This is a genomic window from Paenibacillus sp. FSL K6-1330, from assembly GCF_037976825.1.
Lineage (GTDB): Bacteria > Bacillota > Bacilli > Paenibacillales > Paenibacillaceae > Paenibacillus_AQ.
In genome coordinates, this window is sequence record NZ_CP150269.1 from 4535045 (window position 1) to 4592715 (window position 57671).

The 57671-nt window shown below is 48.3% G+C and carries 54 protein-coding genes and 1 riboswitch (2 of these 55 running past the window's edge); of the genes, 13 read left to right on the forward strand and 41 right to left on the reverse strand.

The window, feature by feature from the left end:
* The 6 genes from NYE54_RS20445 to yqeK all read right to left on the reverse strand — a co-directional run.
* Window positions 1–744, reverse strand: partial view of a DUF5682 family protein gene (locus NYE54_RS20445; protein WP_339265799.1) — the beginning only. 1611 nt of this gene lie to the left of the window's left edge; 744 of the gene's 2355 nt are visible here — the first part of the coding sequence; it begins with the start codon at window positions 742–744; its stop codon lies beyond the left edge, outside the window.
* The gene (locus NYE54_RS20450; protein WP_339265801.1) at window positions 741–1844 is read right to left on the reverse strand and encodes an AAA family ATPase; all 1104 of its coding nucleotides are present in this window, start codon (window positions 1842–1844) and stop codon (window positions 741–743) included. Before NYE54_RS20450 ends, NYE54_RS20445 begins: the two co-directional genes overlap by 4 nt.
* Before the next feature lie 15 nt (window positions 1845–1859).
* Window positions 1860–3722, reverse strand: coding sequence for a HEAT repeat domain-containing protein (locus NYE54_RS20455; RefSeq protein ID WP_339265803.1), 1863 nt, complete (start codon window positions 3720–3722; stop codon window positions 1860–1862).
* Between the two features lie 26 nt (window positions 3723–3748).
* Window positions 3749–5179, reverse strand: a complete 1431-nt coding sequence (locus NYE54_RS20460) for an SWIM zinc finger family protein (protein WP_339265805.1) — start codon at window positions 5177–5179, stop codon at window positions 3749–3751.
* A gap of 351 nt (window positions 5180–5530) precedes the next feature.
* Window positions 5531–6262, reverse strand: a complete 732-nt coding sequence (locus NYE54_RS20465) for a metallophosphoesterase family protein (RefSeq protein ID WP_339265807.1) — start codon at window positions 6260–6262, stop codon at window positions 5531–5533.
* Window positions 6263–6284: 22 nt separating this feature from the next.
* Complete coding sequence (yqeK, locus tag NYE54_RS20470; RefSeq protein ID WP_339273584.1) at window positions 6285–6920, reverse strand: bis(5'-nucleosyl)-tetraphosphatase (symmetrical) YqeK; 636 nt, start codon at window positions 6918–6920, stop codon at window positions 6285–6287.
* Window positions 6921–7359: 439 nt separating this feature from the next.
* On the opposite strand from yqeK, the gene NYE54_RS20475 reads away from it, so the two are divergent.
* From NYE54_RS20475 to NYE54_RS20485, 3 genes are all read left to right on the forward strand, one after another.
* Window positions 7360–8616, forward strand: a complete 1257-nt coding sequence (locus tag NYE54_RS20475; RefSeq protein WP_339265809.1) for an extracellular solute-binding protein — start codon at window positions 7360–7362, stop codon at window positions 8614–8616.
* 450 nt (window positions 8617–9066) lie between these two features.
* The gene (locus NYE54_RS20480; RefSeq protein ID WP_339265811.1) at window positions 9067–10026 is read left to right on the forward strand and encodes a sugar ABC transporter permease; all 960 of its coding nucleotides are present in this window, start codon (window positions 9067–9069) and stop codon (window positions 10024–10026) included.
* Between the two features lie 16 nt (window positions 10027–10042).
* Window positions 10043–10864: a carbohydrate ABC transporter permease gene (locus NYE54_RS20485; RefSeq protein WP_339265813.1), complete on the forward strand. Its 822-nt coding sequence runs from the start codon at window positions 10043–10045 to the stop codon at window positions 10862–10864.
* Between the two features lie 228 nt (window positions 10865–11092).
* On the opposite strand, the gene NYE54_RS20490 is transcribed toward NYE54_RS20485, so the two are convergent.
* Entirely contained in the window at window positions 11093–12673 is a 1581-nt protein-coding gene (locus tag NYE54_RS20490) for an MDR family MFS transporter (RefSeq protein ID WP_339265815.1), read from the reverse strand.
* Between the two features lie 166 nt (window positions 12674–12839).
* Here NYE54_RS20490 and NYE54_RS20495 point away from each other — a divergent pair, with 166 nt between their 5' ends.
* Window positions 12840–14069: an aminopeptidase gene (locus NYE54_RS20495; protein ID WP_339265817.1), complete on the forward strand. Its 1230-nt coding sequence runs from the start codon at window positions 12840–12842 to the stop codon at window positions 14067–14069.
* Window positions 14070–14176: 107 nt separating this feature from the next.
* On the opposite strand, the gene NYE54_RS20500 is transcribed toward NYE54_RS20495, so the two are convergent.
* The 6 genes from NYE54_RS20500 to NYE54_RS20525 all read right to left on the reverse strand — a co-directional run bounded on the left by NYE54_RS20500 (window position 14177) and on the right by NYE54_RS20525 (window position 26702).
* On the reverse strand, window positions 14177–19399 hold the full coding sequence (locus NYE54_RS20500) for an S-layer homology domain-containing protein (RefSeq protein ID WP_339265819.1): 5223 nt from the start codon (window positions 19397–19399) through the stop codon (window positions 14177–14179).
* An 811-nt stretch (window positions 19400–20210) separates the two neighbouring features.
* Window positions 20211–20774: a DUF1697 domain-containing protein gene (locus NYE54_RS20505; protein WP_339265821.1), complete on the reverse strand. Its 564-nt coding sequence runs from the start codon at window positions 20772–20774 to the stop codon at window positions 20211–20213.
* Window positions 20771–22168, reverse strand: a complete 1398-nt coding sequence (locus NYE54_RS20510) for a protoporphyrinogen oxidase (protein ID WP_339265823.1) — start codon at window positions 22166–22168, stop codon at window positions 20771–20773. The genes NYE54_RS20505 and NYE54_RS20510 overlap by 4 nt, the downstream gene beginning before the upstream one ends.
* 539 nt (window positions 22169–22707) lie before the next feature.
* The gene (locus NYE54_RS20515) at window positions 22708–23442 is read right to left on the reverse strand and encodes a GTP pyrophosphokinase family protein (protein ID WP_098746717.1); all 735 of its coding nucleotides are present in this window, start codon (window positions 23440–23442) and stop codon (window positions 22708–22710) included.
* Window positions 23443–23881: 439 nt separating this feature from the next.
* On the reverse strand, window positions 23882–24784 hold the full coding sequence (locus tag NYE54_RS20520; RefSeq protein ID WP_339265825.1) for a DMT family transporter: 903 nt from the start codon (window positions 24782–24784) through the stop codon (window positions 23882–23884).
* 169 nt (window positions 24785–24953) lie between these two features.
* Complete coding sequence (locus tag NYE54_RS20525) at window positions 24954–26702, reverse strand: sigma-70 family RNA polymerase sigma factor (protein WP_339265827.1); 1749 nt, start codon at window positions 26700–26702, stop codon at window positions 24954–24956.
* 489 nt (window positions 26703–27191) lie between these two features.
* Here NYE54_RS20525 and NYE54_RS20530 point away from each other — a divergent pair, with 489 nt between their 5' ends.
* Both NYE54_RS20530 and NYE54_RS20535 read left to right on the forward strand, forming a co-directional pair.
* The gene (locus tag NYE54_RS20530; RefSeq protein ID WP_127593650.1) at window positions 27192–27764 is read left to right on the forward strand and encodes a thymidine kinase; all 573 of its coding nucleotides are present in this window, start codon (window positions 27192–27194) and stop codon (window positions 27762–27764) included.
* 50 nt (window positions 27765–27814) lie between these two features.
* The gene (locus NYE54_RS20535; protein WP_071220380.1) at window positions 27815–28027 is read left to right on the forward strand and encodes a hypothetical protein; all 213 of its coding nucleotides are present in this window, start codon (window positions 27815–27817) and stop codon (window positions 28025–28027) included.
* A gap of 199 nt (window positions 28028–28226) precedes the next feature.
* Here NYE54_RS20535 and NYE54_RS20540 read toward each other — a convergent pair whose 3' ends face one another.
* Window positions 28227–29093 carry a YitT family protein gene (locus NYE54_RS20540; protein WP_339265830.1) on the reverse strand — a complete coding sequence of 289 codons (867 nt, stop codon included), beginning with the start codon at window positions 29091–29093 and terminating at the stop codon, window positions 28227–28229.
* A 108-nt stretch (window positions 29094–29201) separates the two neighbouring features.
* Window positions 29202–29810: a TetR/AcrR family transcriptional regulator gene (locus NYE54_RS20545; protein ID WP_339265832.1), complete on the reverse strand. Its 609-nt coding sequence runs from the start codon at window positions 29808–29810 to the stop codon at window positions 29202–29204.
* A gap of 340 nt (window positions 29811–30150) precedes the next feature.
* On the opposite strand from NYE54_RS20545, the gene NYE54_RS20550 reads away from it, so the two are divergent.
* On the forward strand, window positions 30151–30987 hold the full coding sequence (locus NYE54_RS20550; protein WP_339265834.1) for a CPBP family intramembrane glutamic endopeptidase: 837 nt from the start codon (window positions 30151–30153) through the stop codon (window positions 30985–30987).
* A gap of 188 nt (window positions 30988–31175) precedes the next feature.
* Window positions 31176–31829: a TVP38/TMEM64 family protein gene (locus NYE54_RS20555; protein WP_339265836.1), complete on the forward strand. Its 654-nt coding sequence runs from the start codon at window positions 31176–31178 to the stop codon at window positions 31827–31829.
* Window positions 31830–31916: 87 nt separating this feature from the next.
* Here the strand turns inward: NYE54_RS20555 and NYE54_RS20560 are convergent, their stop codons facing one another.
* From NYE54_RS20560 to NYE54_RS20590, 7 genes are all read right to left on the reverse strand, one after another.
* Window positions 31917–32798, reverse strand: a complete 882-nt coding sequence (locus tag NYE54_RS20560) for a GNAT family N-acetyltransferase (RefSeq protein WP_339265838.1) — start codon at window positions 32796–32798, stop codon at window positions 31917–31919.
* Window positions 32799–32999: 201 nt separating this feature from the next.
* Window positions 33000–33395, reverse strand: a complete 396-nt coding sequence (mnhG, locus tag NYE54_RS20565) for a monovalent cation/H(+) antiporter subunit G (RefSeq protein WP_098746405.1) — start codon at window positions 33393–33395, stop codon at window positions 33000–33002.
* Complete coding sequence (locus tag NYE54_RS20570) at window positions 33379–33672, reverse strand: Na(+)/H(+) antiporter subunit F1 (protein WP_076321947.1); 294 nt, start codon at window positions 33670–33672, stop codon at window positions 33379–33381. The genes mnhG and NYE54_RS20570 overlap by 17 nt, the downstream gene beginning before the upstream one ends.
* A complete protein-coding gene (locus NYE54_RS20575) occupies window positions 33669–34148 on the reverse strand; it encodes a Na+/H+ antiporter subunit E (protein ID WP_076321948.1) in 480 nt (159 codons plus the stop codon). The genes NYE54_RS20570 and NYE54_RS20575 overlap by 4 nt, the downstream gene beginning before the upstream one ends.
* A gap of 5 nt (window positions 34149–34153) precedes the next feature.
* A complete protein-coding gene (locus tag NYE54_RS20580) occupies window positions 34154–35635 on the reverse strand; it encodes a Na+/H+ antiporter subunit D (protein WP_076321949.1) in 1482 nt (493 codons plus the stop codon).
* Window positions 35628–35966, reverse strand: a complete 339-nt coding sequence (locus tag NYE54_RS20585; protein ID WP_071220369.1) for a Na(+)/H(+) antiporter subunit C — start codon at window positions 35964–35966, stop codon at window positions 35628–35630. Before NYE54_RS20585 ends, NYE54_RS20580 begins: the two co-directional genes overlap by 8 nt.
* Before the next feature lie 2 nt (window positions 35967–35968).
* Window positions 35969–38827 (reverse strand): Na+/H+ antiporter subunit A, encoded by a 2859-nt coding sequence (locus tag NYE54_RS20590; protein ID WP_339265842.1) that lies wholly within the window; start codon window positions 38825–38827, stop codon window positions 35969–35971.
* 242 nt (window positions 38828–39069) lie between these two features.
* Between NYE54_RS20590 and NYE54_RS20595 the strand changes: the two genes are divergently transcribed.
* The gene (locus NYE54_RS20595) at window positions 39070–39279 is read left to right on the forward strand and encodes a hypothetical protein (protein ID WP_339265844.1); all 210 of its coding nucleotides are present in this window, start codon (window positions 39070–39072) and stop codon (window positions 39277–39279) included.
* An 18-nt stretch (window positions 39280–39297) separates the two neighbouring features.
* On the opposite strand, the gene NYE54_RS20600 is transcribed toward NYE54_RS20595, so the two are convergent.
* From NYE54_RS20600 to NYE54_RS20610, 3 genes are all read right to left on the reverse strand, one after another.
* Window positions 39298–39924, reverse strand: coding sequence for a DedA family protein (locus NYE54_RS20600; RefSeq protein ID WP_339265846.1), 627 nt, complete (start codon window positions 39922–39924; stop codon window positions 39298–39300).
* Between the two features lie 122 nt (window positions 39925–40046).
* Window positions 40047–40322 (reverse strand): hypothetical protein, encoded by a 276-nt coding sequence (locus tag NYE54_RS20605; protein ID WP_071220365.1) that lies wholly within the window; start codon window positions 40320–40322, stop codon window positions 40047–40049.
* A 28-nt stretch (window positions 40323–40350) separates the two neighbouring features.
* Entirely contained in the window at window positions 40351–40554 is a 204-nt protein-coding gene (locus NYE54_RS20610; protein ID WP_098746414.1) for a hypothetical protein, read from the reverse strand.
* 223 nt (window positions 40555–40777) lie between these two features.
* Between NYE54_RS20610 and NYE54_RS20615 the strand changes: the two genes are divergently transcribed.
* Window positions 40778–41821, forward strand: a complete 1044-nt coding sequence (locus tag NYE54_RS20615) for a hypothetical protein (protein ID WP_339265849.1) — start codon at window positions 40778–40780, stop codon at window positions 41819–41821.
* A 100-nt stretch (window positions 41822–41921) separates the two neighbouring features.
* Here NYE54_RS20615 and NYE54_RS20620 read toward each other — a convergent pair whose 3' ends face one another.
* The 13 genes from NYE54_RS20620 to NYE54_RS20680 form a co-directional block, all read right to left on the reverse strand.
* Window positions 41922–42779, reverse strand: coding sequence for a M23 family metallopeptidase (locus NYE54_RS20620; RefSeq protein ID WP_339265851.1), 858 nt, complete (start codon window positions 42777–42779; stop codon window positions 41922–41924).
* Between the two features lie 245 nt (window positions 42780–43024).
* Window positions 43025–43504: a hypothetical protein gene (locus NYE54_RS20625; protein WP_339265853.1), complete on the reverse strand. Its 480-nt coding sequence runs from the start codon at window positions 43502–43504 to the stop codon at window positions 43025–43027.
* 219 nt (window positions 43505–43723) lie between these two features.
* On the reverse strand, window positions 43724–44740 hold the full coding sequence (locus tag NYE54_RS20630; protein WP_339265855.1) for a hypothetical protein: 1017 nt from the start codon (window positions 44738–44740) through the stop codon (window positions 43724–43726).
* Window positions 44727–45089 (reverse strand): PadR family transcriptional regulator, encoded by a 363-nt coding sequence (locus tag NYE54_RS20635; RefSeq protein WP_339265857.1) that lies wholly within the window; start codon window positions 45087–45089, stop codon window positions 44727–44729. Before NYE54_RS20635 ends, NYE54_RS20630 begins: the two co-directional genes overlap by 14 nt.
* A gap of 271 nt (window positions 45090–45360) precedes the next feature.
* Window positions 45361–46161, reverse strand: coding sequence for a Cof-type HAD-IIB family hydrolase (locus NYE54_RS20640; protein ID WP_339265860.1), 801 nt, complete (start codon window positions 46159–46161; stop codon window positions 45361–45363).
* A 175-nt stretch (window positions 46162–46336) separates the two neighbouring features.
* Window positions 46337–47758 carry a sucrose-specific PTS transporter subunit IIBC gene (locus NYE54_RS20645; RefSeq protein ID WP_098746427.1) on the reverse strand — a complete coding sequence of 474 codons (1422 nt, stop codon included), beginning with the start codon at window positions 47756–47758 and terminating at the stop codon, window positions 46337–46339.
* Window positions 47755–49260 carry a sucrose-6-phosphate hydrolase gene (locus NYE54_RS20650; protein WP_339265863.1) on the reverse strand — a complete coding sequence of 502 codons (1506 nt, stop codon included), beginning with the start codon at window positions 49258–49260 and terminating at the stop codon, window positions 47755–47757. The genes NYE54_RS20645 and NYE54_RS20650 overlap by 4 nt, the downstream gene beginning before the upstream one ends.
* Before the next feature lie 183 nt (window positions 49261–49443).
* On the reverse strand, window positions 49444–50436 hold the full coding sequence (locus tag NYE54_RS20655) for a LacI family DNA-binding transcriptional regulator (RefSeq protein ID WP_339265865.1): 993 nt from the start codon (window positions 50434–50436) through the stop codon (window positions 49444–49446).
* Between the two features lie 315 nt (window positions 50437–50751).
* Window positions 50752–51600, reverse strand: coding sequence for a tetrahydrofolate dehydrogenase/cyclohydrolase catalytic domain-containing protein (locus tag NYE54_RS20660; protein ID WP_339265867.1), 849 nt, complete (start codon window positions 51598–51600; stop codon window positions 50752–50754).
* A gap of 66 nt (window positions 51601–51666) precedes the next feature.
* A riboswitch (ZMP/ZTP riboswitch) is annotated at window positions 51667–51746 on the reverse strand.
* 108 nt (window positions 51747–51854) lie between these two features.
* The gene (locus NYE54_RS20665) at window positions 51855–52106 is read right to left on the reverse strand and encodes a YolD-like family protein (RefSeq protein WP_076321967.1); all 252 of its coding nucleotides are present in this window, start codon (window positions 52104–52106) and stop codon (window positions 51855–51857) included.
* Window positions 52072–52431 (reverse strand): hypothetical protein, encoded by a 360-nt coding sequence (locus tag NYE54_RS20670; protein WP_339265869.1) that lies wholly within the window; start codon window positions 52429–52431, stop codon window positions 52072–52074. Before NYE54_RS20670 ends, NYE54_RS20665 begins: the two co-directional genes overlap by 35 nt.
* A gap of 149 nt (window positions 52432–52580) precedes the next feature.
* Window positions 52581–53789, reverse strand: a complete 1209-nt coding sequence (locus NYE54_RS20675) for a GTP-binding protein (protein WP_339265871.1) — start codon at window positions 53787–53789, stop codon at window positions 52581–52583.
* A gap of 233 nt (window positions 53790–54022) precedes the next feature.
* Window positions 54023–54325 (reverse strand): hypothetical protein, encoded by a 303-nt coding sequence (locus tag NYE54_RS20680; RefSeq protein ID WP_339265873.1) that lies wholly within the window; start codon window positions 54323–54325, stop codon window positions 54023–54025.
* A 247-nt stretch (window positions 54326–54572) separates the two neighbouring features.
* Between NYE54_RS20680 and NYE54_RS20685 the strand changes: the two genes are divergently transcribed.
* The 3 genes from NYE54_RS20685 to NYE54_RS20695 are packed head-to-tail and all read left to right on the forward strand — an operon-like array spanning window position 54573 to window position 55793.
* Window positions 54573–54911, forward strand: a complete 339-nt coding sequence (locus NYE54_RS20685) for a DUF1801 domain-containing protein (protein ID WP_339265874.1) — start codon at window positions 54573–54575, stop codon at window positions 54909–54911.
* Window positions 54912–54935: 24 nt separating this feature from the next.
* On the forward strand, window positions 54936–55253 hold the full coding sequence (locus NYE54_RS20690) for a metalloregulator ArsR/SmtB family transcription factor (RefSeq protein WP_215154063.1): 318 nt from the start codon (window positions 54936–54938) through the stop codon (window positions 55251–55253).
* Between the two features lie 33 nt (window positions 55254–55286).
* On the forward strand, window positions 55287–55793 hold the full coding sequence (locus NYE54_RS20695; RefSeq protein ID WP_339265876.1) for an SRPBCC domain-containing protein: 507 nt from the start codon (window positions 55287–55289) through the stop codon (window positions 55791–55793).
* Between the two features lie 296 nt (window positions 55794–56089).
* Here NYE54_RS20695 and NYE54_RS20700 read toward each other — a convergent pair whose 3' ends face one another.
* The 3 genes from NYE54_RS20700 to hxlA all read right to left on the reverse strand — a co-directional run.
* The gene (locus tag NYE54_RS20700; RefSeq protein WP_339265878.1) at window positions 56090–56509 is read right to left on the reverse strand and encodes a helix-turn-helix domain-containing protein; all 420 of its coding nucleotides are present in this window, start codon (window positions 56507–56509) and stop codon (window positions 56090–56092) included.
* A gap of 80 nt (window positions 56510–56589) precedes the next feature.
* Window positions 56590–57153, reverse strand: a complete 564-nt coding sequence (hxlB, locus tag NYE54_RS20705; RefSeq protein WP_339265879.1) for a 6-phospho-3-hexuloisomerase — start codon at window positions 57151–57153, stop codon at window positions 56590–56592.
* A 6-nt stretch (window positions 57154–57159) separates the two neighbouring features.
* On the reverse strand, window positions 57160–57671 hold the 3' portion of the coding sequence (gene hxlA, locus NYE54_RS20710; protein WP_339265881.1) for a 3-hexulose-6-phosphate synthase. 121 nt of this gene lie beyond the right edge of the window; the window shows 512 of its 633 coding nt (coding positions 122–633); its start codon lies off the right edge, out of view — the gene reads right to left on this strand; the stop codon is at window positions 57160–57162.

The following is a 57671-nucleotide window of genomic DNA, read 5'->3' on the forward strand; positions in this document are numbered from 1 at the left end:
CTCGCTAAGGGCCGAGGCATGGTAAGCCCCGCACACGACTACAATGCGCTCGGGGTTATGCCCCGCCGCAATCGCTTCAACAATCTGACGGCGCATATACGACTCCCGGACGGCATTGTAGGCGTATTCCACAGTATCCTCACGCCGCTCTTTTTCCTCCGACAGTTCTCTCATCTGCATGGAAAAAGCCGATATGGATTTCCGGTAAGATCCTTCGCTCAAATTATGTTCGTAACTCCGCTCCCAGTACATATCGTAATCGTATTCGCCGGCAAGCTCGGCAATCAGCTCATATACGGATTTTTCGTCCGGCCGGCTCTCGTCCATCGGCTCAGCTGGTCCCGAGCCGGATCCATGATCCTCGCCTCCAAGCTCTTCCCCGTCCGCTTCACCCTCCGAGCTGCGGCGCAGCTCCTGCATGCAAACGGCTGTGGATGAGGGCAGATCGATGAATGCCGCATAAGCTCCGCGCTTCTGCGCCCATCTCATGGCCTGATATTCCGGGGAGTATACCGCAAAAGGCCACAAAATCGTTCGTACGGGCAGTTCTTCGGTAAACGCCAATATGGCTATCGGCGGCTTCGTTGTTGCCTGGGTCAGATGACGTATTTCCCCGCTTGCATCCGCCGGCCCTTCGATGAGCACCGCCGTAGGGTTGATCTCATCCAGAAAATCCAGTACATGCTTCGCACCGGCGGGCGACAAATGCCGAACTCCAAAAACATGTATGCCGGCAGCATTCACTGGTTGATCTCCTTGCATGCGTTATATAAGCCCCGCCACTCGGTCCCGCGTTTCTTCATGATATTATCAAGATATTCCTTCCATACGAGCCGGTCTTTATCATCATCCTTAACAATCGCCCCTTGAAGTCCCGCTGCCAAATCCTCGTCCGTCAACTCACCGCTGCCAAAACTCGCAGCCAGCGCCATGCTGTTTGTCAGGAGCGAAATCGCTTCGGCCGTCGAGATCACCCCGGCCGGGGACTTCACCTTTTCCTTTTTATCCAGCGTCATGCCGCTGCGCAGCTCACGAAAGATCGTCACAACCTTGAGCAGTGCTTCATCTGCGGGAGCAGCAGCCTGCAGATCATAAGAGGAGGCAATCTCCGACACCCGTTTCTTTACGATTTCGATTTCGGTATTCAGATCCGCTGGAGCGGGAAGAACGATAATATTGAAACGGCGCTTGAGCGCCGTTGACATCTCATTGACCCCGCGGTCTCTGGTATTTGCAGTGGCGATAATAGAGAAGCCTTTCCGGGCGTTCATTTCTTTACCGAGCTCAGGCACCGATAACGTCTTTTCGGACAAAATGGAGATCAGCGCATCCTGTACCTCCGAAGCGCAGCGGGAAATCTCTTCAAAACGGGCTATCCCTCCCGATTCCATCGCCCGCATGATCGGACTCTGCACCAACGCTTCGGGAGTCGGGCCTTGTGCGAGCAGCATGGCATAGTTCCACGAATACCGGACATGCTCTTCACTCGTTCCTGCCGTTCCCTGAACGACCAGCCCGGAATTCCCGTAGATCGCTGCCGCCAGATTTTCGGACAGCCAGGATTTGGCCGTACCTGGTTCCCCGATCAATAATAGAGCACGGTCGGTTACCAAGGTAGCGACCGCCATCTCGATCAGCCGCTTGTTCCCGATATATTTAGGCGTGATCTCCGTTTTGCCTGCCTTGCCGCCGACGATAAATTTGAGTACGGATTGCGGCGACATCTGCCATCCGGCGGGAATGTTCCCGGAATCCTCCTTACGCAGCGCTTCCAGCTCGTGACGGAACAGTATTTCCGCCGGCTGCCGCATGATATCTTGTAATTGCTCTTGGCCTGCTGCCATGGGCGTTTCACTCCTTTAAATGTCTTGTTCCTTCATCATCCGAAGGATGTAACGAAGCTGATCCTCGGCGTTGTCACGATAGTTGCCCAGCGCCGCATAAACGCGGTCATAATACCCTGCAGGCAATCGGCAAAGCTGCTTGAAAATAAATGGTTCAATCATGTAACAGTCGTGATTGCGCTTATCTTCCAGTGCGGCCACGATAGCTTCAAATAACGCTTCATCCTTCATGCCAGAACGAACAAGCCCCATGATGATCAAATTGGCAAAACGGTTGCGGAATTCCGGAGAATTCTTCAGCTTCGCCTGTAAATAAGACTCGGCTTTGTGATGTCCCCGGCGGGCGAACGCACTTACCAGCGCAAGCTCATCCTGCTCGATAAACAACTCCAGCCATCTGTCATCCCAGCTTGCTTGCAGCTGCTCCTGCGGGAGCATTTCCACGTAATACGTGTAGCTCTCCTTCCCCGTAAACGGCATGACTTCCTCATATGGTTTATACTGCCGATGGATAACCATATCCGACAGGGTGTCCAAAAGCCTTTTTCGTTCTTTGGCCGCCTTGCCAAGCGACGAGGAGGCGAAGCCTTGCATCAGAACGTCCTTGTATTGTTCATATACGCGGTCCGGCGGCAGCACGCGCGCGGCTTTTTGGAATACCTCGCGGACATATGAGCTGCTATGTCTGTATTGCTCCAAATCGTTCTCCGCGTTTTGGCGAAGCAGTTCCCTGGCTTCCTCGGAATCCACGCGATTCATGTAAATGACCGCTTCATTTATAAGGTATGTCCAGCCCAAAGACTTGATATATAAGGAATATTGCTGAAGCACGTTCCGGTATAGCTCTTCGAGCGCCGGACTTTGTTTGTCGTGCAGTGCCCACAAGCAGCGCTTCACCTTGCTCCAGCTCTCCTCCAGCTTTTGCTTGTCATCCGGAAATTCGGAAACCGCTTGAAGCTCGGCGGACATATCTCGTACAAGCCAATCCGTCAACAAGACGGAACGGCATTTGCCCAGGGCAGGGTTAACCAGCTCTTTGTCTTTTCCTTGAGCGGCTTCATACAATCGCTCCACAGCCTGATCCGAACCGTTCTCTGCCAGTGCGCCATAAGCCGCTTCTCGGATGACTTTCTTCTTGCTCTTGCTCCATTCCATCAGATCAGCTTCATACTCTTCGTAGCGGGCAAGCAATTTAATCGCCATGCACCGCACCTCATCGCTGCCGGTCTCGGCCGCTTGGCGAATCAGTTCCGCTATTTCCTTACCGCCAGTTTGCGTCATCACCTTCAGCTTCCGCGACTCCGACCTTCCGCCTGCGGGATCAAAGCTTTCCAGCAGAAATGGAATGATTTCCGGGCCATACGACGGCAAAATCTCATTGGCCGCAAGCTCTCCAATCTCCACATAAGGGTCATTCAAGGCTTCAATCGCAAGGTATACCAGCCGGAAATCCCGGAACAAGCCCTCCTTCCATGCTTCTTCTATGATCTCGTAACGACCGCCGCCCGTTGTGGTCAGCGCTGTCTGTACAGCGGAAAGCTTGCGGAAGGATAAATGGGATGACAGTGAAACCGGATGATGCTCTACCGGGTGGAGCTCTCCTTCAGGGGCTGTCGTTCCTTGCGTATGCAGCACGGAGCTCAACAGCTGGTTCAAATCCTGAAGCAGCTGTGCCGACGGAGTCTCCTTCCCGGATTCCGGTTCGATTAAAGCGCTGATTCCTTCACCCAATCTCTTGAACACGGTAGCGCGCTCTCCAAGCTGCTGAAACTGCGGCACCAGCCGCTTGAGGCGAAAGTCGCCGGCTGCGAGTTCGCTGCCGGCAATATATAAACGCCTAACCTCCTGGTTAAGCTCCTGCAATAATGCCGTACTCATGGTCGTTCCTCCTTCGTTAACCCTGCTCAGTACAACAGCCGGATGATTTCGTTATTCGTAATAATGGTCAGCGGCTGCGCCAAGAGACGGCCCGTGGTCAGGCTGTGCTCAAACATAACCAGCATGGAGACGCCGCTCAGCTTCTCCTCCGGCAGATACCGCAGCATTGGTACCGTCGATTGTAAGAATACGTCGCCAAGTGCAATCGATTGTCCGGCTTCATCCGTGATGGCATATTGGCCTTCGTCGTTCCGGCTGATCCGGGAAACATGAAGCAGTATCACGGGCTGACTGTCAGCGAGCGGATTTTTCAGCTGGTTCTTTACTTTTTTAACGGCTTCAGCATAAGAACACGCTGCATATTCGTGAATCCAAACCAAATCCTCCCCGGTCACCGGAATTGAAGCCATCTCTTCAAAGCGGACCCGTCGGTTCATGTCCCCCGGATAACGGTAAAGCACTGGGATTCGGGCTTTTTCGAAAAAGCTGTCTTCCTCACGCATCAGCTTGGCGGCCTTATAGGGACGGTACTGAATCGTTCGGTGAATTTCGCCGCTGTCCTTTTGAATCCAGTACCCGATATCCACATGCTCCAGCCGTGCATCGTCGGCATAACTCAGAAAGGAAAGCTGTATCAACTCCGCCTGTTCGCTTACGAGTCCGAAACTTTGCAGCTCCGTCAGCTGCCAGGCATGCCCCAGCCATTCCTCAATCGTCGACTCATGGTCCAGCGCCATATCCGGATCCTCAAGCTTTGAAGCCAGGTATTGCCTGCCTTTTTTAATGATTGCATTCATAACGGCAAGCTGCTCAACCGCATATGTATAAGCTTTCTCCTGGTCTTTGTCCGACAACACCAGCGCCAGGCGGCGAAGTTCCGACTGAGCACCCGATAAATAATAGTTGCCCATCTGTTTTACATGTTCCTGGATCAGCTTTTGTTCCTTTTTATCCAATGTTCCTAATCCGTTCCGGATCAACGAGTGGATCAGCTTCTCCAATACGTCCAGACCTTCCAGCTGCGCATTGATTTTCTTTTTTAATGCCGATTTGTTGACCTTCTTCGGTTTGGGCGCTGCCCCTTCGGCAGATTCTTTGAGCTTGCGCTCTTCCCGCTTCTCCGCTTTCTCCCGCTTGGCGGCCAAATCCTCCGGTACCTCGGCGGATGAAAACGACGCTCCGCCCGCATACGCATAAAGCAGTCCAAGCACATGCTTGCACGGAAACTGCCGGCTCGGGCAAGTACACCGCATAACCGGCTTCTCCGGTACCGCAAAATCGGCAGACGGCTGGTAGTCGGAACTTCCGCTGCCTGCACACGTGCCAAAAAGTACGGCATGATCCTCCGAATGATGGAGCTGCAGAAACCGCCCTTTTTTGACAAGCCCCTGTCCATTCTTTATGGCTGCACTATTCGGTGCCTGCGAATCGATCCATGACTCTGTAATCTCAACCAAACTCATACCCTCCTAAATCAAGTCGCTGCTAGTCATGCACAGCAAAATTATCCATTACTCTTAATCATATCGAATCTGCGGCTGACTCCCTACCCTTCTTAAGACCTATTTAAGAACATTCATTCCTATTTAATCGATCACCTTCATCCTTTAATAGATAATAATGTAAAATAAATTTATGCGATGGGTGACATAAGAAAAACGTCTATCGACGTACTTTCTCAGTAGACAGACCGCATTTAGCGGAAGTTTTTCTTGCGAGATAAGGATGCTAAGCTTTGGAAGTTTATACTTTCTTATCTCTAAAAAAAAGAGCCAGCATCACCGGCTCTTCAGAAATCGATATTATCCTTAGTCTTTACTTGCTTGATACCGCCCCGTTCTAACCTCGAGAATATAGTCCTCAGGGGAAGGCATGCCGGATTCCAAGGCATCCTGTACGGCTTGTTCAATAGGGTATGGCACGCGAATAAATTGAATGTTGAAAGAAGCCAGTTCTTCGCTGTCATAAATTCCGTCCAAAATGACATAGGAGGCTTCTGGCATTTCAAGGGGATTGCCGACGCTGCCGGTATTAAACAGCGTTCTCCCGTCCAGATGCTGGTGATATGCGTTATGAATATCCGCGTAACCGGCGACGTCCGCGATTCTCGGGTCTCCGCACAGCGGGGAACTGTGAAACAAGGTTTCCAGCTTCTCCTGGTCATCCCATGGTTGTATTCGCTCGTACACGCTGCGGGGCGATGCATGAAACAACCGGATCCATTTGCCGCTCATCATGAACTCAAGGATATACGGAAGTTCGGCAAGATATTGAAGCCTCTCGCTTCCAAGTCTATGCTGATGCCATTGGAGGACCGGATCATCGGTTTCCTTACCTATAAAGTCGTCCCAATTCCCCTTGATGACTTGCTGGCAATGGGTTCTGACCAGATCAACCGCGATATCTCCGTGCGGACCTTTCCCAATCAAGTCACCCAGGCAATAGATGGTTTCGATTTCACGTTGTTTGATATCCTTCAGAACGGCCTCCAAGGCAGGAATGTTTCCATGTATGTCGGAGATCAATGCAATTTGCGTCAATGAACCCGCCTCCAAACTTCGTTTATTTCGGATTCCCGAGGTTATGGTTTAGTGAATCCCGTAATTCATCATATGCGTCTCGAAGCCAAGGATGGACTACCTTCAGCAATTCACGCCGATTCCATAAGTATTGAATATATTCAAATGCGGCATGATCCAGCGAGGTTTGCAACTGCTCCGTAATCTCCTCTAAATACGGGGGGATTCCCGTTTGATCCCATTCCATCTTATCGGCGACGAACAGTACCTTATCTAACAATGTAGCCTTGGATCTTAACGTCGTATGGCAACCAACAGCGTTCAAGATTTCAGGTTCTGTAATTTTGAACAAATCCTCGGCCATATATGCCGAAATTTTCTGATGGATGATCATGGGAAATTGCTCTTCTTCAGGCAATACTTCCACCCCGATCTCGCGGGCTACTTGAATGCGGACATGATTCGGAAAAACGGCGCTAATATCATGCAGATACCCGGCATATTCAGCAGCGGTCGGATCGGCGCCATAGAGAACAGCAATTCTGCGGGCTTCCTCCCCCACTTTCAGCACATGCTCTGCTGTCTTTGGACATTGGTGTTTCTGCAGAAAGGAGGCCACGTCATTCCTAAGAATCCCCGTGAGCTCGTGTTCCCCAAGCTCACGATAGGAGCAGATGATCAAGCGACGGTTATGCGGGTCATTCACTCTTTTCACCTCACCTAATTCCCTTGAATTTACCAATCTAGCACTTCATTTTCCATTACAATATTAGCTTATACTGAGAATAGTTTGAAGCTATTATACAAGAAAGTCAAAGAAAGGAGGTCATCCGATTCTAAAACTCATCGACCGAACCCATTCGTGTAGGTGATGCGGGATATTAATGACGAGCATGACCTAACGAACCTACAGAAGGAGGAGGCAATGATATATTAGAAAGACTTGATCGATCCGTGATATCGCCCCCAGGTTGTCCATTTATTATTCCTTTTTATGGAATGTTTCGATTTTTAGTCTAATGTTTATAAACGTAATCATATATTTATACTCACGCAAGCTTGGTAACTGAATAAGATTTAAGCATCACCGACTTCACCACGTTAGGAGGCTGACGATAGTGAATATACGCAGGATGGTTAGCTTGGGGTTACTGATTCTTGTTATGATCATCAGCGGGTGCGCTGGAAATGTTTCCACCGAAAAAACGAAAACGCTTACACTTTGGTACTGGAACCGAAGCCTGGACGATGAGCTGATTAAGTCCGTTGAAAAGGAGTTCCCGGGGATCCGAATCGATGCACAAAAAATCGGTGGCGACTTCAAATCGAAGCTAAAAACAACGCTGGCGGCTGGTTCCGGAGGACCGGACATCGTCGCTTTTAACGACTGGGTGGCAGAGCTGTTTACGAGTTCGGATCGTTTCTACGATCTGTATGAGCTGGGCGCCAAGGAGATTGAGCCGGAGTTCCTGGATTGGAAATGGAAGCTTGGCGTTACCCCGGAAGGCGCCATGATTGCCCTTCCGATCGATACGGGGCCAACCGCCCTATATTACAGGTCAGATTTGTTCGGGGAAGCCGGGCTACCGACCGAACCAGAAGATGTCCACGCGCAGCTCGGCACCTGGGATCAATATTTGGAAGCCGGGCAGAAGCTGCAGGAGCATTTTAATCAAAAAGTAAAAATGCTCGACAACATCACTAACATTTACACACAAATGAATGCTCAGTCTGAACGCATATATTTTGCCGAGGACAATACGTTTATCGGCGAAACCCCTGAATCCTCCATGAAGACGGCCTGGGATACGGCGGTGAAGGCTTCACAGATGAAGCTAAGCGCCAACACTAATACTTCCTCCTCAGAATGGAATGCCGCCATGAACAATGGACGGGTCGCTTCCTTTGTCGGTGCGGTGTGGATGAAGGAAATATTGATGCAGGCGGCGCCGGATACCAGCGGTAAATGGAGAGTAGCACGCGCCCCTGGTGGGGACGGCAACAATGGCGGCTCCTTCCTCGCCATCATGAAGACGAGTAAATATCCGCAGGAAGCATTTGAAGTAATGAAATATATTCAGAATCCGGAAAATCAGGTTCAATCCTTCAAGAAGATCAACCTTTTCCCTTCCGCCAAAGACGCGCTGGATGCCCCCGTGATGAAGGAGCCCGAGGAATTTTTCGGGAATCAGGCAACTGGCGAGGTGTTCTCGGACTCTGCGCGTAACGTCAAACCTGCTTATTTCGGTGGTAAATTCGCTAATGTAAACGGCATTGTCAATCGAGAGCTGTCATCCGTTGCGCTCCAAGGCAAAAATCCTGATAAAGCCTGGGAAGACGCGCTGGCCAGAGTCAAAAAAGAACTGCTGCGCTAAACCCGGATCCGGTTCTTACCTGTATGTTTCTCGATGGCTATAAGTGCGTGTTCAAAAAGGTCGATTTTCAGCACCGAAGCTTATGCTTCCGATGTGCGTTTTTTCAAAACGCTTCAGTTGGATGAAGCTAGGGACGTCAGGAGCGGAGCGTACGTTTTCGCAGAAAACGACTTCGAAAGCATCTGCTGTTTTGGGTACGTGAGCACCGGAAGGCCCGGCTGAATTCAAGATTCGATGCCGAGCTGCTTCCTGATTCGCTTCGTGTTAGATATAGAATTTATGAGTTATCAGTGGAACTGATGAAATTCTATATCGCAAGAAAACCTACCTATGCATCGCGGTCGCTCATCCTTGAAGTGGCCTCGATAGAGGTTTTCTTATCAAAAGCGGACTTTTTGAACAACCTCTATAAGTACTTAAATACCAACCGCTTGAGGAGGTTACAGTACGATGGATAATCCAATGCTGAATCATACACCCTTGGAACAGAAGCCTGTTCCTAAGCATCCGAAATCACAAGACCGACTGTCAGCACAGATATGGAAACACCGCAAAGAATATTTGGCGATTTCCCCTTTTTACATTCTATTTGCCATATTCGGGCTCTTTCCGATCGCCTTCTCGATGTTCCTGTCCTTTCAGAAATGGGACGGCATCGGCGAGATGACCTACAACGGGCTGGGCAACTACCAATTCATGCTCACCGATCCGGAATTCTGGAGAGCCGTCGGCAACACGCTGCTCATCTGGATCTACTCCACGATACCGATGCTGTTCATCGCGCTGGTCGTTGCCTTCCTGCTTAATGCATCGTTTGTCCGGTTCCGCACCTTCTTCCGGATCGGTTATTTCCTGCCGAACGTTACCTCACTCGTGGCGGTTGCCATCGTATTCGGCACCGTATTCTCGAACAATTACGGCCTTCTCAACTATATTCTGTCCTTGCTCGGCCTGAACTCTATCGAGTGGTTGAATAAGACATGGGGCATACAGCTCGCCATTTCGGTCATGGTCATATGGAGATGGGCAGGGTATAACGCCATTATCTATCTTGCCGGGCTGCAGAGCATTCCGACCGTCCTGTACGAAGCAGCCAAGATCGACGGAGCCTCCGGTATTCAATCCTTTTTCAAAATCACCATTCCAAATCTAAGACCCATCATTCTCTTCACGGTCATCACCTCGACCATCGGCGGCATGCAGATCTTCACCGAACCGCAGGTGCTTGTCGGCAATGATGGCGGCGTCAGCGGCGGCGGTCTGACCATCGTCCTCTACCTGTACCGTGAAGCCTTCGTAAATAACTATTTCGGATATGGCGCTGCCGTCGGCTGGGGAATGTTCCTGCTCATTGCCCTCTTCTCCATCGTGAACTGGAAAATGGTGCAGGGCAGTCCGTCCAATGACTGAAATGGGGGTGAATCGTATGTTCAAATGGAAATCCTTATTCCTTCACATCGGGTTAATCGCCGGACTGCTGGTGTCGATTTTCCCCTTCTACTGGCTGCTTGTCATGGCAACGCGAACCACTTCGGACATTTACAGCTTCCCCCCGAAACTATGGTTCGGTCCTCACTTGCTTGATAACGTGTCGAGAGTGCTGAGCAGCATTGATTTCTTCGGCGCCTTCTGGAATACCCTGTTCGTTGCTTCCGCTTGTACGCTGTTAGTCTTATTCTTTGATTCCCTGGCCGGATTCACGTTCGCTAAATTCCAATTCCCAGGCAAAAAATGGCTGTTTGTGCTGCTGCTTGCCACCATGATGGCGCCTGCCCAGTTGTCCCTGGTACCTTCGTTTGTCATTATGGCAGAGTTCGGATGGGTAGGAACTTATAAAGCGTTGATCATTCCCGGAATGGTAAACGCCTTCGGGATCTTCTGGATCAGGCAATATGCACAGGAGTCGGTACCCTCAGAGCTGCTAGATGCAGGCAAAATCGACGGCTGCGGATTCTTCCGCCTCTACTGGAATATATCGCTGCCGATTCTGCGTCCCGCCTTATCATTCCTGGCCGCCTTCACGTTCATCGGCGTATGGAATGACTACCTGTGGCCGCTTATTATTCTAAATGATGAGAACAAATTCACTTTGCAGGTTGCTCTCTCCTCATTGAACGGAATATACACGACCGACTATTCGATGGTCATTGCCGGTACGCTGCTAGCCGTCATTCCGCTGATCGTTATGTTCCTGTTCATCAGCAAGCAATTCATTTCCGATATTGCAGCAGGTGCCATTAAGAGTTAACGGTAAGAGGGGTGTCCCAAAAGGTCTTGGATCTGACGGGATGCCCTCTTATTCAGTTAAGAGCAACCGGCCGAAAAGCAAGAAATGGCAGTGCAAAGGATAACATCCTGAGCACCGCCATTTCTTCATAGGACATGGTTTTCAACCTGACGAACCATCAGTCCAATGAGCAAATCCGTTTATGAGACAGATCAATTTGATCCGGGTCATACCGCCATACCGTAAACGCTACGGCACCATCACCAGCTTTTCATTATCCGGAGTTTCTCCCTCCTCTTCTGAACCAACCACCGCCTCTCTCTTTAACTCCGCTGTTTCATCCAACTTTTTGCGCCCCATTAACGTTGCTGCGGCGAGCGCTAATGCTGCAGGAACGATAGCCCAGGCAAATGTAATGGCAATGGAGGAAGCGAGGTTGTCGGAGATCGGTTTGAGCAGCTCTGAGGGAATCAGCGACCTTGTCTCCGGCGCCAATAAGATGTGGGGATCCTTCAGATCGAATCCTTCAGGAAGTCCGCCGTTGTTCACTCCTCCCGATGACAGGGATCCGGTGAAGGATCGGCTCTGTATCAACCCGAACACGGTTATACCAATGGTCATTCCAAGCGATCGCGTGAAGTTAAAGGTCGAACTCGCCATCCCGCGCTGTTTATAGGATAAGCCATGCATGACGGCTGTACTCAGCACGGAGAACGATCCGCCGATGCCAAGCCCGATCAGTACCATGTATAGGGTTACGATGAACCTGCTGGATTCCGCAGTTAGCGTCGAAGCGAGCACCATCCCTCCCGTGAACAGGACAAGCGTCGGGATCATGATGTTGCGATACGATATTTTACTCATCAGAAAACCGCTGACTGTAGCCGTGATGACCGAACCCACCATCATTGGCAGCAGGACGAGCCCCGAGTTCGTTGCGCTTCCACCGAGTACCCCTTGAATGAAAATCGGAATATAAACGGAAGCCACGATGAACGATCCTCCGCTGAATAAACCGCACAGCACACTGGACGTATAGAGTTTATTCTTGAATAAACGAAAGGAAATAATCGGTTCCTGCGCCCTTCTCTCAGCAAGCACGAAGAGAACCAGCATGACAAACGCCATAGCAAATAACGCCAGGATAATCCAGGAGTTCCACGCCAACTGCTTGCCGCCAAGCTCTAAAGCAAACATAAAACAGATGACGCCCGTCAGGAGTGAAGCGGCTCCCATCCAATCAATCGGCTGCTTGGAACGTTCATGCGATTCCTTATAAAACAGCGTGACCATCATGAAAGCCACGATGCCGATTGGCAAATTAACATAGAATATCCACTGCCATGTAATATGATCCGTAATATACGCACCTGCAAGCGGTCCGAATATGCTGGATAATCCGAACACGGCTCCGAATAACCCGGTGAGCTTACCCCGCTTTTCAAGGGGAACCGTATCGAACATAATAGCGAATGCAATCGGGATCAGCGCACCGCCGCCGATGCCTTGCACGGCACGATATAGCGCCAGTTCTGTAATGGAGTTCGCCGTACCGCACAGTACGGAACCCAGCATAAATACAATCATCCCGAATACAAAGAACTTTTTGCGACCGTACATGTCGGACAGCTTGCCAAAGATCGGCATTCCCGCAAGCTCAGCGACCATATAAGCGGAAGTCACCCATACGAAATGATCAAGTCCTCCGAGCTCCCCGACGATATTCCCCATTGCGGTCGCTACGATTGTATTGTCCATGGAGGCCATTAAGATGCTGAGCAGCAGGCCTGTGAGCACGATGGGCAATTTGTTGGTCGATTGTGTCTTCACGTTCTCATACACTCCTTCTAAGTAGGTTTCTTTCTTTACTGTCGTCATTGTAATTCAGAAAATATGACAGCTGACTGTCACACTTTTGTCCTGATTCCACTTTTTTTCGAACACAGAGGAAACATGTTAAAATAGAGTGTACATCTGAAATGGAGGAAATCTACATATGGACAATTTCGAGAAATATCTGGAGAAATACGCGGAGCTGGTCGTTAAGGTAGGCGTAAACGTTCAACCGGGCCAAGTACTGATTGTCAATGCTCCAATCGAAACCGTAGAGTTGACACGCCACATCGTGGCCAAAGCATACGATGCAGGCGCCAAATATGTGCAAGTCGACTGGGATGATGAGAGAATCACCCGCATTCGCTACGAGAAAGCACCCGCTGACTCTTTCGGTTATTATCCGCAGTGGCAGGCCGACGCCATGCAGCAGCTTTCAGAAGGTGGAGGAGCCATTCTGCGCATTAAGGTTCCGGATCCGGAGCTGTTCCGAGGCATTGATTCAGCCAAAGTATCTACAGCCGTGAAAGCCGCTGCCGTAGCTAACGAAAAATACCAAGTTTATGTGCGCAACAATAAAATCAGCTGGTCGCTCATTAAGGCACCTACCCGTGCCTGGGCCGATAAGGTATTCGCGGATCTTCCCGAAGAGGATCGTATTCAAGCGATGTGGGATGCGGTATTCCAGATGAATCGAGTGGATAGCGAAGATCCGGTTGCCGCTTGGCGGGATCATATTGCTCAGTTGAAACTGCGCCAGAATCACATGAATGCCAAACGCTATAAGAGTTTCCACTATCGTGCGCCGGGAACGGATCTGCGCGTGGACATGCCGGAAGGCTATCTCTGGCTTGGTGGCGGTGACGAGAATGAAGCCGGCGTATATTTCGTGGCAAACATGCCAACCGAAGAAATCTACACAATGCCGCACCGTACAGGCGTAAACGGGACCGTAACCAGTACGCTTCCGCTTAATCTGAACGGCCGCTTGGTAGAAGGCATAAAGCTCACGTTCAAGGACGGCAAAGTTGTCGAATATGAAGCCGAATCCGGGCGGGAGCACCTCACAACACTGCTGGAAACGGACGAAGGCGCGTCCTATCTAGGAGAAATGGCACTCGTACCGCATGATTCGCCAATCTCCCAGCTGAACCGTGTCTTCTATAACACCGGTATCGATGAGAATGCATCGTGCCACTTTGCACTGGGAAGCGCCTATCCTGTCAATATCGAGGGTGGTACCAAGATGAGCAAGGAAGAACTCATCGCTCGCGGAGCCAATGTTAGTCTGACGCATGTTGATTTCATGATCGGTTCGGCTGAACTGGACATTGACGGTGTGCTGGCTGACGGCACGATTGAACCTGTATTTCGCGGTGGACGGTGGGTTTAATTCATTGCTCCATACCCTTAACATGAATCTCCATTAGCCTTCAACCTAAAAAGAGGCTGACACTAAAGCTCCAGCTCTAGTGTCAGCCTCTTATTTGTTCTCATTTCTTACTGCTTCTCCACGTTCTCCAGCATACGAAGAATCATCATGACGGCTTCCGCCCGGGTCGCGGAGTCCCGTGGAGCAAACCGGTTACCCGAGCGGCCATTTACGATGCCAGCCGCAGTGGCGGCAGCGATTTCCTTCTCTGCCCAAGCTGGAATGGCTTGCTGATCACGGAATTCCGTTTCTGCTTCTGGTAAGGCAAGGCCCAGGAAACGTGCGATCATGACCGCCATTTCAGAACGGTTGACGGATTGATTCGGTCTGAATGAGCCGTCTTCATATCCCTTCACAATACCTTCGGATACGGCCCATTGAATCGCTTCAAGCGCCCAGGATCCGATCTGGGAACTGTCTTTGAAATCCAGCTTCCCAGCATCCGTTTGTCCATCGAGTGCTTTGGCCATCATGACCATAAATTCGGCGCGTGTTACTTGTCGGTCCGGTTTAAAGGTATGATCCGGATACCCCCCAACGATACCGAGCTGAACCGCTTCCTCTATCGCCGACGAAGCCCAATGTCCTGCGATGTCTGTTAACATCACCGGCTTTGGCTCCGGCTTCGGTTCTTCGGTCCCCGGCTTCGCCTTACGGTGAATGGTTAACTGGTAGGTTCGGGTCGTCCCGTTCTCCGCCCGAATCACCAGCTTCAACAGGTTATCCCCTTCCTTCAGCTCGATAACCTGATCCTTTTTCAGGGGTTCTTCTCCCAGAAGGACTGTTGCCTTGCTATTCGCCGCATGAACACGGAGCTGCACAGATTCGGCTTCCGTCTCAAGTCGGTACTCAGTTCTGTTCTCATTGAATGCAGGGGTAAGTTCAGCTGCTTTGTCGCCGATGATCACTTCAAGTTCTTTTAAACGGTTGTCTCCAGATAATACGTATCCTCCAGAAGACCCCGATCCTGATTCTGATCCCGATGATGGAGGATTCTCCGTTGAAGGTACAACCGATGCGTTATAGGTACGGATCGCGGCTTGCAGAGCAATGATTGCATCCTGTACGGTCTTGGCAGTTGCATGATCCTGTTGCGCTATGGCGCTGGCTCTTTCAATGGCAGCAAGGAGTGCAGACCTTGCTGCGACCGGATACTGCCCCGGCGATGTGCCTTCTCGTGTTTCGTCGAGCCTTTGCTGTGCCGATGCGATTAATCCGATTAACTCGCTCTTGTCTACTGCTGCTGCCGGTGTTGTGACTGTGTTATGAAGTCCGGCGCTCTCTCCCGCAGCGTTATAGGCTTTTACAGTAAAATGATATCGGGTGTCCGGCTCCAAACCGGAAGCGGTATGTGAATACACATCATTGGTCACGGCAACAACCGGTTCACTCCGCCCTTTCAGATATACACGATATCCATCCACGCCATGATCTGCGGTCGCCTCCGGCCAGCTCATGGTTACGCCGTTTGAAGTAATGTCCGAAAATTCAAGCTCCCCGGCTGTCCATACAGGTGCACCCGGAATTTCTACGGCTTGAGTGATGACCGTTAAGGCCTCACTAGGAGCGGATTCCGTGCCTTGCTTGTCCACGGCGGTTACTTTGAATTCATACAGCGTGTCCGGGGTTAGCCCTGTCGCTTCATATACGCTATCCGTGACCGTTGCCACGCGCTCCCCGTCCTGATACACATTAAAGTTCACGACTTGTTGGTCTGGACTGTTTACGGGATCCCAACCGATTTGAACTGTTGACGATGTCACATTCAGTGCTTTCAGGTTGGTCGGAGCGTTGAGATTCCCGCCATCTGTCGTGAATGTCCACACATCCGAAAGGGTTTTCCCCCCGAATTTGTCTTGTGCGACGACATACCACGAATAGGTTCCATCGGATTGCAGTCCTGTCCACGGTTGAGTAACCTCAGTGCCGCTAGCCACGTTCTGCGGTGTACCGATAGACTCTCCTCTCAGATGATTTACTTGGATCGAATCGGTTGCTACGCGCTTTAATTTCGGTTCAAGATCCAGATTCATCTTGAACTCATCCGAGCCATTTGTATAATAATTGTACTTATCCAGATAAGGAGAGTACGTATTTACGTAAATCTGATTGCTATCCTTATCAAAATGCAGCAATCTCAAGTAACCACTGCCGCCATCGGCATGTCCTTGGTAGTCTGCCAGCATCTGATACACGGTTCTGTCCGCAATACCGTCACCATTATCATCCAATTCATTCTTAAGCAGACTTGCTCCCGTGTAATGGCCGCTCAAAACGGCAACCACATTCGGATTCGGAACGACAACTTCCTTGTACAATTTGTTACCTATACCGGAACGAGTTCCGTTCGCGAGCATATAATCATGGAAATTCAGGAATGCGGTACGGTCCGGATACGCTGCGAGAACCTCGTTCATCCACTTGATGTCCTCGTCTTCAACGCCCCATCCCATATACATCATGATGAAGTCGTTGCCTTCAACGGAGACAAGGTCATAATGTCCGCGATTATCCTTGTAGGAACCTCCGTAATATGGCTGATTCTTGTAACGCTCCTCCCCGAAATATTGACTGTAGGTCGTGTAATCCCAATCATAACTTCCCACATCATGATTTCCGGCGAGCACGCCATGCGGCAGATTTGCATCCTCCAGCATCTTCATGTAATCATCGGCACGTTTCCATTGATACTCAGCTGTCGGATCATTCACGATATCACCGGTATGGAACAAATATTTGATGTTCATATCATCGATGGAATCGACAATCCAGTCGAATTGCTTCTGCTGAATATGCGGGTACAGCTCCGTTAAGAACTGGGTATCCGATACCCATACAAAAGTGTAATCATAATCCCCACGGGATGGAATTTCGTCCTGTACGATGACATCCACTTTGCTGTTCTGGACGTAGTCTGCTGCCATCAGTTCGCCTCGCAGCGTAAAATCATCTTCAGACTGGGCAATATGTTTGGTAATTTCCGTCCACTTGTTCTGGTTGTGGTTCCACGCATACATCGTGACCTTACGGCCGGGCACCGTGTGTCCTTCCCAAGTCACTTCAACGCTGTCACCCGGCTCCACGGCATGCTCCAGCTCTACCTCAAACCGGATATAAGGGAACTGGGACGTGGAATCCACCGTGACATATTGATCGTTGGACTCTGCTATCAGCTTCAATTCCTCTGCAGTTAGCGCAGTTTCGCCCACCGGGAACCTGTCCTTAGGTGGCTCTTCATCCGAGGCGTTCTTGGATAATTTTACTCGATCGCCACTTAATGCATGATACGGATACGCCTGATGGAAGGAGACCTCAAGCTCGTCATCCGATGGATCGCTGACTTGAACCTTCAGTTCCGGCGACAACCCGGTTCCGCTCTCCATATCTGCTGGTGAGACCAATACAGGTGCATTCGGATGCTCCGGTGAAGTGTTAAACGTAACCATACGTTCCGAGATGTTGCCGATCTTGTCCACTGCGCGGATTTCCAGCTTATGATCACCTGGATCAAGCTCGGAAGATGAAGTATTATACGGCACCTGGATGGCTTGACCATCTAGCAGGACCTCCACCCGTTCCACGCCGGATACGCTATCTTGGGCAGTCACATCGATCGGAATGCTTCCCTTATAACTCTTCCCCTCTTCAACGGTCACGTTAATTTCCGGTCCATCGTTATCGACCTGAACGTTGGCAAAGGCTTCAGACTTACCCTTTACATTCAAATCAACCTTGTGCTGCCCGTCTGTTACCGACGTGGTATCCCAAGCGTAAGACAGGGCTTTTACTTTATCGGCAGGAATATCGAATTGAAAAGCAACAAGAGGCAAAAACCGTCCATCGTCTCCAAGGTCGTGGATAAGCGCAGGATCCTTAAATTGCGGATCCCGGATTTCTGTCCCATCTCCTAACAGCAGCCGTACGTTGCGGGCATTAAAGTCATCCATATTGCCCGTCGGCTTGTCATCCTCGAAATAGGTTTTCTCGTTATCGCCGGCCCGAAGGGTAATTTCGTTTGTGCCGCTTGTCAGCCATTGCGGTTCGATGGGGACAGCAATCGTTTGATAGCCGTCAATGTTCGCCTCGGTCTTGAACAGCACATCCTTGCCGATGGTTACCGTGTTGATCCCATCGTCAATACCATCGCCTTCAAAAACAAAATAAGCGGAATGCTCCATAACAGGTGTGCCTTGAACCGGCTGCCCGTCGATATGAAGCTCAAGATCGGCAGGTTCTACCCCATCCGCTGCCCCCCGAATATACGTTATCCCGGTGACGGTCTGTTGATCGTCAACATTCAGGCTGGCGCTGGCACCATTCCCCGTTAGATCGACTTCGTATTTGGGACTTTCTACTTCCTTAAAGGTGTTGGACACCGTGAAAAAATACTCCAGCTTGGTGTGTCCCAGCAGCTCCAGGTAAGAAATCGTATGACCGAGGCCTTGCTTTCCTTCCTGAAGCTGTACGACTTTGTAATCGTTCTGTCCATCGACACGATATGATAACGCGAGCGAAGTAACCATACGATCATCGTGCGCTTCTGCGAGAATTTCCAGATTTTCGCCCGGCGTCACATTCGCCGTTGTCGTCCGGTTGGTGACCGTTGGTTCCTTGGTCACATCAATATGTACCGGCTCCGCAGGTACCTCGGAATGCTGCAGCGAACCCGGCGTAGCCTTATGCTCCAGCTGGGAAATCCGCTGCATCTTCAGGCTGCCATCCTCCGGGTACTTATAGAAGATCCCCTGATCGGCGGCGTTATGAACATCTCCGTCATTGTAAAATGCGGATACGATCGGACGGCCGGTGTTCGTCACAACCACGAGCTCCCGCATGCGTGAATTGGACATGCCGCCTGAGAATATTTTGACGACATCGGTGTTTTCAATCAGGTTGGTGCCGTAATTTTTATTAAAATCAGCAATCGTTGATTTGCTGTTCTGTGCGTTAATAATCCAGAACACCAGCGTGCCTCTGGATGGAATCATCACCTCATCGGGTACATGAGCCCAGAGGGTATCACTCTCCAAGTAACGGTAACGAATTTTGTAATGGCTGAAATCGATGTCTTGGTCGGTATTGTTATATACTTCAATAAATTCATAACCATCGGCGGTTCCTACATTCGTAGAATCAGGGACAAGCTCGGTGATCAGCAGTTCAGGCACGTTGTTCAGTGCGTTGGATGACTGGGCTGAAGCCTGTCCTGGGAAACCGGCAAACGAGGCCGACAACACGATACAGAGAATCAAGAAGCAGGATATACATCGATTCAGGACGATCTTAGACAATGGAAAACCTCCTAGAAATGATTTTTTGAACAATCAATTCAGTTTCCCAATTCTCCAGGTCTCCATGGGATCTCCAAATTTTTAATTAAAGCGCTTTCAATATTAAATCCCTCACGATTTAGATTTAGGCTATCCCCTATAAGAGATCCATTTAGCACCTCACCTCCTAAGATCAATAATTGCATATTCCCTTTGATTTTTAAACCGATTTATGTAAAATCTGATAAATGATTCACAAGTCCCGGGATCAGTTAATCATCTAGTAAAATAGGGCAGTTTGTTAACAGATATTCATTACTATATATTAAGTAGTTACCCCTATCTCAAGGTCCACAAGCGGGGGCAGCATAGCGTATAAAACCCATTACTTCCAGACTATTCACGTCTTATCCGGTTCATCTTTGGGCAAGCATCCGTCAAGATCCTCTTTCATGGAATGAGCTTCAGCTTATTCAGATACTATCAATTACTCCGGTCTCCCGCACAAAAAAAGACCCCGCGAATAATTTCGCAGGATCCTTATCAGTGGGAAGCGATTTAAAATTCATTATGCAGCCATTTTCCAATTGCTAGGGTGCCTTACCTGAAAAGAATCGAAGAAACTTCGCTCTCCTTCTCCTTTTGCGAGTGTTCATGGTGAATCAACTGCCTTTCGGAATGACATCATGTTCTTCCGTCCGTCGATTGACAATACCACTTCCCACTTGTTCTATATTTACCCGCTCCTCAGGAAGTGAAACACTTTAGCCCGAACTTCCTCTCGAATTTTGAGATTAGCTATGTACCCCTTCATTTGTATAAATGATGGCGACTACTCACTCTTCATTGTCTGGGACAGTTGTACCAGCTTGTTCATGGTTTTCCAATTCCGCATCGTCATCGGTACGCCGAGCTTCGTCAACTGAACCGCCAGCTTGGAATTCCGAACGCTTTCCTTAAACAGTAAGTAAACCTCTTCACCAATAACTTCGAAGGTTTCCTTTTCGTTTACATAAAGCCTTAATTTCTCCACATCTTCAGCAGCAGGCGCTTCCGGCAGCATGGCAACATAAAGACTCTCAAACTCCGACGCTTCCTCCGCTTGACGTATCGTTTCTTCCGAAAATGGACAGTTCCGAACAATCCCCTCGATTTCCTCAGAGGTTCTAATGATCACCGATATCGAGAAGCCGAACGTTTCAAGTATGCCTTGTTCCATTTGGACGCGCAGCGTTTCCTTGGATTCCGCAGATTCGAAGAGCACGTTTCCGCTCTGGATGTAGGTCTGCACGCGAGCCAGCCCCATGTGTTCAAGCATTTTTCTTAAATCGGCCATTTTGATCTTGTTATGGCCGCCGACATTGATCCCTCTGAGCAACGCGATATAAATTGTCATCCAAGCATCCTTTCCACGATCAGACCTGCCGTCTTCTCCCCGTTCGCAATGCAATCCGGTATACCCACTCCATAATAGGAGCATCCCGCAAGCATAACGTTAGGGTACAGGTCACCCATTTTATGCTCTAATGACTCCACGATTTGCCGGTGCTTCAAATGATAATTCGGCATATTATCATGCCATTTGGTGACTTCACAAGAAATAGGCTCTGCCTTAATGCCGAGGCTTTGGCTGATATCCTCCATCCCGACCCGCTTCAATTCTTCATCGGATAATCGGATGAACTCCTCATAATGCGGATTGGAGCTCTTGTAGAACAATCGCATTAATAACCGCTTGTTCTCGGAAGTATGCTCCCATTTCCGGCTCGTCCAGGTACAAGCATCACACTTTAACTGGGTTCCCTTAGCCGTAATAAATCCCGTTCCATCGTAGGGAAGCTCTTTGTCTTGAATATCATAGGCAAGATACACGCTGATAAGCGATTTGGTATACAGCTGGTCAAAGTCCTCGTTAAGCAGCGGATCTTGCAGCAGCTCCTTCGCGGCGGATCCCATTGTGCTTAATACAACAAAATCAGCTTCAAGCTTTTCGCCATTTGCCAATGTTATCCCGTAACCGCTAGCCATTTTCTCCAGTTTCTCTGCGGAAACGCCCTTGTATATCTTCGCGCCTGTTTGTATCACGGTCCGTTCCAGTGCATCAATCAATACGGAGACTCCGTCTTGGAAGGAAACAAACTTCTTATTACCTGAGCCCAGGAACTTTTGTTTATGCTCGGCTAGACCACCCATGATACTACCGTGTGCATTTTTGTATTCTAGTAAATAAGGAAACGTGGACGCAATCGTGAGATCATGAAGCTCTCCGGAATATACGCCCGATATGACCGGAGCGATCTGATTCTGAACGATTTCCTTGCCAAGGAAGGCTTCAAGGAACTCGCCCAAAGAATCATCCTTGGTAAACGTTTCATTCGGCGTGTAGTAGTCCTTGAGCGCCTCCACCTTCCCCTCGGCAGATACGAGCTCGCTTTCCGCCAAGGATTTCAGGCTAAGCGGTATGCCGAATACGCTCTCATCCGGGATTCTTTTCAAACCTGCAGTCGTATATATGAACGAAGTCCCTGTGGCATTATACACAACCTGGTCTGTTAACTGAAGTTCCTCCAGAAGTGGTGCCACATTCGTTTTCCGGGATACGATCGAATCCGCTCCGGTTTCCATAATAAATTCACCGTTCTGAACGGTTCGGATTTTGCCTCCCAGCGTTTCACTTGCCTCGATAAGCACCAATTCCATATCTTGTTGATGGCGATTTAACTCTTTTTGCAAATAGTATAAGGTCGAAAGTCCGGTAATGCCGCCGCCGATGACTACGGTAGTTGTCACTGTACATACACCTCTATTATGTAGGTTCATAACATCTTCATCATGTTTGTTACCATTGTATCCAATTTCTAAGTATATCATAGAGTCCGTTCTTTCGAGGGCCGCCAATCCCTCAATATTGTGAACAGAATCGTTCACACAGTCATCGGCTTTCCACCAGGAATAGGAACACAATTTGTACATCATGCATCCTATTCCCTTTGTGCACGTGCAGATTCAGAGGCATGCAAGGATGGTTGTCGACAGCAAAAAAAAACTCCGCGAGATCACTCGCAGAGTTTTTTCGTGGGAAGCGGTTATTTCTATTCTAACGCAATCGTTCCATTGCTTAAGGTGTACTTTGGAATAATTCAGGTAGTATCGTCCTTATTCCTCGTTATGCTGTACATGGGTATCAAATCCTTTCGGTAATTCCGACTTAACGTCTTATTATCCGTCTGGTGTTGATGTGTTTCCACTTCCCACTTAGGATATATATACCCGGTGTACGGTTGATGAAACAGGTGAAGCTTTTCTTTTTTTTGCCCCTGCCAGAACTTTTAATTATCCTCGGTCAACACTTCAAGCAATCCGGCCGGAAGCTCATACTTGCGGTTGTTGATCTGAATGCTCTTCAGCTCCTCCAGCAGCGAATCATTGCTTTCCGAATCCTTAATGGCCTGTACTTCGTGGTGCAATTGCTCCATCTGACGGTCCAGCGCGTTAGCCGTATCCGCCGCCTTCTTAAGCTCTTCCAGCAGATGCTGGGGAACCGACTTATTATATTTGTAGAAAATTTTATGCTCCAGACTCGCCCAGAAATCCATGGCAATAGTCCGAATTTGGACTTCAACGCATACCTTCTCCACCCGGTCGGAGAAAAAAACAGGCACTTCGACTAACAGATGCAGGCTTTGGTATCCGTTTGGCTTCGGATTCTTGATATAATCTTTGACGTTCAGGACCGTTAAGTCGCTCTGCTTCTGCAGCATGTCGCTGATTTTGTAAATGTCGGTAATGAAGGAGCAGGTGATTCTTAGACCAGCGATGTCTTTAATGTTGTCTTCGATGGAACTGAGAGATATGTTTCCGCCTTTTCGGAGCAGCTTCTTCATGATGCTCTCCGGCGATTTCAGGCGGGACTTCGTATGTTCGATCGGACTATAATCATGAAGAGCCTGGAACTCCTCTTTTAATATTTCCATTTTGGTTTCGATCTCATCTAAGGCGAATTTGTATTTCATCATAAATCGGGTAATTTCGTTCCGAATGATTTTGAGCTGTTCGATTTGCATAGAATTCATGGGATACTTCCTTTCGATTGTGTGATTCAGAGCCGTGATGACTCGAGTAGTAAATAAAAACAAAACACGCTGCTAACATTCTAGAAGTGCTGTTCCCTCTTTAAATAGTAGTTGATTTTGAGGTGCGACTGCAACTTTAGTGCAATGACGTCAAAAAGACGCCGCAACCAGGAGGTTACAACGTCTTTTATCATATGCCAGCTTCGTAGCGCTTGATATCGTTGTATAAACCATATCTTGCAAGGCGTTTATGCTCGTATTTTATTATCCTATAAATTTCATGAACGTGGTATTATTTCTCGGGCAATCGCAAAATACTCATGGTTTCGACATCCATTCACGATGGATTTCCCCACTTTCATTCACTCCCATTTTATCGAAAATTAAATATTCCCTCTTGATTTGGTCTCATATTATCTTCTTCTGAATCTCATCTTTGTACCGCTGGCACCCTGCCCCGCTTCTGCGCCGCCATCTGCGGATACGCAATGCCCAGCAGGATCACGATAACCCCGATCCATTGCAGAGCAGTCACCTGCTCGCTCAGCACCAGCACCGAAGCGATAACAGCGACGGGCAGCTCTCCGGCACCAAGGATGGTTGCCAGTCCTGTGCTGATTTTGGGTGCGCCCAGTGCGAATAGCAGTACGGGCAAAACAACGCCGAATACGCCTAGGATTAAGCCGAACAGCCATAACCCGTTGTCAAACAGGGATATCTCCGTGTACACTTTTGGCGTGAACAGGATCGTCAGCAGAATCAGACCACCCGTTGAGGTATAGAAGCTCCGGGTAATCGGTGACATTTGCGTCTCGACCCGGCCGCTGAAGAAGACAAACAAAGCCATCATCAAGGCCGCAGTCAACCCCAGTAAAGTCCCTTTCCAATTCAATTGGAGCTCGCCTGCACCCAAAACCCCCCCAGCCATAATCGTTCCTACAAACAGGATGATAACGGAGATGATGGTGGATTTATCCGGCCATTGCCGTTTCACAATGGCTTCGATAATGACGCCGATCCAGGTGAATTGAAATAGAAGAACGACGGCAATCGATGCCGGAATGCTCTGAAGGGCAAGGTAATACGTGACGCCTGTAAGACATGTACATAACCCAACCCCGGCTAGCCTTAGGAATTGCTTGCTCGTGATCTTTTGACGTCCAAAAAACAGCATTAACAACAGCAGAATGAGCCAGCCTGTCCCGAATTGGCTGATCATAACCTCCTGAAATAGGAACCCTTCCTGGTAAGCAAGCTTTACCACCGTTGACAGAATACCAAAACAGCAAGCTCCCAGAAATACGTAGAATGAATTTTTTAATACATGTAACAATTCCAACTCTCCCTCCACAACAAAAAAACCCCGCTTTTCACTGTTTTGGAGACCAGAAAACAGTAAAAAGTGGGGTTGACTCTGTTAGATATTGAATTATGGTCTTATCTTAAGACAAAACCTCAACATTGTAAATACCAAACGGGGTAAGTTTGTATCCAACCACTATTTATGAAGACAACTTTGCAAAGATCTCTCTCAATTTAGCAACAGCTTCGATCTCCAGAGCTTTAATATCCTCTACCAGTGATATCGCCTTCGTTGCTTGCTCCCCCGAATTAGGCTCTCCACCTACCGGGAATGGGAACAACTGATGCAGGACACTGAATTTCTCACACATACCTGTATATAACACGCTGGCTTCTTTAAACTGCTGCGTGAGCTCCGGTCCTTCCTTATTCGCATCCGGCCAAGCTGCAATCAGTTCCTTGAAGAACTCAGCAGCGTAATACCGGGCATCTCTTAATACCTCGATGTTGTAAGCATGACCGTTCGGTTCTATCTTCCGCCCCTGCAGCGATTTAACCCAAGCATCATATGCCGCAATCCCCTTCACTGCCGTCGGCACCACGCTTTCTTTCCCTTCATATTGCTCGATGGCGGTTTCAAGCGCAAGTCGAAGCTGCTGCTGAAGCGTTAAATCAACGGAGCCCTCAATAGCCAGAACAAATAGATCTTCCATCACGCTTCTGCCGAGATTTTCGTAGGGCAGCGTATCCACTCTGCCGCATACTTCCCCATAGAGAGTTCTCGTTTCATCGTCGTAACCATACAGTGTACCAAATTCCGGGAAGAATATATCCCAAGCCAGCACAGGGTATCCCCGGTCTAGTGAAGCATGAATCAGATCAAGGGCCCTTGGCAGCTCCTGATGAATGCTGCGCTTGCTCATGGCACTCTTCTCCAAAGCGGTTGGATCCAGCAGATTGGCATTGGTGCCGACGCCGTCCGACATGCCATCTACAAACTTGGAATGGAACCCGATATTATGAAGGCCCCGAGATAATACTTCACCAAAAAAATACGACGTTGGACCTGCAATGTGAACTTCATCCGGGATGATGTTGATCCGGAATGCATGACCTGTAAGCCCCATGACCATCGGCAGGGATAACTTCCGATCTGTAAATTGAAGCATTTTATACGTGGCATCCGCAGCGGTTGTCCAAGTTTTGATTTCTTTCAACGGTCCTTCATAAGGCAGAATCTTCTTTTTCATAATTCCCAAGTCCCTTCTCATCTTAATATAAGAGTCAACGGTGACGCGGATTTTTTCTTGGATCACTTTCTTCCGTGATCTCGAAATAATCTGATACACATTGGCCGAAGAGAGCTGAAACAAGTTGGCAATTTCTTGCGGAGACAGCTGATCGAAAAAATGGGATTCGAAAATAAGCCGTTCGCGTGGCTTCAGACATTGAATGATGTCCGTTAAAAAGCGCAGCGTCTCTTGCTGGACGATCCGTTCCTCCGGAACGTGGAATCCAGCGGCAGCTTCGGTTGCAGAATGACGGAGCCTGCCCAGAATACTGTCCAGATTGTTCCACTGATCTGAACTCCCGGCACCATCAGCTCTTCCCCTGCCTTCAAGCTCGGTGAATGTCTGCTCTTTCATCGCAGGGCTTCCCTTAAGGCGGGTATAGGCCTGATTCCGGACGATTCGCTGCACCCACGGTAAGAACCGCCGGGCATCGACCAGTTTCCCCAGATGCATGAACGCACGGATAAGTGCATCCTGTACAACGTCCTCTGCCAGGTAGGACTCCCGGGTTATAGCTCTGGCATAGCCATAAACCTTGGACCGATGACGCCGAACAAGCTCCCCGAATGCTTCCCGCTCCCCTGCCTGCGCATATTTCACCAACTCCTGATCCTCCATCTCATCCCACTGGACCCTGCTGTCTGCTGTCGTTTCCAATTGCTCAAACCCTCTTTCGTATCGTTGACTACTTATATGACCAGAGAAGTTCGTTTTTTCTGACAAAGTAATTGAGAAATATTATCTGACTTTTATAATACATAAAAAACGTTCCAAGATGACCCCTAAACCTCGGTCACTCGAAACGTTTTTTTAACAACATGGCTCGCTTAGATTACATCCGCGGCTGCTTGGTGAACTTCCCGGTGAAAATGCCCGGGTTCAGGACGTGTTAGGCCCAGGTGCTCCCGCAGCGTCGTTCCGCTGTATTCAGTCCGGAACAAGCCCCAACCGCTGGTAAAGGTTGTCAAACCTTTTTTTCATTCCACGCCCAAGTCATATATGTCAGAATATAGTCCTTACAGGCAATGGACAAAAGCTGCCTAATAATGCGACAATATAATCTGCATGTCATATCTTATATTGTAAGAATTTTGCACAACTAAACGCGAAGAAGCAACATTGCACTTATAGGAAGGGAACGAAAGCATGGCTCAATTATTTTTCAAGTACGGCTCCATGAACAGTGGTAAATCCATCGAGATTTTGAAAGTCGCCCATAACTATGAAGAACAGAACAAACCGGTACTCCTCTTTACGTCCGCTATCGATGACCGGGATGCCGTTGGATATGTATCCTCACGAATCGGCCTGCGCCGCGAAGCGATACCTATATCCGATACAACCGACATCTACGGGATTGTGAAGGATCATCAGCCTAAGCCATACTGCGTTCTGGTTGACGAATGCCAGTTCCTGTCCAAGGACAGCATCCTGCAGCTCGTTCGGATTGTAGATGAGCTTAACGTGCCTGTCATGGGCTTCGGGTTGAAGAATGATTTTCGGAACGAGCTGTTTGAAGGCAGCCGCTGGATGCTGATTTACGCTGATAAAATCGAGGAAATGAAGACGATCTGCTGGTTCTGTGAGCGCAAAGCGATCATGAACCTTCGCGTCATTGACGGTAAGCCCGTGTATGCCGGTGAGCAGATCCTGATTGGTGGGAATGATACCTACTTCCCTGTTTGTCGCAAATGTCATACCAATCCCCCTTTATCATAGGACGTTTTCACAAGCAATCCACCATTCAAACGTAAGGAGTAGGATGACCCATGCCGATAGTCAGACCGCTATTAACCGACCAAGACTTTCAGGAAGTGATGGAGCAGCAGATCCGTATACGCATCTTCAAGGATAATCATCTGATTGATTCCGGCAGTCTCGTCATCCGCTTCACTGACGAAACCGTCATTACACAATCCAGCGTCAGCTCGCTCGGCTATCATAAGCGGGATGAATGCGAATTTTTTGAAGTACGGAAATAAGAAATGATAGATGGATTGCCTGAGTGATTCATGATAGACCTCTTCTACGAAGATCTATCAGGGCCTCAGGCAATCCTTCTTTATCTCAGGGAGAGAGCCGCATATAGCGGCCACAAAAAACAGCGGCCTTCTGCAGAACGATCTGCAAAAAACCGCTGTTCGTTAATCAACCTATCACACTAAGAGCGTCGCTTGTACCCTAGTGAATATCAGACTTGGCCATGCTCCCACCCAGCACATCCGCGACATTTTGAATCGAAATAAATGCGTTCTTATCAATTTCCTGCACAACCGTCTTCAGCTTCGCAATCTCCAGCCGGGTGATGACGCAATAAATCATCTGCGTATCCTCTTTGGAATACCCGCCCTTGGCATAGATCATGGTCGTGCTGCGGCCCAGACGCTGCATGATGGCATTTGAAATTTCTTCGTATTCATTGGATATAATCGTAACGGATTTGGACTCGTCCAAGCCCTCTACCACTATATCCATCACTTTTGCCGCTATGTAGTATGAGAAGATCGAATACATGGCCGAATCTGCACCAAATACAAACCCTGCCGTAATAAAAATAAACACGTTGATAATCATGATGATTTGTCCGACCGGCATCCGCAGCTTTTTGGACAGCAGGATAGCAACGATCTCCGTACCGTCGAGCGCTCCGCCATAACGGATGACAAGACCTACCCCCAGCCCGAGAACCAAACCACCGAACAGCACCGCTAAAATTTTCTCGTTCGTAAACGGGTCTACATGATGCAGGAGGGTTGTCGCCACTGACAATACCACAATCCCGTATAATGTGGAAAATGCGAACGTTTTACCGATCTGCTTGTAACCGATGAACAGAAACGGTAAGTTGATAATAAACAGGAACACACCCAGATTGATGGGCGTAATCGATGATAATACGATGGAAATACCGGTAATACCACCGTCGATAATTTCGTTGGGCACCAGGAATATTTCAAGCGCCACAGCCATCAGAATTGCACCGATGGTGATAAAGATGAACCGTTTCAGAATTTCACCGACTGTCAGATTTTTGTGTTTTTTGACCATGCCATTCTCCTTTTGTATCTTTTTTCACACGAAGTGCCTGTCGAAGAACCATTGTATTAAAAAAAGGAATGACATGTCAATGTTGACAGGCAAAGTGACATGGGTCTTTTAGGCCATTGCCTTGTCATCCAGACATAAAGAACGCAGATGCTGATCGATAATCCTCTCGATCTTTTCTGTGGCGAGCTGCTGCGGCCTCATGATATGGTGTATCGCTAACCCATCCACCAATGCGTATATTCGTTCCTTCTCATATTCAAGATCCAACTCCGGTTTAGCCAGCTTATGGGCAACCAGCGTATCCACCACATAATGGCACGCCTTGGTTAAACCATCGTACATATGATCAGTCATTATTCTTAACTCGGGATAGACTAGCGCTTTGGCAACAAACGACATCCACACCTCCATTTCCATCGTCCTATCCTCATCCATCGGCAGAAATTGCATCAACACTTGCTTTACATCCTCAAACACGGGTCCGTTCAAGGATAGTGAAGAAAAACGTTCTTCAATCCGTTCGATAATAAGCTTCATACAGAAAGTCAACAGCTCAGCCTGGCTGGTAAAATAGTGCCTCAGCGAACCTACGGATAATCCCGCCTCTTCCGCGATATTGCGCACCGTCGCTTTTTCGAGTCCACCCCTCTGAATCACCCGCAGGGCAGCCTCAGCGACCCGTTGTCTTTGTTTATCATGATCTACGATTTTCGGCATAATCCCATTATACACTCCCGGTTTTTTTTAATACAACGTACTATAAACAACATTTCAGTTTCCTAGGTTTGCTTCTACAATGCCTATCCTCGTAAAAATAGGTTCTCTCTATGGAACACCTTGGTAGAACCAATACTATATATATTAATGTCAAAAAGAATCGTGAACACGCTCAGTGTGTTCTTAGGAGAGGAGCGAGTTTGTCATTCGCACATTAACTGAATCGAAGGCTAGGCATGGTGTCTCTCGGGCATTCCGTGATCGAGAGGGCCGTTTAAACCTGCTCTGGCGTGTCGTCCTTGGATGGCTGGCTTTTGTTACAGGGCTCGGACTAGCGGTTGTGATAGCCACGACAGCGAGTTCCTACGAGATCCCCACGCTCGGGCTGCAAATCCTCCTTGCAGTCGTAACAACAAGTGTATCCGTACCGCTGATTTATCTGCTTAGGCGTTATGTCGACCAGCGTCCCTGGAGCGGCCTTGGTCTTAGCTCCCCTCCTTCCGGGTTTCGTTATTTCATTCTCGGCATTGCTCTCCTTGCCCTGGTCACAGCAGCAGCCTTGCTGATTGGCAGTGCCGCCGGGTGGCTCCGAATCGTGGCATTCCACTTCCCTGTCGCTACGATGCTCGTTATCCTCATCAACGTTCCCATTGCTTTTTTCTATGAAGCCTTTCCTGAAGAATTAACCTTCCGCGGTTATGTGTTTCGGAACCTGAACACCCGTTTTTCGCGCTGGCTTGCGCTGATCCTTCAGGTCGTGTTATTCGTACTTGCACCTATCGCCGTAACGGGATTCATGGTAGCCACAGGAATAGGTACATGGGATCTGATTACGGTGGAGTATATCATCAATTTAATTGCTTTTGGTACGGTATTGCAGCTGTGCCGCATCGTATCCAACAATCTATGGATGAATATTGGCTTTCACCTAGCCTGGCTGGAGATGATCCGGTATGTCGTGGTGCCTTCGAATTATGCATTCATCGAGATTGAATACCTTTCTATATGGGGCAATTATATGGTCACGATCGGTTCGGTCATCATCGGAATTATTCTCTTGGTTGTGTGGTCACTGCGGAGCAAGAATCAAATCGATTGGAACGGGACCGAGCCGGATCTTCCTCCAGATTCGAATCCAAAAACCAAGGAATCTGCGATGCCCACCCATTCTGGATAACAACCGTTAACGGTTATAGCTCAAACTCTCCGCTATTTTCGGGGAGTTTGAGCTTTATGTGTGATCATCCATCCGGTCCAATACCTGCAATTTATAATATTGGTTTCCGTTATGCTATAATATATTCCATCCGAGATCGACCAGAAAATACATAATTTTACCCTAGGCAGGGAGAGGATTTACTCATCATGTTGGAATGGCTTCAGAATTTATTGACCCATATAAAGGAAATTGACATGGATCAAGTACAGGGGTGGCTTAAGCAGTATTCACAGCTAGGTCCCATTCCTGGTATTTTGCTTCCATTTATAGAGGCGTTTCTGCCCATACTGCCCCTTATCGTCCTTGTAATGGGGAACTCCGCAGCCTACGGTTTATGGTGGGGATTCTTACTGTCCTGGATCGGCGTTTGCCTTGGATCCATTACCGTGTTTTGGATCGTTCGCAAGCTGGGCGGCAAGCTGGGATTGCTTATTCAAAAAAGAATGCCGGGATCCCAGCGTTTTTTCCATTGGATCGAAGAAAAAGGCTTTACGCCGATCTTCATCCTGTACTGCTTCCCCTTCACGCCTTCCTCGCTGATCAATATTGCATCCGGCATCAGTACGGTATCGGCTACGACATTTACGATAGCCGTTATGGCGGGGAAATCCGTAATGATCTTCATGGTCGCTTTTATCGGACATGACTGGCAAGCGTTTATAACACAGCCCTGGCGTATTCTAATCGCAGTCGTTGTTCTATGGCTGCTGTGGTTAACCGGCAAAAAGATGGAAAAACGTTACCATCATGAAGATCAGCCGGGAAGTATCGTGATAAGCAACAAAAAGACAAAGCGTTAAATCCATAACAAGACCCGCCCATCCATTGCAACCGGGACTGGCGGGTCTTGTTATAGTAGACATGCTTAGATGCGGGACAAACCCATCTTACTCCAATACGTAAGCCGCCAGTTTATGTATCGGGTCGAACCCCGCACGTTGATACAGTTGGATCGCGCTTTCATTTCTCTGGTCTACGCATAACGAGATGTCCTCCAGCTGTACGATATGGAACAGATAATGAAGCGCTTGGTCAAGAAGTGCCCGGCCATAACCCTTCCCCCGGAAATTTTCGGATACTGCGATGTATTCAATGCTGCCTTCCTTGAATTCGGGTTCACCTTCCACATAAACATAGCCAACGAGCTCTCCTAGTTCCGTAAACATAAAGAGTCGATGATCCTCATCCAGCTGCTGCATAATATCCTGAGCGCTGAGGTAGGTATTAGGGAAATTCGTACCATGCAGCTTCGCAAATTCATCCGCATACTCGGGTGTGAAATCCTGGAGTCCCGAAAGGCCATCCGTTAATAGAGCAGATTTTCGAAGTCGTAGAACATGATGCTCTCCTGACTTTCTACCCCCTTTGTCTTCCATAAAGCGTACAGCGGATTGATGATCCACGTTATAAAAACCGTAATAACGATTTACGCAGCCTTCCAGCTTCGAAGTCCCTGCATCCCATAGCTGCTCCGCCAATCGATTCCATTGCTCACCTTCCGCGTCGATAAAAGGTCCCCATAATTCAGCGGACCGTTCTTCTTCATCTACATCGAACCCCAATGCCCCCACAATCTGATCCTGATCATATATGACGGTGAATTTTTGACTGCTCAGTTCGCCATTCTCCGTGAATTCCGTCTGAAGCGTGCTGTAAATCTCGCCTTCCTGTTCACCGCAATATCCGACATGATGATGACGAATCCCATTTAATTTTGCAAGAAAGGAAGATAACTCTCTAAGTTTCATATCAGCTTGCTCTAAAATCATCTGTAAATGTGCTCCTTGTTCATATTCTGCTGGAAGTGTTACAGCTAACGTTCATTGCCAAGCTTTTCGAATATGTTTTGGTCAATTCTACCATATGGTGATGCCCACTGACCAAGTTTTAACAAAAAAATGGGCCTCCCAAGTTCATGGAAAGCCCATCTTGTCATTCGTCAATATGTCAGTGTGGGACTCCCTGTTCGGTCATCCCTTCTCGGAGCGCTCCCCTTTCTGGGAAGCGCGCATCCGTTCACGTTCGCGCTTGAGTTCAGGCTTGAGGTCATCGTGGACGCTGTTCTCCCACATGGATACGCCTGATCGATACGCCGCCCTCCCATTCAAGTGACCCGCTACCGGCCCCGTAATAAATACGAATACAATTCCCAGCAGCAGTTTTGCACTGACATGCTCCAGGTAGAAGGTGAAATACAGAAATGCACCTGCAAGAATCAAGAGGACGCCTAGCGTAGCACTTTTCGTTGCTGCATGAGACCTCATATAAACATCCGGCAGACGAATAAGGCCAAATGCACTCAAGGCACCAAGTAAAGCTCCGAGCAGCACCATCAGCGCGATCAGAAACTCACCGATCTGACTCATCGTTTGTGCGTTCAATGACATCACCCCTCTCGATATATCTGGCAAGCGCAGTTGTTCCGATAAACGTCAGTATCCCGATCAGCAGAATGATATCGAAATAGACAGTTGTCCGGAATAGCATGCACAGAACAGCGATCATGGACAACAGTATAATTCCAATCGTATCCAGCGACATGATCCGGTCGTTCATTGAAGGTCCCTTGATTAATCGGTACAAGCAGCCCAGTATAGCCAGCGACAAAATCACCAGAGAGGCAATCAGGATGCTATGAATCATGTGCGGGTCACCTCCTTGATCGCGCGTTCGAAAGTATCGCGGATCTGATTCGACAGCTCTTCGACATCTTCAATATCCATCGCATGAATATATAGCGTCTGACCATCGCGAGACACTTCCAGGGTAAGCGTTCCTGGCGTCAAGCAGATCAGGCACGATAACACCGTAATCTCCCAGTCGGATTTCAGCTCGGTTGAGTAGGCGAAGATGCCTGGACGAACATTCAGCTTCGGTCTTAGGATCTGTCCAATTACCGTGATGCTCGATTTTAACAGCTCCCTTAGGAACAAGAGCAGCAGCAGCATGATGGACCACAGCTTGCGCAAATAGAAATCGTTCGGCCAGAAGCGTCGCAACAGATAAATCAGCAAGATTCCGATCAGATAGCCGATGATCAATTGCTGGGGGGACCAATTATTGTTCAGGAACATCCAGACAACGGCAATGATGATATTTAACAGAATTTGATGGCCCATATCCACTACTCCTTTAATACAGCATTAATATATAGTGATGGATCGGATAATACGGCGCCTGCTTGAGAGGTGTAGGAGTATATCCACTCCGAACCCACCCCAAGGACAATCACCATAACCGTTAGCCCAATAGCTGCCGCATAAGCTGTCTTGTGAATTCTGACCGGTTTTGATTCTTGGAGTCGAGGTGATTCGCCCCAGAATGCCCCCATAAACACTTTGATCAAGGAATACAATACCGCCAAACTTGATGCCAATGCCAGTCCCGTAAGCACATAATGGCCTCCGCTCAATCCGCCGCGAACGATGAGGACTTTGCCGAGAAAGCCGCTAAGGGGCGGGATGCCGACCAGAGCCAGTGCAACGATAAAGAACATCCATCCCACCAAAGGATGGCGCTTCATCAGCCCGCCCATATCGCTCAGCTTGTTCGCGCCTGCACTGGCGATGATGATACCGCCCAGAATAAAGAGCAGCGCCTTTGCTATCATGTCATGCATCAAGTAGAATACGGCTCCGTTCAAGGAGTCAGAAGATGCCGTCGCTATGCCGAAGGCGATAAAGCCAACGCTAATAATAATGTTATAGTTCAGGATTCGTCCAAGATCCTTATACGCAACCGCGCCCAAACTGCCCAGAATCATCGTTGCCGCAGCCATCCAGCCGATGACGGCGTGGATGCCGCCGGTATCGTGATAGAAGATCAACGTAAAGGTACGGATAATCGCATATAACCCAACCTTCGTGAGCAGCGCGCCGAACAAAGCCGTAACTGCCGCCGGAGGTGCGCTGTAGGAACCGGGCAGCCAGAAGAACAGGAACAAACCCGCCTTCAAGGCAAATACAATCAGGAACAGAAGGCCGATGACCGACAAGATTCCATCCTGCTGAACTTCGGCCACTCGCAGAGACAGATGCGCCATATTCAGCGTTCCGACTGTGCCATATAAATAAGCGACAGCTGCAACAAACAAGGTGGATGAAATAATATTAATCAGCATGTACTTTAAGGTTTCCCTCAGCTGGCGCTTGGTGCCGCCCAGCACGATCAAGGCGTAGGAAGCGATCAGCATAACCTCAAAACAGACAAACAGGTTAAACAAATCCCCTGTTAGGAACGATCCGATCACGCCAGCCAGCAAAAATTGAAAAAAAGCATAGAAGTAATGCTTCTCTCTCTCTTCCCCGATGCTCCGGAAAGAATAGAACAGACAGGCAGCCGCGACAATCAACGTCGTAAGCACCAGCAGTGCCGCAAGCATGTCGGCTACAAATACGATTCCATACGGCGGCTGCCATCCACCCATGTGAAGCGTCTGGATGCCCTCATTGTTTACCTGACTTACAATGAACAACGCCACAAGCAGGTTTACTGCGATACTAACCGCACTGATCCAACGCTGAACACGAACATATTTGGAGCAGAAAATAAGAATAACAGCTGTAACCAGCGGAATAAGGAGAGGAAGAACAATTACATTATTCATCATCCATCCCCCTTAGCTCCTCCATGTTGTCCGTACCCAAGCGTTGATATGCTTTATACGCCAGTACGAAGAAGAACGATGTGACGCCAAAGCTGATGACAATGGATGTCAGAATCAACGCTTGCGGAACAGGGTCAACGTAGGATGAAGCCTTCTCGCCAAGCAGCGGAGCAGCACCGGTCTTCAGCCGCGACATGGTGAGCAGCAGCAGATGAACGCCATGGGTCAACAGTGAAGTACCGAGAATAATCCGCAGCAAGCTTTTGGATAAAATCTGGTATATCCCAACCGCAAAAATAATTCCGATGGCAAGCGACATATAAAGTTCCATGGTCAGTTATCCCTCCCAATCGAATTGATGATGGTCATCGTCACGCCAACGACGGCTAAATAGACGCCGAGGTCGAAGAGAACCGCAGTAGCCAGCTCGGTTTCCCCGAGCAACGGCAGGTTGAAGTAACCGAAGGAATGACTTAAGAACGGTGCGTCAAAAGCAAAGGAGCCGATCCCTGTAAGGAGTGCAATCGCAAGTCCGGTAGCCGTAACCTTTCGAAATTCGAAAGGTACGATCTTCCTGGTCATGTCCATGCCGAAAGCCATCGACAACAGAACCAGTGCGGCTGAAGTCATCAGCCCCCCGATAAATCCTCCGCCCGGCTCATGGTGTCCCGAGTTGAACAGGAACCATGAGAAGGTTACGACGATAAAGATAACCACCTTGGATATGGTGCGCAGAATGACATCATTACTGTTAGGGAGATATGCCCCTTCATAACGATCCCGTTCGCCCAAAATGCCTTCACCCAAATCGATTTTAATCAAGGCATAAATCCCAAGGGATGCTATGCCGAGAACTGTAATTTCAAGCAAGGTATCAAATCCACGGAAGTCCACCAGAATGACGTTGACGATATTTTTACCGCCGGCCAAATGGTAGCTCTCTTTAATGAAGTAATCCGCAATGGAGTCAAAGGTCCTGCCACTGCTCGCAGCCAATGCGATCAAGGTCACGACAGCACCGACGCCTACCGAAATGAGCAAATTTCTCCACTTCAGGCTCATCGGTACCTTCTCCCGCTTCAGCTTCGGAAGATGATAGAAACAGAGCAGGAACAGCATGACCGAAACCGTCTCGACAACCATCTGGGTCAGCGCCAAATCCGGAGCCCGGAACAGAACGAAGAACAAGGTCACCATATAGCCGGCAGCACCGGTTAATATAATCGCCATCAATCGTGTTCGTACGAACGGAAGCACAACGACCGGGATGACCAGACCGAGTATGGCAACGGCCTCATAGAAGGACATCGGTGCGTAGTCCGTCATATCAAATCCAATATGATCGACCAACAGGAGCCCCCCGCCAAGAATGGCTATGAAAAATACAAGGATATAGATCACGTAGTGACGGAGTGAACCTGTCATATAAGTGGAGGTCAGCGATTTGCCGCCTCTTTCGAGGACTCGCAATCCCCCGTCATACAAATTGTTCAATGTGAATCGCTTGAAAAGCGTTGTATTCAAGATACGCGCTCTGCCGTGAAGCTTATACAGAACGGTACCGAGAACAATGATTCCGATGGTCATGAAAATTTCCGTTGTCCACCCATGCCACATCTCGATATGCACGTGGAAACGATCCTCTGCCACGAGCAGCCCCGGATGAATGGCGGCCATCGCCGGTTCAATGAGTGCATGAGACAGCAGGTTCGGAAACAGCCCGAACACGATGGCCAGCGATGCCAGAATAACCGGGGGAATCAGCATCCCGAGCGGTGCTTCATGCGGCTTCTTCTCCAGTTTTTCAGGCTGGAAGCGTCCGGTGAAGGTTTTGAAGACCAGGATCATGCTGTACAGGAACGTAAACACGCTTGCGATCCAGGCAACGACCGGTATCAGCACACCCCAGGTCTCGGCATTCCAGAAATTCATGTGAGGCGCTTGAAGGACCGCCGTAAAGAACATTTCTTTACTCAGGAATCCGTTAAACGGAGGCAGACCGGCCATGGAAAATGCACCAATGACGGCCACGGTGAACGTGATTGGCATGAGCGACATCAGACCTCCGAGTTTCCGCAGATCGCGGGTGCCCGTCTCATGATCGACGATACCGACAACCATAAACAAAGCGCCCTTAAATATCGCATGGTTCATCAAATGAAAGATGGCGGCTGTCGTTGCTTTCGTATAGAGCAGCGTGTCCACACCGCCTCCATAATAAGCTGCGGCAGAGCCAAGACCGAGCAAGCTCATAATCAGCCCCAATTGGCTGATGGTGGAGAATGCCAGCAGTGCTTTTAGATCCGTCTGCTTGATCGCACGGATCGAAGCGTATATCAGCGTGGTCAAGCCCGTAATCGCTATGATCCAGAACCAGGAAGCTTGCCCGGCAAACACCGGGCTAAAACGGGCCACCAGATAGATTCCGGCCTTGACCATCGTAGCGGAGTGCAGATAAGCACTAACTGGAGTCGGTGCTTCCATCGCATCCGGCAGCCAAATATGGAACGGGAACTGCGCGGATTTGGTGAATGCTCCCAGCAGGATCAGAATCATGGCCGGAATAAACAGCGCGTCTCCCGTAATGCTCCCCACATTCGCTACAATCTCCCGCACGCTAAAGGTGCCTGTCATGATAAAAAGGAGAATAAACCCTGCAAACATGGCAAGTCCGCCGAACACGGTAATCAGCATGGATTTTAAAGCTCCGTATCTGGAGCGGTCGCGATGATGCCAGAATGCAATCAGCAGGAATGACGAGATACTTGTCAGTTCCCAGAAGCCGTACAGCACCATCAGGTTATCGGAGAGCACAACACCAAGCATGGCGCCCATGAACAGAAGCAGATAGATGTAAAATCTATGAACGGCTTCCTTGTTCTTGTCCATGTAGAAGATGGAGTACAGTACAACGAGTGAACCAATACCAGATATTAATAGTGCAAAAATTAAACTTAATCCATCCAAATAAACGGTAAAGTTTATTCCCACGCTTGGAATCCATTCCAGGACAGCTTGAAGCTGTTCACCTCCCTGAATGGTTGGGATAAGTCCCAAGAAATAGGCGAACAGGACAACCGGTACCGGCAAAATCACCCATCCGGTGTGAACACGGCCGATGAGCTTGTAAGTCAACATAACCACAAGCGCTACGATAAAAGGTGCCATAACGGCGATGTGCAGCAAAGACAAAGTCTACTCCTCCTATAGTCCGATTTTTCCTTCATTAGTAGTATTTCCCCATTATTTAGGCATAAGTCCAAAAAAACACAAAAAGAGCCCGCTGTTGGCAGGCTCCTCCAGGTAAAACCATATGGTATTTTTTCGAATCACACTGAAAAACAGTATATCTTGAGATCAAAACTTTGTCAAAGGGTATGTTGGAATGAAAAAGGGACAATCAGGAAATCACTGTATATAAAGGAGTGGTTCCCATGTTGATCAAAAAAGCGGTTGTTTGCGCTTTCATCTTTCTCGCTATTTTAGCAGCCGCCATCGTAACAAATACTCGTACACATCCCAGTTATCAGCAGGAAAACACGTCAACCAGGGTTTATCAAACTCAAGAAACCCCTTGGTTCTTACCCCGAGAATACGTAAAAATCATTCGAACATCACCCGAGCCCCTGCCGGATGAGCCTTAATTCACAGGCATGCGGCATTTATCCGTGAAACTGAATTTCATTATTCTCCTTGTTTCGTTTATTTCTTCGAATCACCCACGAAATGATCAGAATGATGGCCAGCACCACGACGATTCCTGCTGCATAATAACCGTACCGGTTAATCAAGGCTCCAATATGATCGACGACCTGATCTCCGACAAACATGCCTAAAGAGAAATAACCGATGGTCCATACAAAGGACGCGGAATACGAATACATCGCAAATCTGCGATACGGCATCCCTTTCATTCCTACCGCATAGGGCGTCACGTTGCGCAAGATGGGCAAAAAAGCGCTAATGCATATGGCGTAATTGCCGTATTGGCGGGTCAACCGTTCGGATACATCAAGAAACTGGCGGATTTTCGACTTTTCCTGGGCGCGGTTTAACAGCTTGCTCGCGGTAAAGCGACTAAGCATGTAACCTACCGTCGATCCCGAGCACACACCAAGAAACGTCATGATAAAAGACGGAAACGGCGTTAAAATCTCGGATGCCGCTAACGCTCCGCCTGTCATTGCCACGACTTCATTAGGCACAGGAAGACCGACCAATCCAAGGCACAATACGACGAATAATGCGTAGTGCCCGATCTGTTCTATAAAATTGAATAGCGTATCCACCCCTGCCCCCCTAATCCGTCCCTAGAATAGTATCAGCTTATATGACAACGTAGTTTTCGCAAACGTGCTGCAGGCGAGGATATGAACTGGACCTGAGACCAGTTTTATTATGGATCATGCCATTAGAGATTTTTAAATGCCGATATAAACGAACCCGGATCATCCTTCACCGTGTACGAATACACTCCTTGCTGGGTGTGCAAGTATAAGAAACCACCGCCGTCTCCCATCGGCCGATACGACAGGTCAAAGACCTGCTTGATGGGGAACTCCCGGTATTTCGTTACGATGCGATCCTCGTACAGGAACATCTCCCGCCCCTGCTCTTCCGTTCGTTGTTCGATACCATCCACGACTCGGTTGATTTTGTAGTACGGCTGCACGGCTACCCAATTCACAAGCTCCCTCCTTGCTGTCTTTACATTTTTATTTGGAAGATTGCACTTCCCCCTTCTTCTTTCTTCGGCTCCTGATTCGTTCCAGCAGCTCCAGCGCCCCGATAAATAGTACGAATACAACGAAGAGCGCAATCGCCCGGCCAGGCTCGATCAGACCGGTAATAGACGCAACGATGCCGGTAATGCCTACAATAATAATACCTATTACGGATAGTTTCCAACCTGTTAACATATGTATGCTCCTAAAGTAAACGTAATTGCCACCCATCAAGATCACAGCTGCATGATCAAAAAACGTTAGATACACACGGAATGTATCATAAAGAAGCCCTCATATTCAAGTTATAATCGATTTTCAATTTCAATTGCCAACCCTCGTTACATTTGCAATAATTTACTCAGGAGAGAATGAATAAGCCCACCTCCAAACACAAAAAAGACAGGGGGAACAAGGTATGAATTCAACAACCTGGATACTGATTATTCTATTCGTTGTGGTGGATGTATGGATTATTTCTTTTTTCGTGAAACGCTCGTTGCGCAAACACAGCAGCCAGTCACTCCCTAATGGCAATAAGCTTCGACGCGGGAAAATACCTGAACTGCCGCCGATCGTCAAGGCAGGAAGCCCGGCGAGTGAGCTTGTCGGCAAATTGGAGGCTGCACTGCCCTACACCTATCAGAGCATGCTGAAGCAACGAGTAATGAGTGAGCATCCGAATCTGTCTGAACAGGAGTATGAATGGAGATGGCAGGAGCTTAAACGGTTCTTCATCATGTGCGCCGTGCTGGATCGTGTCCCCATGTTCAGCAAAGACGTGGATGAAGTATGGCATGAAATGTTGATGTATACATACGAGTACCAACAATTCTCGGAACGCTTTCTTGGAAAAATGCTTCACCACGCTCCAAATACCGGAAGCGAGCATGTGCCTATTCCGAATGAACGTGCGTGGTTTGATACGGTATATGTACAATTATTCGGTTGGCATGAATACAGCGCCAAGCTATGGGGAGCTTTCTTTCGCGTCCCGCTGCCGCGCGAAGAGCTGGAGGTCTACACTTCCCGCCATTTCACCGTGAATCATGGCCAGAAGCGCTTTAATGCCTGGACCTACGAGAAGATGCCTGCAGCGCATACGGCCATCGATGCAATCATTCTGGATCTGCAAGATCGGGTTCGAACTGCCCAGGAGGAGCCGGCGCGTCATGAGAAGCTGGTCGATTTCCGGAATAGCGATGTGCTCCTGGCTGCGGCCGTCTATTTTGCCTGGAACGCACCGGAACAATTTGGTGACCACATGATCCCTGATGAACGCGAGCTTCACAAAAACAGCAGCAGCTCCTCCTGCACCTACGCTTCGGCATGTGGGTCTGGCGGATCGGATTCGGGCGATGGGTCATCAGGCGATGGATCGGGCTCCTCTTGCAGCAGCGGTTCATCCTGCAGCAGCGGGTCCTCTTGCGGGAGTGGCTGTGGCGGCGGCTGCAGCAGCTAAGTTGCAAACTTAACATGAACATGAGCGCCTACTTATTAATGAATAGAACAAAAAGCATGGGCTGAGATTTCAGGCCCATGCTTTTTGTTTGATCTAATGTTCAACCCCCGCCATATACAACTCGGCCTCGTCTTACCTTGATACCGCCAAGCCAGTTGATGTTAAGAGACTTCGTATTTACCCCAAACAAATCCGGATGATCCGACACTTGAAAATGCAAATGAGCTTCGGTTGAGTTACCGGAATTGCCGCATCGACCTATCAGATCGCCTGCTTCGACCTCAGCGCCTTCCTTCACGCATACCGACCCCTTCTTTAAATGTGCATATAGACTATATTCTGAAGTTCCATGATCGATGATGACATAGTTACCGACGGGTTCAGTTTCGTTTGTTATACCCACTGGCTCATTGTCTATGATGTTATTCTCGGTACCCAGCACCTTCCCACGGGCACCAGCAAGAATCTCTTCCCCAAACGCAAAGTAACTCTCATTCTTGTCGGGATCTCCTTTATAAGACATCGCGTTCTCAGTCTTTATGACGTCTATGGCGTACCGCTGGCTTTCCTCTACGTAATGGTAATTATCCACAACATTCTCGCCGCCCCAGAACACATACCATTTTCCGTTAAAAGGAAGTCGGAAAACTGAGTCTGTTTGCTTGGCATCCGATTCAGGAAATCTCTCAATAGGCGATAACATAAGCCCTCCAATCGTCCCCTTTTCATCGATCATCGCTTGAATGCCTTTTTGCCCGCTATCATCCAGCCAGTTTATCATTCGGATCCTGTTGAGCGTGTCGTCCATCGTGATATGGAACGCGTTTACGCCTGCTGTGTATTCCTCTGCCATCGCTTCAAATTGTTCGACCGTTACGAGTAAACGTAAATCCTCTCCAAACAGCTCGTACAGCTTGCGGTATTCCCCATTTAACAAGAATCTCGAAACTTCTACCATATTCAAACCTCCTCATGTATGGCAACCCAATATTATCCATAGTATATCTTACGAAATTAACCTGCATCGAAACAAAAACTTAACATTGGTTAAACTTTCAGCTCCCTTAGGTGCATAGGGTCCATGACGAATACGCCGGGATAACAAAACAAACGATCATTGCATACATCTCTAACCAAAACAAAGAAGCGCCTGAACCCATTCATCGATGGTTCAGGCGCTTCTATATGATATAAATTGGCATATTAATTGTTAGACGAGAGAACCAAACCGGAACGGGTTTGCGGTCCAACCTTACGTATGGAAACCTGGTTCCGCTCGGCCCAACGCGTAAGACTCCGAATCCCTTCACAATTCTTCTCTTCAAATTTAAAGCAGCAATACATCGGATTCATGTTCTTGTCCTTGAGGTTGATTTGGAATGTGGTTTTATGGCATCCGGAAACCTTGATCTCACGAATCTGGTCGGCATGAATTTCTACGCCATTGATGGTAATCGTATCTGAATTCTCCTGAATATTCACTTCCCGTTTCACCAATCGGGCATACCATTCAATCGCTAGTGCCGCAACAACAACGACGTTCACCGCCATCTGCATATAGAATAGGACAGGATAAGAATATTCGGTCAAGGTAGCTACTTGAAACAGAATAATGCTAATAACAAAGGAAAACAAAATAACGTCTTTCATTCTCGTAGAGTAATGGATTGCGTATTTCATCATAATCAGCTCCGTTCATTCTGTAAGGGTTTTCATTTAACTCTTACCCTATTATAACACCATTGTACATAATTTTGACACATATCATTCACATTTTTGTCAAAAAATTATTTGCGTCGTTCCATATCCTATGCTTATCCGATGGGTCGCGTGTCGTTCATGGTCTAACTGAACAGAAAAAGGAGCTATCCATCATATTGGATAACTCCTTGTTGCATAGTCTTACTTAGTTAAAGTGGCATTGCCTTCCTTACGCCGAAACCATTTCATTAGAACGGATACAGTATCTATAAGGGTAATAATCACAATGACGTAAATAAGGCCATCCCTGGATCGATCCCAAATTGATTTAGCAATGTCATATGCTTCATCTCCCGGTGTTATGAGACCCAATTGCATGAGCTGATCCATGAAAGACGGATTCCAGATGGCCATATCGGAGAACACGATGACTGCCACGATAACGGAAGCCACGTTAAACATGACATGAACGACGGCAAGCTGCGGCGTCCACTTTCGTGTAATTAACTTGATGCTATCTTTGAGTATGCTGAAGGCTGTCAGAAACCATATCAACGGGAGATACTTGGCAAATGCAGCTTGTTCAAATACAGGAATAGCAACCAGGGTTTCATTTAATCGATAAACACCGATCAGATCAATAGAAAACGTAAATAATACGAAGAACAGTATGGAAAATATGATGCCGAGCACCGGCTCAATCGGTTTAATCTGCGAGGCAGGATCCGGTATTACGGGTAAATCGGCCGGTTTCCATGCATCTTTGGGGACTTGGCGAGTACCACGGTATTCGATATAGGCAAAAATCACGGTGACCCAAACGAACGCTTGTGTTGCTACACTCAGCAATGAGACGAAGTACTCCAGAAGCTGCTCGGCGGTGGGATCCGAGCGTGTAAAGAAATCAATGATATAGACAATGCCAAGAGCAACGGCTATCGAATACAGAACGATCCTCAGGACGGACCAATAGCTGTCAATCAAACCGGGACCAATAAGATAACGCTCTCTCCCTCTATATCTTGCTGCCATTTCCCCGGGTGGCCCGAGCTCCAGCAGCACCTGTTCTACAGCTTCAGTGCTTGCGATCTCACCACCAGCGCCCCTGTCTTCCAGCATATCTTCGATGAGTCCATGAAGTTCCTTTTCAATATCGGCCCTTTGCGATTCGGGCAGCTTCTGCGTCACCGCATAAATATACCTGTTAATCAGATCCATTACTTGAGTCCCCCTTGTCATCAACAAGTCCCTCCAGACTTGTCATCATATCCTTCCATTCATGATATAGCTGCCGATATATATCCTTACCTGTCTGACTTATGATGTAATATTTTCTCGGACGAGCCTCATTCGTATCCCACTCGCTATCCAGCAAGCCTTGTTTCTCCAACCGCCGCAGCAAGGGATACAGGGTACCCGCTTCCACGCTGATCCCCTTCTCCTGCAGTATGGTCACCAATGAATATCCATACTGAGGTTCCGACAATTGGCTGAGGACACCAAGAATGATGGTTCCTCGCCGAAGCTCCTGAACCAAACTGTGCAGAATATCTTGATCCTCTGACATATCATCAACTCCTGGAAATTATTATACTGTATGCCACACACTAATGTATATAGTCGAATAATAATTATTTAAAATTATTTTTCGATTAATACTTGTTGCAAGGCTCCTGAACCAGACAGCAGGCCACATTAAAGCCTACCCTTTCATGTAAAAAAAGGTTATCCTACGACCGGGACTGTCCCAGGTCATAAGATAACCTTCTTACTTGCTCTCATCTCATTTAACATTTCCAGCGATGTGTTCCGCGTCAATCCTGCCGCTTTTCGAAAAACTATACGATCTCCTGCGCTTCCTTGCCCAGGAGACCCAACATACGAAGACCGTACTGTATACCATCTTGATCAACATCCCGGGTTATATATCTGGCCGCCTGCTTAACGATCTCCGGCGCATTGCCCATAGCCACACCGTGGCCTACATGTGACAGCATCTCCAGATCATTCAGATAGTCACCAAAAGCGATAGTATCCTCGAGATCGATGTGCAGCAGCTGAATTAATTGTTTGATCCCTTCCGCTTTGGATCCGCCCGACGGTAACACATCGATTCCATAAGGACCCCATCGAACGAAATCGAACCGACCTTCGAATCTGTTCACGTAAGCCGCTTCCTCTTCCTCCGTGCAGAATACAATAGCCTGATAAATGTCTCTGCCCAAGTAATATTCGGGATCATATTCCGGGATCGTAAGTTTCAGCTCGCCCCAGCTGGAATCGATATGAACATGCTCGGTTACGTTCATCTTCATGGCTTCACTGCCGGCATAGATGATCGGATGATCAAGCTCCACGGCCTGCTCCGTCAGCTGCTGCAAGGCATCTATCGCCAATGGATTTCCATAGATCGGTTGGCCTTCGTGAACCACATACTGTCCGTTCAAACAAACATAGGAATTGATACCGAGCTCCTCCCGCAGTTCTTCAAAATGATAAGGAGCGCGCCCTGTCGCTATGGCGACGATGTGCCCGGCATCCTTTAACTCTTGTATGGACTCCTTCGTTGTAGCCGGAACCTTTTTTTCATGATCCAGCAGCGTCCCGTCAATATCAAAAAATATGATTTTCCTATTCAATGAAACTCGCCTCTCTTCCGTATATTCTAGCCAGTAACCATATTGTAAATGATGAAAAGCATTTCAGAGCAAGCCACAATTTCAGCAAGGTCGGATCCGGCGCTTCCCGACAATGCATAAAAACCGCGCCGGAGCGCGGTTTTCACGATATCAAAAATCGAAAAAATAAAAATAATTATTTCGCTTCCGAGCGAACCTCATCGAGCATTTTATCATTGAATCCGAACAACCAAGTCAGTACAAACGTTATAGCCATCGCTGTTAAGTTGCACAAAATGTAAAGTGGAAGCTGACTGTTCAAGTATAGGAGCGTACCGGGTATAACGGTAATCGCCATACCCGTAGCCTCAAGCTGGAAGAGGGAAGCCATGAAACCGCCCACGCCACCGCCGATCAGGGCGATAACGAACGGTCTGACGTAACGGAGGTTGACCCCGAAGATCGCCGGTTCCGATATTCCCAGCATGGCCGAGAATGCGGATGGCAGGGATAACGCCTTTAGTTTCTTATTTCTTGTCTTGAGTCCGACAGCCAGACAAGCTGCCCCCTGCGCTGCCATGGCGCTAGTCACGATCGCATTAAACGGATTGCTTCCCGTCTTCTCAAGAAGCTGAATTTCAAGGAAGTTGAAAATATGATGCACGCCGGTGACTACAATGATCTGGTTGAAGAAACCGATCACAAGACCCGCAATGCCAAACGGCAGCTCCAGCAAGAAGGTGGTCACGTTCATGACTACCTCTTCCAGAGAGTGGAACACGGGTCCAATTGCGAACAGACCGAGGATGATCATAACGAGCAGAGTTAAAAATGGCGTAACGATCAAATCAATCGCTTCAGGAATACGCTTTCTCAAAAATCTCTCGAATTTCGCGCCCAGCAGTCCGATGAAGAAGGCTGGCAGGACCGAACCCTGATATCCGACAACCGGAATGAAATCGAAGAGCATGAGCGCTTCGGCCGAACCGTTCGCCACGCTATATGCGTTGGGAAGAGCCGGGTTAACCAGCATCAAACCCAGCACGATACCAAGCACGGGGCTGCCTCCGAACACCCGGAATGCGGACCATGCCACCAATGCCGGCAAGAAAGCAAAAGCCGTATCCGTTAGTACCTGGGTGAAAAGCAGAAAATTAGGCGAGATATCATCAGGCGTCGCTCCAAACCAGGCGAGGACGGTTTCTTGCGTCAATAATCCCCGTAATCCCATGAACAAACCTGTGGCGACTAATATCGGGATAATCGGTACAAAGACGTCACCGAACGTGCGAATCGCCCGCTGAAACGGATTTCCTGATTTTTTCGCCTCGGATTTCAACTCATCCTTGCTTGTGCTCTCCAGCCCAAGCGATTCTACCGCTTCAAAAATCTGATTAACGGTTCCCGTCCCAAAAATAATCTGATATTGGCCGGAGTTGAAAAAAGCGCCTTTGACCTTATCGATATTCTCGACCTTCTTCTGGTCAATCTTCTTCTGATCGTGAACCATAATTCGGAGTCTCGTAGCACAGTGGGCAAAGGAAGCGATGTTCTCCCTGCCACCGATGGCTTCCACTACCTGCTTTGCAATTTTCCGATTATCCGCTGCCATGTTCATTCATCCCCTTCTATATCTTTTACGGCTTGGGCAAGATCCCACTTCGTGACCTTCAAGCCGGTGCTGCCGTTTTTTGCGAAAAATCGAATATGACGGCTGTCCTGCTTTGGAAATATCCGACTCGTAAACACCTCTTCGCCATCATTGACGAACACTTCTGCCGAAGAAATATCCACAAAGAGATGGAATTTGATTGAGTTTACTTTGGCATGCAGCATACAGGTACGTGTCGTTCCGTAATCACTCACAATCGTTGCACCCGATGATGAGCGATCCAGCGTAACCTTTTGCCTGACGGCGTCATACCGGATGACGGTCCGCTCCGTTTCGCCGGCTCGAAATTCAATGCCAACAACGTCCGCTTCGATCGAGTGGAACTCGCATATCATCTCGAATACGGTTCCCTCAACCCCTGCATAACTCTTCACTTCGCCGTAAAGCGTATCCGCTGCTTCCATGGCTGTCGACACACGAAGAAGTTCCAACTCGGGGACGGGGTTCTGAATCAGCTTCCCTTCACGGAAAGTGAGTATACGAGGAAGCGTCAAACAATGCGCCCAGCCATGCGAGTCGGTTGGATAGACGACCTCCGGCAAACCCATCCAGCCTACCATGATGCGCCGGTCTTTCTCATCCAGCATGGTCTGCGGCGCGTAGAAATCAAAACCTCTGTCCAGCTCGTAAAAGGAGCCGTGTTCAAACTCCAGCGACCTCCGATCCAGCGGCTTGCCCGCGATGTAGCCGGATTGGTAAACGTTCCGGAATTCGTCGTCTTGCGGACTGAGCCCCTGCGGCGAGAACAGCAGCACGCCCTGTCCTTCCAGTTCAAAATAATCGGGGCATTCCCACATGTAGCCAAAATGTTCAAGACAGGTTTGGATTTCCCCTTTGCATGTCCAGTCCAGCAAATCCGGTGATTCATATACGACAGCCGTTCCTGTCTGATCGTCCCTTTGGGCGCCGATGACGAACCGGAACAGGTCTTCGTCTTTCCATACCTTCGGATCACGGAAATGCTCGGTATATCCGTCCGGCACACGGTCAATCAGCGGCTTATCGAACTTCGTGATGGCGCCAACACGGTCCATCACGGCCATGCATTGATAAGAATGCCTGTTCCATTCCTCATCCCGGGTATTCCCGGTATACATCAGATACAGTTTGTCGTCTTTCACGATCCCGCTTCCCGAATAGGCGCCGTATGCATCATGCGAGTCCCCGGGCTCAATGGCGATGCCTTTGTTTTGCCAGTGCACCAAGTCCTTGGAGGAGGTATGGTACCAGTATTTCAGGCCGTGAAACGTGCCCAGAGGAAACCATTGATAAAACAAGTGGTATTCCCCGTTATAATAAGAAAATCCGTTGGGGTCATTCAGCAAGCCCATGATGGGCTGTATGTGAAACCTCTGCCTCCATTCGCTTCGTTTCGCTTGCTCCTTCAAGGAGGCAATCTCTTCGGGAGAGGCCTGATCCAGGCGTCGGTATCTCGGTTCTCTGTCCATGTCTCTTCTCCTTGTAAATAGGCTTTCTCAAAAAAAACCAAACTGATCATGCTATGCGTGAACATCAGCCTAACTCATTTATAACGGAACCGGTTCCATTTAGGGTTAAAAATAATGAACTCAGCTCCAATACCAAGCAAAAGCAGTATTGGAACCGGTTCCGTTTTTTTCAGTATAAAATACCTAATTTAGATTGTCAACGCTTTCCCGATGAATCATATCGCAATTCATGACCGTCAGGAAATCCACAGGCTCGTCGTTGACCAGCTTTATGATATGCTGAGCGGCGAGGTGGCCCGCTTGGGAATATCCATATTTAACCGTTGTCAATCCGGGATGAATTACTTCGGTAACGTCGTATCCGCCAAATCCGGTAACGGAGAGTTCGTTGGGGATCTGGATGCCCTTCATATGAGCCGCTTTCATAACGCCTAACGCGATGTTGTCGGTAGCGCAGACCATTGCAGTTGGCAGCGTTCGGTTCAACTCAAAAATGGACAATGCGGTCTTTACACCATCCGACATCTTAAACCCACTCTCATAGAGAACCGCCTCAACCTCGTCATACTCGCTTAACGCCTTCAGAAACCCTTCCTTCCGCTGAACTCCGACAGCAACGTCTTTTTCCGTCACGCCGATATAAGATATATGACGGTGTCCCATGGACAGCACATATCGGCCCATGTCATAACCTGCGGCATAGTCGTTATATATCATGCTGTGGACATCCTTATGCTGTTGTCCGAGCAGGATGACGGGGATGCCGATCTCTTTAATCGCGGCAAGATGCGTTTCCGTCACCTGAGTAGCGAATAAAATAATGCCAGATATTTTTTGTCTGGCGAGATCATACAGCGCTTCAATCTCCCTGGATAAGTCCTGGCTTGCATTAATAATGAGAAGCTGATAACCGTGTTTCCTTAATTCTTCATCCATGCCGGCAACGGTCTGCGATGCTGAGAATGAATCCAGACGCGGCACAATGGTGCCGATCATGCTGGTTTTTTTCGCTTTCAAGCTCTGTGCGAACGAATTCGGAATATAACCGGTTTCCTGAATGACCAGCTCTATCTTACGGCGTGTTGCATTACTGACAGAACCTCCGTTTAAGAAACGGGAGACCGTGCTTTTGGCAACTCCGGCTTTTTTGGCAATATCTGCAATCGTGTTCTTCATTCGGTGCTCCCGGGAGCCGCTTGCGGCGCTGCAACGAACAGATTATCCTCCACAGCTCCTTGCTCCGCAGCACAACTGGAAATGAGTTGTTTGTGCATGAATCTCTCCCCTTCGATTTTGCTTTTTCCTAACTATACCATGACGTCCAGGGATCCGTGAAATGCAGACTCCACCCCGAGCCTTTGATGGGCAATACTTTTCTGCGTTCCAGATTCTAGCGAGGAACGAAGCGATTCAAAGGGGGATTCTCCATGCAAATCCCCTTTCGGGACGCGCAAATGGACCGTGCCTTATCCCGTTATTACATGGTTACTGTTAACCTTGCACGGTTCGCTCAGCCGATTCGACGGTATGCTTCAGCAATGTAGCAATCGTAACGGGGCCAACACCGGCAGGTACTGGTGTAATTGCGGATGCCAACTTCGCGCAGGCATCGTAATCGCAGTCGCCGATATTGCCTGGATTATAGCCGGCATCCAATACGACGGCTCCCGGCTTGATCCAGTCCCCTTGAATGAAATTAGGCTTGCCTACGGCCGCAACCACGATATCTCCCTGGGACACAATCTCCCCAAGGTTCTTCGTTCTCGAGTGGCAGATCGTAACGGTAGCATTGCGATTAAGCAGCATCATCGATACCGGCTTACCCAGAATCGGACTGCGTCCGACCACCACGGCATGCTTCCCTTCGATCGGCAGATCATAATAATCCATAATCGCAATAATCGCAGCAGGCGTACAAGACGGATTATCGGCAAAACCAAACGCATTCTGCGAGAAACCGAGCGTGGTTACTCCATCCACGTCTTTTTTAATGTCAATGGCATCAAAGGCTGCCCGTTCATCGATATGATGCGGTACCGGATGCTGCAGCAGAATACCGTGGACATTCGGATCCTCGTTCAGCTCTTGAATCGCAGCAATCAGCTCCTCGGTCGTTGTCGATGTCTCCAGCACTACTTTCTTGGATATGATGCCAAGCCGCTCGCAAGCATTTCCCTTCATCCGCACATAGGTCGCCGAAGCAGGATCATCGCCAACCAGAATCGTTGCCAGACAAGGCGTTACCCCCTGCAACTTCAATTCCTGTACCTTTACAGCCAGCTTGGCCTTGATATCGTCGGATACCTTTTTTCCATCTAAAATTACGGGTTCCTTACTCATGCTAATCCGCTCCTTCGCCATTGTATTAAAAAACATAAAGAGGCAAGGCGACTTCATCGTCTCCTTACCTCTTGCCCAGGCGTACGGCATATGATCCTATGTGCTCCCTCTTGGTACCCCAAGCTACGCCAGTAACACATAGATAACTTTTTTTAATATACCACGACTTTGGACATCGCGCTACCGGGTATGAAGCCGACCGCTTTAAATCACAATCTCTTTGATTCATTTACGGGAAGCACACATGATTCTGATTAGTCTCTCGGATAATTCACTTCCATAATGTCCATAAAAGGAACCTTCGTTATAACACCATTCTGTTTCATATGTACCTTCCCTGTTCGGGAGTCCATTTGATCGATTTGCCCGCGGACCGCCTCTTCCCTTCCCCAGACCGTCAGCACGATAACCGATTCCTCCTGGTAAGCTTCCGTAAGCTGATTTCCGAGTTCTTCCAGTACAAACTCATCTCTAGTGGGTCTCTTTGGAACCTTTGCTTTTGCCATTACCTTGTCCTCCTGATTGATGTTGCTCATGCGTCAGCATTACATTCTGAAATACGATAAAGCTATCATCGAAACATGAATTGGGAATCTTCTTCCTATTCTTCCTATTATACAACAAATACAAAGCAGGTGCTCTGGACTTGATAGTTATAAGTTCTGGACAGATAAATAGATTGACCACATCATTAAATGATTTTTTAAAATCCGGTCCTTCTGAAGGGCGCTTTCTAAACAGGGTAATAACTTTTCCTGCAATTGAGTTTTTAAATGATGAATTTCCGCATATTCCCCTGCTTCTTTCGTATTCTTCTTTTGAACTTTCCATGACAAAAATCCCCTTAAGTAAACTGTAGCGCTCTTCTTCAGCACTGTCTACGCAAAGGGGATTATATTCTAGATTACCTATAAAGCCCTCAAGTGGCTCCTTATCCATTCGTAATTATTACGATTAATTTCAATCAAAAAAATATAACCTTACAGTGATAGCTCTTCGATGGCCATCCAGGGCAGCGGATTGTTAAACGTCGACCAATCCAGCTGCATTTCCTGATCGCTCAACAGACAATCGTCCAGCTCCTGCTCGATTTGTGACTGTTCCATCCCAATCCCGATCATCACGAGCTCGGTCATCCGATCCCCCCAGACGGCATCCCATTTTCGCTGCACATCCGGCTCACTCTGAATCAGCTCCTGCTGTTCCTGCTCGGTTAAAGCAGCCACCCAATATCCAGCTGGCCCGAACTGAATCGAAGGACCCGCTTGACTTAGACTTGCCGCAACATCCTCAAGCACTGCCAGCCAAGCGATCCCTTTCGCGCGTACGACCTCTTCCGGCCAATAACTCATGAATGCTGCCAGCCGTTCCGGATGAAACGGTCTTCTTCTCCGATAAACAAAAGAGCTGATGCCGTATTCATCCGTTTCCGGTACATGCTCTTCCTTCTGAAGCTCCTGAATCCAGCCGGGGGACTGACTGGCTTTCTCAAAATCGAATAAACCGGTATTCAGAATTTCTGCAGGAGCGACTTGTCCTTTTACAGTGCGTATGATTTTGGCGCTTGGCTGAAGCTTACGAAGGATGCCTTCAACCTTGGCCAATTCGTCTTCGCTTACCAGATCACATTTGTTCAACAGCAGCACATCGCACGTCTCAACCTGGTCGATCAACAGATCCACCACTTCCCGCGTATCCTCTTCGCCCAGCGCTTCCTTCCGATCGAGCAGGCTTTGGCCCGAAGAGAAGTCTTTCCAGAATCGGTTCGCGTCTACAACCGTCACCATGCAATCCAGCCGTGCTAGGTCGGACAGCTGTACACCGGATACCTCATCTGGATAAACAAAGGTCTGCGCAACAGGCACGGGCTCGCTAATACCCGTCGATTCAATCAGGATATAGTCAAAACGGTTTTCTTGTGCCAGCTTCTGAACTTCCTGCACCAAGTCTTCCCGGAGGGTGCAGCAGATGCAGCCATTGGACATTTCGACCAGCTTCTCATCCGTTCGGGACAAGCTCCCTTCCCCTCGAACCAAATCCGCATCAATATTCACTTCGCTCATGTCGTTCACAATGACCGCTACCTTCAATCCATCACGATTATGAAGCACATGATTCAGCACGGTCGTTTTGCCTGATCCGAGGTAACCGCTGAGTACGGTAACTGGAATCTTATTGTTGTTATTCATCTACTGAACTTCCTCCATTCCTTAATCGTAATAATTACGATTTATACGGTATGATATTATATCTCCTTCAGCGAATTGTCAATCCTTCCGTGCAGAAAATGATCCGGCCAGCAAAATAAACCTCCGGCACTTAGGTACCGGAGGTTTATTTCCTCACCATTTAACTTATCTTGGTAGCCCATTTTCTTATGGTCAAGTGTCACTAATCGTTTGTATACATAATATGAATTATCTCAAGACGAAAAGGAGAAATTCGATGAATCAACAAAACTATAACCTTCAAGAAACTCAACAAAGAGAACCTCAGCCTTATCATCATGGTCATGGGCATGGTCATGGGCATGGTCACGGTCATGAGCATCACCCCCATTTTCATCCATATAGTTTTCCATCAGGCCATCATATGATCCATCATCATCACCATCACCACTATCACCATCACTATCAAATGAGGAGAGAAGAAGAGTAGTATTAAAAATTAATAACGAAAAACGCAAGGCGAGAAGATCTACGCCACGGTTGCATGTCGCGTTCATGCAGCCGTGCGTGTCATTCTCGCCTTTTCTATGCTTACATCGTATCACGGTAAAACTGTCATGTGGTGCTCATCATACGGTTAAACTACTCTCGAATTTTGCTCACTTTATTGTCAAATTACGTTCAGTTACTAACCCTTTGAGGAAAGGCAAGATTCATTTCCGAATATTCCTTTACAAGAATATTCTCATCATGGTATATTGTAACCAATCGTTGGTTAATATTCACAAATAAGGAGGGCAAGATATGAGCCAAGAAGTAATTTCGTTCATCGAAAACCTTAGTCTGCCTTGGCAAGTAGACGTCAGTAACAAGCTTCGACTCATGGTCCATGAAGCAATTCCGGAGGTAGAAGAAAAGATTCAGTACAAAAAACCACATTTTCTAAAGAACGGACAATATGCAGCTGTGATTTCACCATCAAAAGATGCAATCGCCTTTATGATCATGAACACAACAAATCTAGAAGTCCCCAAAAATTTCGATGGTCCACCCGAACGAAAATGGCTTAAAATTCGAGAAGATGATACTCCAGACTATGAGCTGCTAGCAGAACTTTTAGTTCAAGCATCGAGTTCGTTGTAATAACAAGATCGGGGGTAAGGTCATATGAAACAGACAACTTTGAACGCACTAGCCGAACCTAACCGATTGCAGATAGTCGAACTATTACGAGACGGTCCCTTAACTGTCAGTCAGGTTGCTGATCGCCTTAAAATCCGGCAGCCGCAGACTTCCAAACATTTAAAGATATTGCATGAAGCAGGATTGGTAGAAGTTCAGGCAGAGGCTAATCGACGGATATATAGACTACGACCTGAACCGCTACAAGAGATGGACGAATGGTTGGAATCGTTCCGCGGTATTTGGGAACAGCGCTTAGATCAACTTGAGGATTATTTAGACAAATTACAAAAGAAAGGGTAGCAGCCGCAACCTTTCATATTAGGAGGAATTCAAATGACCGAGCAAAGCAAAAGTGGCTTACTTCTAACCCGTGTTTTCAATGCCCCTCGAGAACTGATTTTTAAAGTTTGGACGGATCCAGAACACTTCGGTAAATGGTGGGGTCCTCAAGGGTTTTCACTAGATGTTATTAGAATGGATGTACGTCCAGGTGGTATGTTCTTAGGTTGTCAGAAGTCGCCAGATGGTACCCAAGCCATGTGGGGTAAATTTGTATATCAAGAAGTCATAGTTCCTGAAAAACTGGTATTCATCCAATCATTCTCTGATGAAGAAGGTAACACTATACGTGCACCTTTTAACGCAAGCTGGCCACTTGAAATTATTAATATTATCACACTTGAAGAAGCCGATGGAAAAACAACGCTAACAATGCAGGGTGGCCCTGTCAACGCAACTGCAGAAGAACAAGCAGCATTTGATGAAATGGCTCCAATGGTGAAACAAGGATTTGGCGGTACTTTTGATCAACTCGCTGAATATCTTAAAAGCCAGCAATAATTACATTGACCAAGGAAGCGCGAAAACAGCGGCGGCGAACCTATTTGTTCGCCGCTTTTTAATTCTTCAGAGCTCAGCGTCATCTTGCTCGAAAACCCCCTTAAGTTTAAGGGGGTTTTCCATACTATCAGCGCCTTAATTATTTTTCAACGAATCGTGCTGTCACCAGATCCTGCCGAAAAAACAACAAGTTTCCTTGTAAAAATAACCCGGGCAAATGTATGAATCCGCTGATTACAGCTCGATGCATTTGTGACGACCGCGTTGCCCGGGCATTCGTATACATTTTCGTGAAATTACAGCTTCTGGGCAACTGCTTGTTCCGTTGCCTGTTCATCGTCTTTATCCTCAGGCTTCTCACCGTCTTTCCAGATGACCTGTTCGCCGTAATCTTTTCCCCAATCGTACATCAATTTCAAGATCGGCATAAGACTCTCCCCGTAGGGCGTGAGCGAATATTCGACCCGAGGCGGAACCTCGGGGTAAACTACACGATGGACCAGTTGATCTTCCTCCAATTCGCGGAGCTGATTGGTCAGCATTTTTTGCGTGATATGAGGAATCATTCGATTTAGCTCACCGAAGCGTTTAACGCCCTCTAAACCAAGATGCCATAGGATGATCAGCTTCCATTTGCCGCCGATAACCGCCAGGGTTAACTCTTTATGGCAGTTTATTTCCTTCAGATTGATTCGCTGTTTGACTTCACTTGCCATAATGCATCACCCCTTCTTCCCTACAGTATACAACGGTCGCGGTTATATCAACAAAGTGGAAAATATCACATGACAGCACCCTACTCCAAATTGGCATGCAGGCCAAACATTTGGTCCGAGTGGAGCTCACTCTTCTCCATCAATCTCAGGATGACCGCATCCAGCACGATCAGCATCGTCTGTTCAAATAAAGAGGCCATCGGTTGAACAGTGACGAGTGTATCTTGATTCTGATCCTTGGTGCTTCCGGGGAGCTGAACGATCGCATCGGAAAGCTCTCCGATACGCGATTCGGGCTTCACCGTTACGACTGCTATGGCTGATCCGATATCCTTGGCTTTCTGAGCCATCGCCACCAAGCTCTGCGTTTCGCCGGAGCCTGAACCGATAAATAGTAAATCCCGCGCGCCGATGGCCGGGGTTACCGTATCGCCGACGATATGCACCTTATATCCCATCTGCATTAACCGCATCGCAAATGCTCGGATCATCAGACCGGATCTGCCGCCCCCTGCCAAGAAAATAGCATCGGATTGCTCGATCCGTTCAATTAATTCCTCGACCTGGACAGCATCAACCTGCTGTATGGATTCCGCGATTTCCTTGGCAACGACGGCTGCTTGTTGAAATATCTTTTGACTCATTCTGATTTAAGCCTGCTTCACAAGTTGGTTCATTTGAGCCGCTGCAACCTTCTTGTCCGTTTGGCTTGTAATTCCGCCGCCGACGATGACGAGATCGGGATTCGCCTGGATCACCTCAGGGAGCGTCTCGATTTTGATTCCTCCCGCAACGGCAGTCTTCGCATGTTTAACGACACGTTTGATCGCCGCCAATTCCTCGAATGAGTTTTTACCTTCCGCCTGGTGATCGTAGCCGGAATGCACGCAAATGTAATCGACGCCGAAAGCATCAATCTCCCGTGCTCTTCCTTCAATGTCCTTTACGTTGATCATATCCACCATGACCTGCTTGCCTTGCTTGAGGGCTTCCGCCACCGCGCCTCTGATCGTGGAATCGTCGGATACGCCAAGCACCGTAATGATATCCGCGCCCGCTTCGGATGCCTTCATGACCTCATAACCGCCCGCATCCATAATTTTTAGATCGGCCAGCACGCGCAGATGCGGGAAAGCCTCTTTAATCGCTTTTACGGCATGAA

Excerpts from the sequence above, each read along its gene's own strand:
- NYE54_RS20580 (WP_076321949.1), bottom strand. The coding sequence starts at position 35,635 with ATGAATAATGTAATTGTTCTTCCTCTCCTTATTCCGCTGGTTACAGCT.
- NYE54_RS20555 (WP_339265836.1), top strand. The coding sequence starts at position 31,176 with ATGTTGGAATGGCTTCAGAATTTATTGACCCATATAAAGGAAATTGAC.
- NYE54_RS20480 (WP_339265811.1), top strand. The coding sequence starts at position 9,067 with ATGGATAATCCAATGCTGAATCATACACCCTTGGAACAGAAGCCTGTT.
- NYE54_RS20680 (WP_339265873.1), bottom strand. The coding sequence starts at position 54,325 with ATGAACGCGACATGCAACCGTGGCGTAGATCTTCTCGCCTTGCGTTTT.
- NYE54_RS20540 (WP_339265830.1), bottom strand. The coding sequence starts at position 29,093 with ATGGTCAAAAAACACAAAAATCTGACAGTCGGTGAAATTCTGAAACGG.
- NYE54_RS20485 (WP_339265813.1), top strand. The coding sequence starts at position 10,043 with ATGTTCAAATGGAAATCCTTATTCCTTCACATCGGGTTAATCGCCGGA.
- NYE54_RS20650 (WP_339265863.1), bottom strand. The coding sequence starts at position 49,260 with ATGGACAGAGAACCGAGATACCGACGCCTGGATCAGGCCTCTCCCGAA.
- NYE54_RS20685 (WP_339265874.1), top strand. The coding sequence starts at position 54,573 with ATGAGCCAAGAAGTAATTTCGTTCATCGAAAACCTTAGTCTGCCTTGG.
- NYE54_RS20620 (WP_339265851.1), bottom strand. The coding sequence starts at position 42,779 with ATGGTAGAAGTTTCGAGATTCTTGTTAAATGGGGAATACCGCAAGCTG.
- NYE54_RS20615 (WP_339265849.1), top strand. The coding sequence starts at position 40,778 with ATGAATTCAACAACCTGGATACTGATTATTCTATTCGTTGTGGTGGAT.
- NYE54_RS20570 (WP_076321947.1), bottom strand. The coding sequence starts at position 33,672 with ATGATTCATAGCATCCTGATTGCCTCTCTGGTGATTTTGTCGCTGGCT.
- NYE54_RS20695 (WP_339265876.1), top strand. The coding sequence starts at position 55,287 with ATGACCGAGCAAAGCAAAAGTGGCTTACTTCTAACCCGTGTTTTCAAT.
- NYE54_RS20630 (WP_339265855.1), bottom strand. The coding sequence starts at position 44,740 with ATGGATCTGATTAACAGGTATATTTATGCGGTGACGCAGAAGCTGCCC.
- NYE54_RS20690 (WP_215154063.1), top strand. The coding sequence starts at position 54,936 with ATGAAACAGACAACTTTGAACGCACTAGCCGAACCTAACCGATTGCAG.
- NYE54_RS20495 (WP_339265817.1), top strand. The coding sequence starts at position 12,840 with ATGGACAATTTCGAGAAATATCTGGAGAAATACGCGGAGCTGGTCGTT.
- NYE54_RS20645 (WP_098746427.1), bottom strand. The coding sequence starts at position 47,758 with ATGAACATGGCAGCGGATAATCGGAAAATTGCAAAGCAGGTAGTGGAA.
- NYE54_RS20700 (WP_339265878.1), bottom strand. The coding sequence starts at position 56,509 with ATGGCAAGTGAAGTCAAACAGCGAATCAATCTGAAGGAAATAAACTGC.
- NYE54_RS20625 (WP_339265853.1), bottom strand. The coding sequence starts at position 43,504 with ATGATGAAATACGCAATCCATTACTCTACGAGAATGAAAGACGTTATT.
- NYE54_RS20585 (WP_071220369.1), bottom strand. The coding sequence starts at position 35,966 with ATGGAACTTTATATGTCGCTTGCCATCGGAATTATTTTTGCGGTTGGG.
- NYE54_RS20545 (WP_339265832.1), bottom strand. The coding sequence starts at position 29,810 with ATGCCGAAAATCGTAGATCATGATAAACAAAGACAACGGGTCGCTGAG.
- NYE54_RS20655 (WP_339265865.1), bottom strand. The coding sequence starts at position 50,436 with ATGAAGAACACGATTGCAGATATTGCCAAAAAAGCCGGAGTTGCCAAA.
- NYE54_RS20560 (WP_339265838.1), bottom strand. The coding sequence starts at position 32,798 with ATGATTTTAGAGCAAGCTGATATGAAACTTAGAGAGTTATCTTCCTTT.
- NYE54_RS20665 (WP_076321967.1), bottom strand. The coding sequence starts at position 52,106 with ATGGCAAAAGCAAAGGTTCCAAAGAGACCCACTAGAGATGAGTTTGTA.
- NYE54_RS20675 (WP_339265871.1), bottom strand. The coding sequence starts at position 53,789 with ATGAATAACAACAATAAGATTCCAGTTACCGTACTCAGCGGTTACCTC.
- NYE54_RS20535 (WP_071220380.1), top strand. The coding sequence starts at position 27,815 with ATGCCGATAGTCAGACCGCTATTAACCGACCAAGACTTTCAGGAAGTG.
- NYE54_RS20660 (WP_339265867.1), bottom strand. The coding sequence starts at position 51,600 with ATGAGTAAGGAACCCGTAATTTTAGATGGAAAAAAGGTATCCGACGAT.
- NYE54_RS20450 (WP_339265801.1), bottom strand. The coding sequence starts at position 1,844 with ATGGCAGCAGGCCAAGAGCAATTACAAGATATCATGCGGCAGCCGGCG.
- NYE54_RS20515 (WP_098746717.1), bottom strand. The coding sequence starts at position 23,442 with ATGCAAATCGAACAGCTCAAAATCATTCGGAACGAAATTACCCGATTT.
- hxlB (WP_339265879.1), bottom strand. The coding sequence starts at position 57,153 with ATGAGTCAAAAGATATTTCAACAAGCAGCCGTCGTTGCCAAGGAAATC.
- NYE54_RS20595 (WP_339265844.1), top strand. The coding sequence starts at position 39,070 with ATGTTGATCAAAAAAGCGGTTGTTTGCGCTTTCATCTTTCTCGCTATT.
- NYE54_RS20610 (WP_098746414.1), bottom strand. The coding sequence starts at position 40,554 with ATGTTAACAGGTTGGAAACTATCCGTAATAGGTATTATTATTGTAGGC.
- mnhG (WP_098746405.1), bottom strand. The coding sequence starts at position 33,395 with ATGAGTCAGATCGGTGAGTTTCTGATCGCGCTGATGGTGCTGCTCGGA.
- NYE54_RS20505 (WP_339265821.1), bottom strand. The coding sequence starts at position 20,774 with ATGACAATTTATATCGCGTTGCTCAGAGGGATCAATGTCGGCGGCCAT.
- NYE54_RS20455 (WP_339265803.1), bottom strand. The coding sequence starts at position 3,722 with ATGAGTACGGCATTATTGCAGGAGCTTAACCAGGAGGTTAGGCGTTTA.
- NYE54_RS20530 (WP_127593650.1), top strand. The coding sequence starts at position 27,192 with ATGGCTCAATTATTTTTCAAGTACGGCTCCATGAACAGTGGTAAATCC.
- NYE54_RS20635 (WP_339265857.1), bottom strand. The coding sequence starts at position 45,089 with ATGTCAGAGGATCAAGATATTCTGCACAGTTTGGTTCAGGAGCTTCGG.
- NYE54_RS20575 (WP_076321948.1), bottom strand. The coding sequence starts at position 34,148 with ATGGGCCATCAAATTCTGTTAAATATCATCATTGCCGTTGTCTGGATG.
- NYE54_RS20670 (WP_339265869.1), bottom strand. The coding sequence starts at position 52,431 with ATGGAAAGTTCAAAAGAAGAATACGAAAGAAGCAGGGGAATATGCGGA.